Here is a 54,236-nt window from a genome sequence, read left to right as displayed (position 1 = left end):
CGTCGGCGAAGCTCGGCGGCATCCCGATCCGCCGGGAGCAGATGGCGGCCGTGGCCAACATCTACCGGGCCGCCGCCGCGGTGCGGCAGCACCTGGAGAACTCGGTACTGCGCGACTCCGACCTGACCTGGACGGCGTTCGTCGTGCTGTGGGTGGTGTGGGTGTGGGGCGAGTCGGAGACCCGGCACGTGGCGGAGGAGGCCGGGATCTCCAAGGGCACGCTCACCGGAGTCGCGCGCACGCTGGAGTCGCGCGGGCTCCTTGGCCGGGCCGGGCATCCGGACGACGGGCGGCTGGTGCTGCTGAGCCTCACCGACAAGGGCGAGGACCTGATGCAGCGGGTGTTCCCGCAGTTCAACGAGGAGGAGGCGTTCGTCACCGCCGATCTGAGCGACGCCGAGTGCCGCAGCCTCGCACAGGGGCTGCGGCGGGTCGTCCTTCAGGTCGAGGAGCACGGCGAGGAGCGCCGCCGGGACCTGCTCGGCGGAGCCGAGCCGGCGCCCCGCCGCAGTGGGCGGCGCGCCAGGAACTGACCGGCGGTCAGCGGCGGGTACGTGCGGCGCTCACCAGGGCGTCGAACAGGCCCTGCTGGGCGGGGTCTTCGTGCGCCGTGTCCTCGGGGTGCCACTGCACGGCGGTGAACCAGCCCTGCGCGCCCGGGAGTTCGAGTCCTTCGACGGTGCCGTCGGCGGCGGTGGCCGTGACGGTCAGGCCCTGGCCCGGGCGGTCCACTCGCTGGTGGTGGTAGCAGGAGGCGTCCGCCTTCTCCGCGCCGGTGGCTTCTTCGAGCAGGGTGCCGCGCCGGATCCGTACCGGGTGCACGAGGTGCCGGTGTTCGTGTTCCGGGCCGCCCATGTCCTGTTCCAGGCTGCCGCCGAGGGCCACGTTGACGACCTGCAGTCCCCGGCAGACGGCCAGCAGGGGCAGGCCCAGGTCCAGGGCGTGGCGGGCGACCTGGAGGTCGAAGGCGTCCTGGAGTTCGTCGACGTCGTAGACGCTGTCGTGGGTGGTGGCGGCGCCGTAGCGGTGCGGGGCGAGGTCGCCGCCGCCGGGGAGCAGGACGCCGTCGAAGCGGGCGAGCCGGGCGGCGACGTCGCTCTCGGCGGGGTGGATGCTCGCGGGCTCCCCGCCGGCCCGCCACACGGCCTCGATCAGGGCGCGGGCGTTGACCTCGGCGGCGTACCGCAGGGCGGAGGTGGTGGCGGAGAAGCGGGCGGGTACGGCGATCAGCGGGCGGTGGGTCACAGCTGGATCCAGGTCGTCTTGAGTTCGGTGTACTTCTCCAGGGCGTGCGCGGACTTGTCGCGGCCGTTGCCGGACTGCTTCATGCCGCCGAAGGGCACGGTCAGGTCGCCCTCCTCGTAGCAGTTGACCCACACCGTGCCCGCCTTCAGCGCGCGGGAGACCCGGTGGGCTGTGGACAGGTCGGAGGTCCACAGGCCCGCGGCGAGGCCGTACTCGGTGGCGTTGGCGAGCCGTACCGCCTCGTCGAGGTCGTCGAAGGTGAGGACGGAGAGCACCGGGCCGAAGATCTCCTCGCGGGCCAGCCACATCCCGGGGCCGACACGGTCGAAGACGGTGGGGCTGAGGTAGCTGCCGCCGGTCTCGGCGAGGGTGCGGGCCCCGCCGGTGCGCAGGCGGGCGCCCTCGGCGCCGGCGGTGGTGACGTGGTCCAGGACGCGGTCCAGGTGGGCCTCGCCGACGAGGGCGCCCATCTCGGTTGCGGGGTCGAGCGGGTCGCCGACGCGCAGCGCCCGGGCCCTTCGTACGACAGCCTCGGTGACGCGCTCGGCGATCGAGGAGTGCACGAGGAGCCGGGAGGGCGCGGTACACATCTCGCCCTGGTTGAAGAAGATCCCCCAGGCCGCGGTGGCTGCCGCGCTGTCGAGGTCGGGTGCGTCGGGCAGGATGATGTTGGGTGACTTGCCGCCGAGTTCGAGCCAGACCCGCTTGAGGTTGGAGTCGGCGGAGTAGCGCAGGAAGTGGCGGCCGACGGCGGTGGAACCGGTGAAGGCGAGGACATCGACGTCCGGGTGCAGGCCGATCGCGCGGCCCGCGGTGGGGCCGTCGCCGGTGACGACGTTGAGCACACCCGGGGGCAGTCCGGCCTCCGTGCCGATCCGGCCCAGCAGCAGCGCCGACAGCGGGGACGACTCGGACGGCTTCAGGACGACCGTGCAGCCGGCCGCGAGTGCCGGGGCCACCTTCCAACTCGCCAGCGTGAGCGGGAAGTTCCAGGGGACGACCGCGCCGACCACGCCCGCCGGTTCGCGGGTGACGAGAGCGAGGGCGTCGGGGGCGGTGTGCGGGGACTCGTCGGTGAGCTTGTCGGCCAGCTGACCGTACCAGCGGAAGGTGTTGATCGCGGCGCGCAGTTCGACGGCGTACGCGTCGGTGATCGGCTTGCCCATCTCCAGGGTGACGGTGAGGGCGAGCTTCTCCCGCTGTTCTTCGAGGAGTTCGGCGATGCGGAGCAGCACGCGGCCGCGTTCGGCGGGTGCCAGGCGCGGCCACGGTCCTGCGTCGAAGGCGCGGCGGGCGGCGGCGACGGCGTGGTCGACCTCGGCCTGCCGCGCGTCGGCGACTTCGGTGAGGGTCTGTCCGTCGCGGGGTGAGACGACGGCGAAGGTCGCGCCTCCCCCGGGTTCGTCGGTCCCGTCGATGTGGTGCAGCGCGGGCAGGTCGAGGGTCTTGGCCCGGCGCAGCAGTTCGTCATGGGTGACGTCCAGCATGGTGTTCCTGTCCAGGGTCGGGGGCCCGGCCCCTGACGGAGCCGGGCCCGGCGGGGTGCGTCAGCGGTCCTCGGCGGTCCGGGAGTGGACCATGCGCGCGGTCCCGGCGCCCAGGAGCAGCACCGCGGGGACGGCCGCGACGAGCCAGGTGGCGGTGGTGGCGTCGCCGCCGATGAGGGTCGTGAAGTTGGCGAGGACCACCCAGATCACGGCGGCGATGCCGAGGGCGCCGAGGGACGGGGCGATCAGGGTGTTCCAGCGCCGGGTGTCGAGGCGCTCGCGGCGGAAGAAGACGATCACGGAGACCGAGGTCAGGAAGTACAGGAGCATGCAGGCGAGGACGCCGACGCCGCTGAGCCAGGAGAAGAGGGTGAGGACCGGGTCCTTGCCCGCGAGGGCGAACGGGATCACCAGCAGCACCGCGATCGCCGTCTGCACGATGCCCGCCGCCCACGGCGAGTGCCGCTTGTTGAGCGAGCGCAGCCCGCGGGGCAGCAGGCCCTCGCGGCTGAGGGAGAACAGGTAGCGGTTGGCGGAGTTGTGGAAGGCGAGGATGCCGGCGAACAGGGAGGTGCCCAGCAGGACGGGCAGCACGTCGCCCGCCCAGCCGCCGAAGAGCCGCGCGATGGGCGCGAAGACGAACACGGTGGCGTCGCCGCCCGCCAGGGCCTCGCCCGCCGCCCCGGTGACCTTCGTGGCGCCGTACGAGGAGACGAGCATCCACGAGGTGAAGGCGAAGAAGCCGGTCACCACGGCGACCGACAGGTAGGTCGCCCGGGGCACCGTCCGGTGCGGATGGCGGGCCTCCTCGCCGTAGATCGCGGTGGCCTCGAAGCCGAACATGGACGCGACGGCGAACATCAGGGCCACGCCCGGGGCGCCCTGCAGGACGGCACTCGGGGCGAAGGTGTCGACGACGCCGAGGCCCTCGGGGCCGCCGCCCTTGAAGAGGGTGACGAGGGCGAAGGCGAGCAGGATGCTGAACTCGGCCAGCACGAACACGGCGAGCACCTTGGCGCCGATCTCGATGCCGGCGGCGCCGAGCGCCTGGACGACGGCCATGGTCACCAGGGCCCACACCCACCAGGCGAGGTGCGCGCCGGCGTAGTGCTCGACCAGGCCGGCGACCGTGAAGCCGTACAGGCCGTACATCGCGGCCTGGACCGTGCAGTAGGCGAAGAGTGCCACGGCGGCGCTGCCGCTGCCCGTGGTCCGGCCGAGGCCCTTGCCGATGTACGTGTAGAAGGCGCCCGCGTTCACCACGTGCCGGCCCATGGCCACGAATCCCACCGAGAACAGCAGGATCACCCCGCCGGCGACGGCGTACGCGGCCGGGGCCCCGGGTCCGTTGCCGACGGCGACGGCGATCGGGACGGCGCCGGCGATGCCGGTGAGCGGCGCCTGGGCGGAGAGGACGAAGAAGAGGATGCCCAGGACTCCCAGGGCGTTGCGCTTGAGGGTTCCTGCGGGCTGTGGGGCCTCTCCGGCCCGGGGCGCTGCGTCGACCGTCTGACTGTCCACTCGGATCACCTGCTGAGGAGGGGAGGGAGGTTTTGTTTTGAGCCAAACGAGTTGCCTCATGGTGGGCCGGAACTATCCATCTGACAAGGGTCCGGGCGGGGAATTTACTGTCCGGAAACCGCCTGTGGGATCGCATGAGAAACCCTCGCCGCAACCGCGACGGAGGGTCCCTACCGGGTACGCTCAGTCGCCGTCCGGGGGCCGCTCGCCCAGGTCGCGCAGGAGGGACCGCAGCTCGGCGAGGCAGGCCTCGGTGTCCGCGCGGTCGGCGATGCCGGTCAGCTGGTGCAGGACGAGACCGTCCAGGGCGGCGAAGACCAGCCGGTTGAAGGCCGGGCTCGCCCCGGGCGGCAGGATCCGGTCCAGCTCGCGCTGCGAGGCACCGAAGTACTCGGCGTACAGCTCACGCACCTGCGGCAGCAGCTCGGGGCGGCGGCGGGCCTCCAGCAATAGCTCGTACTGGTACGCCTGCCCGTCCGCGTCCTGCTCCACCATGTCCGTGAGACCGGCGACGAAGTCCTCGGGGCGACCGGTGCCGGGTTCCAGGAGGCTGCTGCTCAGGCTGGTGCGGATCGCGTAGGCCAGGGACTCCTCGATCAGCGCGTCCCGGGACCCGAAGTGGTGTACGACCAGACCGTGGGTGACGCCCGCCTCCTCGGCGACCGCCCGGTAGGTCAGGTGCCGCAGACCCCTGCGCCCGACGACCCGCACGGCGGCCCTGAGCAGCGCCTCACGGCCCTCGCCGTAACCGAGCCGCTTGCGGGAGGGCGGGCGGCGTTCCTGCGAGGTCCCGGCGGATTCGGTCATGGCGGTGACCCTACCCGCGGCCCGCGCCGCGCAGGGTCCGCGGTTCACCGCCGCGGCGGCCGGACGCCGCGGAACTCCCAGTCGCCGCCCAGCGCGGTGGACAGCACCTCCTCGGACTCGGTGGGCTGCGCGCCGACGTCGGTCCGGACCGGGGTGGGTCCGGTGACGACGTGGTTGGTGAGCCGGCCGAGGCCCTCGACCTCCACCTCCACGACGTCGCCGGGCCGCACGGGCCGCGAGTTGGCGGGGGTGCCGGACAGCAGCACGTCACCGGGGTACAGGGTGATCGTGCGGGCGATGTCGGCGACGAGGTAGTGCATGTCCCACTTCATCTCGTCGGTCGAACCGTCCTGGACGACCTCGCCGTTGACGTAGGTCCGCAGCCGCTTGCCGTGGAAGTCCCAGTCCGTGACCAGGCCCGGGCCCAGCGGGCACAGCGTGTCGGAGCCCTTGACCCGGAGCATGGAGCCCGCGTCGGTGTCCCGGAAGTCGTGCAGGCCGTAGTCGTTGGCGACCGTGTAGCCCGCGATGTACTCCCCCGCCTCGGCGGGCGGGATGTTACGGGCCGTCCGCCCGATGACAATCGCCACCTCACCCTCGTAGTTGAGCCACTTGCACCCCTCGGGGCGGACGATCGCGCCCCGGTGGGAGTTGAGGGAGGAGGTCGGCTTGTGGAAGTAGGTCGGTGTGTCCGGGAGTTCGATGCGGAACTCCTCCACGCGGCTGCGGTGGTTGAGATGGACGGCGATGACCTTGGGGGGGACCACCGGGGGCAGGTGCGTGGCGTCCTCGATCTTGACGCGGCGGCCGTCACCGGCGACGAGTTCGTCTTCGTCGACAATGACCTGGACGGCGGCACCGTCGAGGAGGATGCGGCGGTATTCGGGCATGAGGGCTCCTGGATACGACTAGACGCGGCTGTGCGGGGTGCGCGGGGACGGTGCGGCGGGCCGGCCGGTGCCGGTCCAGCCGGCGGCCGGGCGGTCGAACCAGAGGTGCACCTGGCCGGTGCCGACGGAGTTCTCGTACTCCCCGTACTGGCGGGCCCTCGCGACGCAGGCCTGCTCGCCGAGGGCACCGGCCATCATCAGGTAGTGGAAGAACTTCGCCTCGGGCTTGAACCTCCAGAACTCGTCCATGGTGTCGAGGACCTTGTCGTGGCGGCCCTCCTTGAACCACTCGATGCGCTCGTGGTCCGCCTCCCGGGCCTCAGGCGTGCGGATGTGCACCGGGTCACTGGCCTCGTGGTCGCGCAGCTCGCGCAGCGGCCAGAAGGTGTGCGAGAGCGCACCGGAGGCGATGAGCAGTACCCGGCGCCCCGGAGTGGCGGCGATACCGTCGGCCAGGGCCCGCCCGAGCCGCAGATGGTCCTCCATGTCACCGGTCTGGCAGACGCCGACGGTCACCCACCGCTTGCCCGGAAGCCCCTCGCCGAGGAACTTCCAGAGGTTGAGCGTGGCGTAGTAGATCGGCAGGTAATCGTCGTCGATCGCAGTGATCCAGGTGCCGTGCTTGCCGGCGAACGAGGCGATGTTCTGCGCGAGTTCGGGATCGCCGGGAAAGTCGTACGGCATCCGGCACATGCCGCGCGGCAACTCCTCCGAGGTGAAGAGCCCGGCCCGGCGCTGCTGGGCGGTGACGACGAACTCGACGGTGGTCGCCCAGTGCGAGTCGAGGACCACGACGGTGTCGTAGTCGTCCCGCTCGAAGACGTCCCTGCGGAGCCGCTCCAGGCCGGTGACGAGGGTGATCTCCTTGCCCTCGTTCAGCTCCAGCCGGTCGGCCTCCGGCAGCACGATGGTGGGGACGTGGGCGAGCAGCCCCGCCCCGACGATCTCACCCATGGTCCTTCCATCCCTTCGGGGCGGTGACGGTGTTCTTCAGGTCGCAGTAGAAGTCGAAGCTCCAGGTCCCGCCCTCGCGTCCCACACCGGAGAGGCGGGAGCCGCCGAAGGGTGCCTGCAGGTCGCGTACGAAGAAGCAGTTGACCCAGACGGTGCCGGCGACGAGCTGCGCGGTGACGCGCTCGGAGCGCGCACGGTCGCCCGTGGCGACGGTGGCGGCGAGCCCGAAGCGGGTGTCGTTGGCTAGGCGGACGGCCTCGTCCTCGGTGGCGAAGGTCTGCAGGGTCAGGACGGGCCCGAAGACCTCCTCCTGCACGATCTCCGAGTCCTGGGCGACGTCGGTGAGGAGCGTCGGCGCGTAGTACTGGCCGCCCTGCGGGTGCCCGCCGATGACGGCACGGGCGCCCGCCTCGATCGCCCGCCGCACGAAAGCGTCGATCTTCGCCAGCTGGCGGGGGTGGATGTTGGGCCCGATGTCGGTGCCCTCGTCACGCGGATCCCCCTGCGAAAGCCGTCCGGCCTTCTCCACGAAGCGCCGGGTGAACTCCTCGGCGACCGACTCCTCGACGAGGATCCGCGTTGCGGCGAGGCACACCTGGCCGGCGTTGTCGTACTGCTCCACCGCGAGGTCGACGGCGAGGTCGAGGTCGGCGTCCGCGAACACCAACAGCGGCGACTTGCCGCCGAGTTCAAAGCTGAGCGGGGTGAGGTTGGCGGCGGCCGAGGCGGCGATACGGCGAGCGGTCGGCACGGAACCGGTGAAGCTGATCCGACGCACGTCCGGGTGCGAGGTGAGCGCGTCACCGATCTCGACACCGTACCCCTGCACAACATTCAGCACTCCGGCCGGCAGCCCCGCCTCGGCGGCGATGTCGGCGAGCAGCGAGGCGGTCAGCGGAGACCACTCGGCGGGCTTCAGAACCACGGTGTTGCCGGCAGCGAGAGCCGGGGCGACCTTCCAGGTGGCCAGCATCAACGGGGCGTTCCACGGCGTGATCAGCACACAGGGGCCCGCCGGGTCCCAACTGACGTGGTTGCTGTGCCCCCGCGTCTCGAAGCCCTCGTGGTCGAGCTGGAGCAGCCAGTCCGCGAAGAACCGGAAGTTGTGCGCGACGCGAGGCATGACGCCCCGGCGGTGGGACCGGAGCAGAGCACCGTTGTCGGCGGTCTCCACGACGGCCAGCTCTTCGATCCGCTTCTCGACACCGCCGGCGATGGCGTGCAGGATCCGGGCCCGCTCGGCACGGGAGGTGGCGGCCCAGGCGGGGAAGGCGGCCTTGGCGGCGGCAATGGCGGCTTCGGCTTCGGCGGGGCCGCCGCGGGCGACCTCGCCGAGGGCGGTGCCGTCGATGGGCGAGTGGTCGGTGAAGGTGTCGCGGGAGGCGACGCGCCTGCCGCCGATCCAGTGCCGGGTGTCGACGGTGATTCCGGCGACGGTGATTTTGTCAGGCATGAGAAGGGCTCCATTGAAGAGAGGGGATGTGCAGCCAACTCAGGGGCGCGGGGAACTGCGCGACCAGCCACGACGAGCCCGCAGCCGACCGGGAACCTCACTCGGCAGACGCCCCCGACGTACCGGCTTCGAGCAGCCGACCGCCGTCCCAAACCACACCGACCTGCCGGTAGTACGCAGCGATCGGCTCACGAATCTCCAGCCGCGCCAACTCCTCCGTAGGCGCCTCGAACAGCTCCAACTCCGCATCCCCGACCCACGGTTGCCCACCCTCGAAGGAAGCAGCCCCCGACTCGATCAGCTCGTCCAACGCCAGCCCCTTGCCCTTCTCGATCGAGGGCAGCCAGCGATGGTGGGCCATGGGGTGGGCGTTGACGAACCCGTTGGTGTCGGCAGGCTCCCTCAAGGTCACAACCACCTGCGCCAACCGCCGGTCGGCAACCGCGAGCGTCGCCCCGAACCGCGCCCCCGCCTCGATCCGCGGAGCGGGCCCGTACAAATGCGGCCGCGTCTGGTGAATGGACCCGAGCTTCTTCGGATACCCCTGGTGCAGCCCCCGCGCGATCGCGAAGTCCTTGTCCACCCAGATGTACACGCACCGCGAGTACGTCCGCCGCCGGTACTTGCACCGGACGACCGCGAAGGCCTCCTTGTACTGCGACAGCACCGGATCGAGCAGCTCCGAGCCCGACTGGGAGCAGGACTGCCAGTCGGCCCAGATCAGGGCGACGGCGCCCGGGTCCTCGTCGGCCAACTCCAGTGGCTCGGGGAGCAGTTCACGCACCCGCGCGGGATCCGTGCGGTATTCGACGGTGAGCAGGTCACCGGAGTAGTGCCAGGGCGGCGAGGGGATCAGCGACGAGGCACCCGTCGCCGTCTTGGGGTGGAAGTAACCGCGGACACTGGTCACTTGAGGCTCCTTACGTGGTGAGGGCGGGCTGCTTCAGCAGTTCGGCGCGGTAGCGGGCGGCGGCGGACGCGACGCCGGGGCCGCCGAGCGCGACGACGCCGACCAGGCGGCCGTCGCGGTGGTAGCCGGCGAGGACGTCGCCGTCGGTGTCGCCGTCGAGGACCCGGATGTCGGCGAGGCCGAGCGCGGGCGCGCCGAAGGACTGCAGCCGGAAGTCGTGCTGGTCGCTCCAGAAGGTGGGCAGCGGCGCGAACGGCGCCGGCTCCGGCTCACCGCCGACGAGATGGGCGACGAGGGCCTTCGCGGCCTGCTTCGCGGTGTCCGTGGGGATGGACCAGTGCTCGACCCGGCGCGGCACGCCGTCGTAGCGGGCGTTGGGGAAGCGGGCGACGTCACCGACGGCCACGACCTCCGGGCGGCCGCCGACCCGCAGCAGCCCGTCCGTGCGGACGCCGTCGGTCAGGTCGAGGCCGTTCCCGTCCAGCCACTCGGTGTTGGCGATCGAACCGACCGATTCGACCACGACGTCCGCCGGTACGACCGAGCCGTCGTCCAGCACCACGCCGGTGACCGTTCGATCGCCCTCGAAGCCCTGGACGCCGGTGCCGAGCCGGAACCGTACGCCCCGCGCCTCGTGCCGTTGCAGCAGTGACCGGGCGAGCAGCTCGCCGAGCGGGCCGACCATGGGCAGGGGCAGCGGGTCGACGACGGTCACCTCGGCGACGCCGAGTCCGACGGCGGTGGCGGCGACCTCGCAGCCGATGAACCCGGCGCCGACCACGACCACCCGGGTGCCGGGCCGGGTCAGCGCCTCGCGCAGGCCCTGGGCGTCGGCGAGGGTGCGGACCGTGTGGCGGCCGGTGAGCGGGCCGGGGCAGCGCAGCCGGCGGGGCCGCATGCCGGTGGCGACGACCAGTCCGTCGTACGGGAGCACCTCGCCGCCGTCGAGCTGCACGGTCCGCTCGTCGAGCCGGGCCGCGACGGCCCTGCGGCCGAGGCGCCACTCGACGTCGGCGACGCTCGCCCGGGGGCGGAAGGCCAGCGATTCGAAGGGCGCCCTGCCCGCGAGGACCTCCTTGGAGAGCGGCGGGCGGTTGTAGGGCATGTGGGGCTCGTCCCCGACGAGGGTGATCGCCCCGGTCCAGCCGGCCGCACGCAGTTGTTCGGCGGCGCGCAGGCCGGCCATGGAGGCGCCGGCGACGAGGATGCGACCGCTCATGGGTCAGTCCTCGATCCGGATGGCCTGGAGCGGGCAGACGTCGGCGGCTTCCTCGACCTCGTCGCACAGGGCGTCGTCGGGGTCGCTGACGTAGGCGAGGCGCCCGTCGGTGTCGAGCTGGAAGACGTCGGGTGCCGCGAAGACGCACTGGCCGTGGTCCTGGCACTTGTTCATGTCGACGACGACCTTCATGGCCGGTCCTCCTGAGGGTGAGGGCGTCGAAGCGGAGTGAAGGGAGAGAAGCGGGGCCCGTCCGGCTCAGGACGGGCCCCGGCCAACGGAGTGCGATGACCGCACCCCGAACTCGTTTGGCTTCAAACAAGGTAGGCAGGCGCCACCCCCTGGTCAATACCTATCCGGATGGATAAATTCTTGGCGCGCAAACCTTGCGGTCCGGCATGACGCTGCCTACCGTTTGGCTTCAAACAACACGCCCGGGGCTGTCCGGGAGCCGCCCCGCACGGGCCCCTCCCCCGCCGCATCCCGGCCTTCTCCGCCACGCCACCCGCCTCCCGGACAGCACGTCCCGGAGGTGCCCGACGTCCGCCTCAGGAGACAACGGTGAGCGCTCATGACATCCAGGAAGTCCGCCGCCACATGGACCGGCTCGCCGCCGACGGCATCGACGTCGTCCGGGTGACCTATCCCGATCTGATCGGCACCGAGCGGGCGCGCGACGTCCTGCTGGCGGAGCTGCCCCGGGCCGTGGAGCACGGGCTGGCCTTCTGCCGGGCCGTCTACCACACCAGCCCGCAGGGCGACGTGGTCCCGGTGAGCGGCGGCCTGGACGCGGGGCTGCCCGACATCGCCGTACGACCGGACCTCGACACGCTGACCGCGCTGCCGTGGGAGCCCGGCGTCGCGACCTGCCTCGCGGAGATCGTCGACCCGGCCACCGGTTCGGCGGCGCCCGAATCGCCCCGCGACCTGCTGCGCACGGTCCTGGAGCGGTGCCGGGAGCACGGGCTGCGCCCGGTCGTCGGACCGGAGCTGGAGTACTACCTGTGCGAACCGGACCCCGCCGGAGGCTGGCGCCGCTACGCCCGCGACCCCGGTGTGGTGTACACCGCAGGCCTGCGCGCCGACCCCGACAACCACCTGCTGCGCACCCTGCGTCAGGTGCGCGATCTGAACGTCGGGGTGATCAGCGGGAACCACGAGTTCGACGGCGGTCAGTTCGAGATCAACCTGATCCATTCGGACGCCCTGTCGGCAGCCGACCGCTCCTTCCGCTTCAAGGCCGCAATCAAGGAGCTGGCCCGCCGGGAGGGCAGGCTGGCCACCTTCATGGCCAAGCCGTTCAACGACTCCGGCGGTTCCGGCTTCCATCTGCACCTGTCCTGCGACGACGCCGACGGCCGCAACGCCTTCGACGACGCCTCGGGCCCGTACGGCCTGTCCGCCACCGCCCGCCACGCCGTGGCCGGTGTCCTCGCCCACGCCCCGGCGCTCGCCGCGCTGCTCAACCCGACGGTGAACTCGTACAAGCGCTTCGGCCCGGACACCCTCGCTCCCTGGCTGATCGACTGGGGGCTGGACAACCGCAGCGCCATGGTCCGCATCCCGCCTGAGCGCGGCAGCGGCGCCCGCCTGGAGCTGCGGCTGGGCGACGCGAGCGCCAACCCGTACCTCGCCGTCGCCGGCACGATCGCCGCCGCCCTGCTGGGCGTCCTGGCCGGTGAGGAGCCCCCCGCCCCGCTGGAGGGCTACGGCTACGACACCGCCAGGTCGGCACTGCTGCCGACGACCCTGTCCGATGCCCTGGACGCGCTGGAGGCGGACACCGCCCTGGCCGAGATCCTCGGCAAGGACTTCACCACGTCCTTCCTCTCCTACAAGCGCAACGAGGTCGAGCGCTTCCAACGGTTCGTCACCGACTGGGAGTTCACCGAGTACGCCTACCACCTGTGACACCGAGGAGCCACCGATGACCACCGAGACCCCGACCGCCGCCGCGAGCGAGCCGATGCCCCTGACGGACGTCGACCTCGCCGATCTCGACAACTTCACCGACGGCATCACCCCGTGGCGGATGTTCCACACGCTGCGCCACGAGGACCCGGTGCACTGGCAGCCGGAGGAGGCGCCCAACTCCGGTTTCTGGGCGGTCACCCGGCACGCCGACATCGCCCGGGTCGACCGGGACGCGTCGACGTTCACCTCGACCCGGTTCGTCAACCTGGAGGAGCTGGACGACGACCAGATCAAGAAGCGGGCCTCCATCCTGGAGCTGGACGGCGTCCGCCACCGTGCGCTGCGCAGCCTGATCCAGCGGCAGTTCGGGGCGAGCGTGATCAACAGCTACGCCGACTTCCTGCGCGGCCTGACGGCGAAGACCCTGGACACGGCGCTCGCCAAGGGCAGCTTCGACTTCGTCGCGGACGTCTCCGCCGACTTCCCCATCAACGTGCTGGCCCGCCTGCTGGACGTACCGCCGGAGGACAACCAGCAGCTCATCGACTGGGGCAACCGGATCATCGGCAACACCGACCCCGACTACGCGGACGTCCTGCTGCACAGCGAGGAGAGCGAGAAGTACCGCGACCTGCCGTTCCGTTCCCCCGCCTCGCTCGAAGTCTTCGAGTACGGACGGGAGCTGGCCCGGCAGCGCCGCGGCAGGGACGGCACCGACCTGGTGTCCAAACTGGTCAACACGGCCCCGCGCGACGGCGTCCCGCTCTCCGCGCAGGACTTCGACAACTACTTCCTGCTCCTGGTGGTGGCCGGCAACGAGACGACCCGGCACACCATCACCCACTCCATGCTGGCCCTGCTCCAGCACCCCGAGCAGCTCGCCCGCCTCCGGGACGATCCCTCCCTGATCCCCACGGCCGTCGAGGAGTTCCTGCGCTGGGCCTCCCCCGTCTACCACTTCCGCCGTACCGCGACCCGGGACGTCGAGCTGGGTGGCAAGCGGATCAGGGAGGGCGACAAGGTCGTCATGTGGTACGCGTCCGGCAACCGCGACGAGGAGGTCTTCGGCAACCCGTACGAGTTCGACGTGGCGCGCCAGGACAACGACCACGTCACCTTCGGCAAGGGCAGCCCGCACCTGTGCCTCGGCAACCTGCTCGCCCGCACCGAGATCCGGATCATGTTCGAGGAACTGATCCCGCGTCTCGCGGACATCCGCCTGACCGGTGACGTCCCGCGGGTGCGCTCGAACTTCGTCAATGGCATCAAGAAGCTCCCGGTGGAGGTCACCCTGGCCTGACGGCGGGCGGCCTCACAGCCCCGCCGCCCACAGCTCCTCCCGGTCGATCCCCGCAAGGCCCCGGCGCACCGTGCGCCGGGGGCCCTTCCCGATCGGCGTGTACGACGGGACGGCGAGCACCCTGCAGCCGGCCGCCTCGGCCGCCGTGACCCCGGTGGGCGAGTCCTCGACCGCGAGACAGGCGGCGGGGTCCACGCCGAGGGCCCGGGCGGCGGCCAGGTAGGGGTCGGCAGCCGGCTTGGTGCGGGGCGTCTCGCCCTCGGCGAGGGTCGTACGGAACCTGTCGGCGCCCAGCACCTTGAGCGCGGCGTCCACGACGGGCCGCGCGGACGCCGAGACCAGCGCCATGGGAAGGTCCAACTCCGCGATCATGTCGAGGAGTTCGAGAGCGCCCGGGAGCGGGGTGGCCTCCTGCTGGACCGTCTCCAGGAACCGTGCGTCGAGGTGCTGCGCGAGTTCCCGCGGGTCGGCCCCGGTCAGGTGGTGCAGGTGCCGGGCGGTGTCCGCGGTGGTGCGGCCGAGGGCGTCGAAGAGCTCGTCCATCCCGATCCCGGGCACCCGCTCCCGCACCGTGCGCAGCCACAGCGACTCGGTGTCGACGAGCGTGCCGTCCATGTCGAGGAGTACGGCGTGCGGCTCGGCCGCGAAGGGATGGCCGTCCAGGGTCCAGTGCCGGTCGGGGTGCCGGCCCAGGGCGGCGAAGACCTGTGCGGCGACATCGGCGTGCCGCACCCGCGGGGGAGCCTGGCCGATACCGGGGCCGGCCGCCGCCAGCCAGGCCGTGCGCTCCTCGGCGGAGCGGCCGCCGTGGCCGCCCGCGTCGACGTGTCCGTGGTCGGTGACCACCAGGTACGTCCACTCTTCGTCGGCGTACGTGCGGCGGGCACGGACGGCCGCGAGCAGCCGGCCCACGCGGGCGTCGGCGCGGCGGACCGACGCCTCGTAGGCCGCCCCGCAGCCGAGGACGTGCGCGGTCTCGTCGGGCGCGCCGAGATGGACGAACGACGCCTCGACGTCCTCCTCGGCGAGGATCAGCGCGGCGGCCTCGGTGATCCGCTCGTCGCACACCTCCCAGCCCTCGGGGGTGTCGGCCTCCGGAGCGATGAACACCGTCCGGGACGCCGCCCGGAACAGGGGCCCGCCGTCGCGCGGCTGCAGCAGGGGCCGCCAGCCTGCGGCGACGAAGGTGCGCCGGCCGTCGTGGTGGTCGAGTCGGGTGGCGAAGTCGGGGAAGACGTCGAGGCGGTGGCCGCCGAGGTCGTTGCTCCACACGCCGTGTTTGGCGGGGCCCACTCCGGTGACGACCGTCGCCCAGCAGGGTCCGGACATGGTGGGCGTGTCGTCCGCGACCTCGACGGGCGTGAGGAATCCCTTAGCGGCGAGGGCGTCGAGGTGCGGGGTGGGCTGGCGGTGCAGTACGTCGAGACGTACGCCGTCGATGCCGACGACGAGGACGCGGCGTGCGGCGACGGGCATGGCGCTCCTTACGGTCGATCAGGCGGGCCGGGACAGCTCGTCCGGTCCTACTCCATAAGCGAACGGAAGGCCCTGTGCGTAACGCACCACCTCGTCGGTGGCCCAGTCGGCCATGCGGCCCAGCTCGTTGCCGAGGGAGCCGGAGATGTGCGGGGTCAACAGCTCCTTCGGCAGGGTGTACAGGAGGAGGACGTGCAGGTCGAGCGGGCCCAGCAGCTCGATGACCCGGCGGCCGATGCGGAAGGCGCCGACGAGGCCCACGGTGCGGTGGCAGTTGCCGTAGCCGCTGAAGTCCGGGAGCAGATCGCGCCGTTCGCGGGTGTGGGCATAGCGGTGCGGCAGTGTCCAGGACCCGCTTGTTCGCGAACAGGATGGCGGCGAGGGTGAATTCCGCGACCGGGAGGGCGTTGGCGGCTGCCGCCGAGGACACGATGATGCCGCGCCGTCATTGTCGTCGTGTTCGTGTCGACGCGACGCGCACCCCTCGATGGCGTCAGCGGGTGTCAGGAGGCGTCAGGAGCCGCTTCCGGCAGGCAGCGTGCCCCCGCACGAGGAACGGATCCGCAGCTCCGGAAGCAGGTCGAGGTGCTGCCGGGGGCTGGGCCGCTCCCCCGCCGCCCGCTCGGCGAGGCGGCACAGCAGAAGCTTCGCGGCGAGGTCGCGCGCGTGGGCGGGGCGACGGCGGTGAGGGGCACGTCGGCGAGGCCCGCGACCTCGTCGTCGTACGCGATGAGCGCGAGGCCGTCGGACACGCGTACGCCACGCGCCTGGAGCCGGGGCACGAGCACGATGGCGTCCTCGTCGCTGTGCACCAGAGCCGCGGTAACGCCGCGTTCGCGGACCGCCTTGACGAGGTAGTCGACGGAGGCGTCGTAGTCGCCGTGTTCGCGCGCGCTCGGGACGCCTTCGTCCACGTCGACGTCGACGCCGCGCGAGCGTACGGCCGCCTGGAAGCCGGCGCTGATCTGGACGGTGTGCGGGCCCTCCGGGGGACGGCGGTGATCCGGCGATGGCCGAGGGCGGCGAAGTGACCGACGGCCAGGGCGGCGCCGTGGGCGCGGTCGGTGCGGACCCGGTCGAGGTCGGCCGCGGGGTTGCCGGGCAGGGCGGCGCACTCCACCAGGACGGTGGGCACCTCGCACTCCATGAGCCACTTCTCCTGCCCGTCCTCGGGGACGCCGCCGAACCAGCTGGGCGCCACCAGCAGCCCTGGGGCACCGCCCGCGACCAGGTGTTCCGCCTGTACGGAGTCCTCGGTGTCGACATAGCCGGAGACGCCGAGGACCAGCCGTCCGCCCTGGGCGCCGACGGCCTCGCGGGCACCGCGCACGATGCCGGCGAAGATGTAGTTCGTGGTCGGCACGATCATTCCGACCACGGCGCCTTCGGCGGGCTCCGGCCGCGGCTCGGGGGTGGCGGCGGTGTCGCCCGGCCAGACCACCGCCCCGTGCAGCCGCTGCACCAGGCTCTGCGCCGCCAGGGTCTCCACGTCGCGCCGCAACGTGATCGACTCAGAGCACTCAGTTCCCCCATCGCGCCCCTTCCACTGCACTGAGTGTCATGAAACCGGGCCGGGTGCTACGTTCCCGTTCATGAGCTCCAGCAGCGCGGCGCCGACCGCGAAGCCGCCGATGCGGGACGCCCTGGTCGCGGCGGCCTTCCAGCTCTTCCTGGAACGCGGGTACGAACAGACCACCGTGGACGACATCGTGGCGCTGGCCGGGGTCGGCCGCCGCTCGTTCTTCCGCTACTTCCCCTCCAAGGAGGACGTGGTCTTCCCCGACCACGAGCGCTGCCTTGCCGACATGACCGCGTTCCTCGCCGCGAGCGACGAGGCGGACGAGCCGGTCCGGCGGGCATGTGACGCGGCCCGGCTGGTGCTGCGGATGTACGCGGAGAACCCCACCTTCTCCGTGCAGCGCTACCGGCTCACCAAGAAGGTGCCCGGACTGCGCGCCTACGAGCTGTCCGTGGTCTGGCGCTACGAGCGCGCGCTCGCCGAGTATCTGCGCGGGCGGTTCGCCGGGCAGCACGACGGGACACTGCACGCCGACGTGATCGCCGCCGGCGTCGTCGCCGCGCACAACAACGCCCTGCGCTCCTGGCTGCGTTCGGACGGCAAGGGCGACGCGGGCACGGCGGTGGACCATGCCCTGGGATACGTCCAGGCCACCTTCGCCCCCTCGGCACATCCACGCCCCACCCCGGCCGGCGAGCACCCCGACATCACGCGCTCCGACGTCACACACCCCGAAGGCGCGCACCCGGAAGCAGCACACCTCTCCATCGAGCACCCCGACGACGTGGTCGTCCTCGTCACGCGCCGGGACGCACCGCTGTGGCGGGTGGTGCAGGAATTCGAGTCGGCCGTCGGCCGCGCCTGACCCGCACGACCCGGGACCTCGCACTCACAAAGCCTCCGCAGATTTGGGGTACGGAGTGCCTTTACGAGTGACACTGAGTGCCATACTCTGTCGGCGTGCACGGTGGCACGGCAACCGGGCACACACGCGCGCGGTGCACTCCGGGCGCGGGATTCCGGCCGAGGGCAGGGAGTTGACCAGCGTGTACCACCACTCAGCGAGCGCCTCGCATCCGGCGACAGGCTCCGCGGGAGCGGGTGTCCTCGACCCCGCCCCCGCGGACTCCAGGGACGCCATCGTCTTCCAGCGCTGCACCTGGTGCGGCACCGCGATGTACCACCGGCTGCTCTGTCCGGTGTGCCAGGGCAGCGAGCTGCGCACGGAGCGCAGCGAGGGTGCCGGGACGGTGCGCCACTCCACCGTGGTGCACCGCAACACTCCCGCGGCGCGCAACGTGTCGCTGATCGAGATGGCCGAGGGGTTCGTCGTACGCGGCCGGGTCATGGGCCCGCCCGTCGGCATCCACAGCGGGGACCGGGTACGGCTGTCCACGGCGAAGGACCCGGTCCGGGGCGAGCCGGTCTTCCAGCTGGTCGACGAGCCGTACCGCGCCTGGACCTGAGGCCTCCCCGGCCGGGCTCCCGCGGCCTGCGCGAAGATGCCCCCATGAACATGGCATCGGCATCGGAACCGACCTCCGAATCGGAATCGGAGCAGGTGAGCGCGGCGATCGAGGGTGAGCTGGCGCTCCTGGACCCCCGGGTGCGCTCCTCGCGGGACCTGACCCGGCAGTGGCTCGACCCGGCGTTCGTCGAGGTCGGTGCCTCGGGCAGGCGGTGGACCCTGCAGGACATCCTGGCCGCGCTGCCGGACATGGCGGGCAGCGCGGACGAGGGTTCCCGTTACGAGCCCTCGGAGATGAACGGGGTCCTGCTGGCTCCGGGTCTGGTGCATCTGACGTACGAGACCGTGCTCGACGGGCGTCACGCGCGCCGCAGTTCGCTGTGGCGTCGGCGGGACGGGCGGTCGGGCTGGCGGATGTACTACCACCAGGCCACCCCGGTGCCGCCCGCGGCCGAATAGCCGCGCCGCTCCCAAGTCACGTGCGGCAGGCGGAAGTTGCCGTTCGCCCCCACCGCTGACCCCACCGTTGCCGTGCGCCGGACCGGCGGCCGCACGATGTGATCCGACACTTGCCCTTCACAGGCAACCCACAGTGTCTCCTTCCCGTCCTCCCGGGACGAGGGGCGCCCGGGACCGCCGGGACGCCCGAGTACGGGGTCAGAGGAGGAACTGTGGTCCGTGCCCGGCGCATATGGATCACCGCCGCCGCGTTGCTCGCGGTGGCGGGCGCATCCCCAGGGGCGGCAGTCGCACAGGGTCAACCATCATCACAGTCGGCGGCGTTGACCGCGGCGGCCGACGGGAAGCTGCCGCCAGGGTGGGGGATCACCGGCGGCCGGTCGGCGTCGCAGCAGCTGGTGTGGCGCTCGGACCGGCCGGTGCCCATGGGGGACGCGCGCATCGAATTCCGTTCGGGCGGACGCCTGTTGGGGATTCCGCAGCCGGCCAGGGACGGACGCACCTTCCGGCTGCCGCTCGACGGGCAGCACGCCGGCGAGCTGCGCGGGCTGCAAGTCTGGTCCGGCGGACGGCGGCTGGACGGCCGGCGTGCCGCCCCGACCGGATCCGCGGTCCGGCCGCCGGCACCGCTGCCGGCCAACTCCGTGGACCCGGGCAAGCCCGGTTCGTACCGCACCAAGTCGGGTGAGTACCACCTCAAGTCGGTCCGGCTGCCGGGCTTCTCCGCCCCGGTGGAGATGCGCGCCGTGGTCGTCGCCCCCACCGGCGCCCGTGGCCCGCGCCCGCTCGCGCTGTTCCTGCACGGCCGCCACTTCACGTGCTACAAGGGTCACGACATCACCGGCGACTGGCCCTGCCCGGCCGGGACGAAGGCGGTACCGAGCCACCGCGGCTACCTGCGCGACCAGAAGCTGCTGGCCTCCCAGGGCTATGTGACCGTGTCGATCTCCGCGAACGGCATCAACGGCCAGGACTGGAACGCCGAGGACGGCGGCGCGCAGGCGCGTTCGTCCCTGGTGCGGCTGCACCTGGCCCAGTGGGCCGACTGGGCCGCGCACCCCGAGACCGCCCCGCAGATCGTGAAGGACGCGCCCCGCGCCGACCTGTCCCACGTCCTGCTGGTCGGGCACTCGCGCGGCGGCGAGGGCGTCGACCGGGCCGCGATGGACAGCCTGTACCCGCCGCCCGCCGCCCAGGACGGCTACCACGGGCCGGTGCGCTGGACGATCCGCGGTCTGGTCCTCATCGGCCCCACCGTCTTCGGTCAGAACCCCGTGCCCGACGTGCCGTCCGTGTCGATCCTGCCGGGCTGCGACGGTGACGTCTCCGACCTCGAGGGCGAGATGTACGTCGACGGCACGCGTGGGGTGAGCCGCGGTGCCGCACTGCACAGCGCGGTGTACGTCATCGGCGCCAACCACAACTTCTTCAACTCCGAGTGGACGCCGGGGCAGGCCACCGCGCCCGCCCAGGACGACTTCTCGGACGATCCGCAGCACCCCGACCCGGTGTGCGGCAAGCGTGCCGCCACCCGGCTGACCGCCGACCAGCAGCACCGGGCCGGTTCGACCTACATCGCGGCCGCCGCGCGGCTGTTCCTCGCCGGTGACGACAAGGTGCGGCCGCTGCTGGACGGTTCCGGCAAGCGGGCGCCCTCGGCGGACCCGGCCCGCGTCCTCAGCCATGCGGTGGGCGGCCGCCGTGACGCCGGGTTCCTGCCGGACGGCGGAGTGTCCGTGACGGGCGCCAAGCTGTGCGCGGCGGTGGACCCCGCCCCGGCCAAGGCCTGCCTGGGCCATGGTGACGAGGGGATCTCGCCGCACTTCGCGCAGTGGGAGACCGACCGCGAGCCCGGCCGGCACGCGATCGCGCTGCACTGGACCCACGCGGGCACCCCGGCACGGGTGGCGGTGAAGGACCCGGTCTCGATGGCAGGTGACAAGGCGCTCGCGCTGCGGCTGTTCGTGCCGCCGAACTCCCGGGGCACGCGCCTGGACGTGTCCGTCACGGACGCCTCCGGCCACAAGGCGGTCCTCGGTAAGGTGAAGGTCGACGGGCTGCCGGGCAGCGCGAGCACCGCGTCCTACTGGGCGCGGGAGATCCGGGTGCCACTGACGGCTGCCGCCCGCGCCGGGCTCGACCTGCACAAGGTCAAGTCCCTTGTGCTGACCCCGCGTTCGGGCTCCGGCCGGGCCTGGCTGATGGACGCGTGGGGCTGGCGTCCCGGTCTGCCGGCGGTGAAGGCGGCCGGTCTGCCGCGCGTGGACGTCGGTCGCACCACCGTGGACGAGGGTGACTCCGGCACCCGCACCTACCAGGTCCCGGTCGAGGTGTCGGGGCAGGGCAGCGGACAGGTCCGGGTGTACGTGTTCGACCCGGCCACCGGCAAGGTCACGAACCGGCTGGTCACCGTGCGCCCCGGCGGTCACGACATCGACGTGCCGGTCGAGGTGAAGGGCAACACGCGCTACGGCCAGGACGTGTCGTACGACATCGGCGTCAAGGCGGTCCGCGGCGCGGTCGTCGGCTCGTACCACGGCGGGATCACCGTGCACGACGACGACCCGGCGCCCAAGATGACCGTCACCCCCGTCGCCGACAAGGTGACCGAGGGGCAGGCCCTGAAGTGGCGGGTCTCGCTGTCCGAGGCCGTCGACGTGGGCATGAGCGCGTTCTTCCTCGCGGTGGCGCCCGACGGCACCGAGCTGTCCACCAAGGACGTGTCCGCGCGCTGGCTGCGGGACACCACCGGTGCCTCGCCGGACCCGGAGCGGCCACTGTCCAAGCTGTCCGGCGGCCTCTACCTGTGGGTGGACATCCCGGCGGGCAGGACCAGTGCGGACATCACCATTCCCACGGTCAAGGACCGGGTGCGGGAGTCCGCGGAGTCGGTGCGGTTCCAGCAGATCGACGAGCAGACGGGCAAACCGCAGCCCGGCGGGCTGGAGTTGAACGGCACGGTGCTCGACGCGTCGTAGCCGCCTGAAGCCCTCGTCGTAGCCGCCTGAAGCCCTGGGGAAGCAGCAGCCTCCTCAGGGCTTCAGCGTCACCCGGATCCCGACCGTGCCCTCCAGCCCGCGCCGCAGCCGGCTGCCCAGCAGGGTGAGCCGTCCGACGATGCCGTACTTGCGGGCGATGAGGGCGCGGTAGCGGGCGGTGGTGGCCGCGTCGGCGATCCCGGCCGTGGCCGGGACCTGGTCGCCGGTGGGATTGCCGCGCAGGTCGCAGGGGCCGACGAGGACGTCGGCGCGCCGGCGGATGCGCTTGACCTTCCAGCTGTCGGCGGCCGTCCACGCGCCGAGGGCGTCCCCGTCCCGGATCACCCACACCGGGGTCGCGACGGGCGTGCCGTCCTTGCGGTAGCTGGTGACCAGCAGGTACTTGCCGGAACCGAGCCGGTCCAGCTGCGTGTCGTCCATTCCGGCAGTGTAGGAGGCCGCGCGCCCATTGTTCAGGCCAGGGCCGCCGCCATCCGCCGTACCCCCTCCGTGAGGATCTCCGGCGAGGTCGCCAGGTTCAGACGCACGTGCCCGGCGCCGCCGGTGCCGAAGAGCACGCCGGAGCTGAGGGCGACCCGGCCGCGGTCGAGGAACACCTCGGCGGGGTCGTCGCCGAGGCCGAGGGCACGGCAGTCGAGCCAGGCCAGGTAGGTGGCCTCGGCGGGACACGCGCGGACCGCGGGCAGATGCTCGGCGAGCAGGTCGGCGAGCAGGCGCCGGTTGTTGTCGAGGCCGGCCAGCAGGGCGTCCAGCCATTCGGTGCCCTCGTTCAGGGCGGCGGTGTGGGCGATGACGCCGAGGTGGCTGGGGCCGTGGCTGACCTCCTCGGGCAGCCGGGCGAGATCGGCGGCGGCGCCGGGTCCGGCGACGGCCAGCGCGGCCTTGAGCCCGGCCAGGTTCCAGCCCTTGGACGCCGACATCAGCGACAGGCCGCGCTCGGCGCCGGGCACGCTCAGGTACGGCGCGTAGGTGACACCGGGGGCGACGAGCGGGGCGTGGATCTCGTCCGCGACGACACGGACGCCGTACCGTTCGGCGAGGTCGGCCACGGCGGCCAGTTCGGCGACGGTGTGCACGGTGCCGGTGGGGTTGTGCGGGCTGCACAGCAGGAACGCGGCCCGGCCGCCGCCCGCGGTCGCCGCCCGGAACGTCGCCGCCAGCAGATCGAGGTCGATGCGCAGGTCGGCGCCGAGCCGGGCCTCGACCACGCGGCGGTCCATGTGGCTCACGAACTGGTAGAACGGCGGATACACGGGCGCGTTCACGATCACCGGATCCCCGGGATCGGTGACCAGTTTGAGCATCTCGACCACACCGAGCATCACGTCCGGAACGATCGCGGTGTGCTCCACGGCGATCCCGTGCCAGTTCCAGCGCTTGGCGGCGAACCCGGCCAGCGCTTCGGCGTAGGCGGTGCCCGCCGGGTAGCCGGTGTCCCCGAGGGCGAGAGCGTCGGTGACGGCGCGGACGACCGGCTCGGCGAGAGGTACGTCCATCTCGGCCACCCACAGGGGCAGCACGTCCTCGGGGTAGGCGCGCCACTTCATGCTCGTACGACGTCGCAGCCGCTCCAGGCCGAGGACGCACAGCGGGTCGGATTCGCCGGGTGTGTCGTGCGGGGTGCTGGTCATGGGGCTCAAGATAGGCGGCTGTGGCGTGACCGGAAACGGGGCGAGCCGGGCGGGCTCGACCGTAGACGGACGTGCGTTGCTGAGGCACGGGGCGCAGCAAAGATCCGTCAGCGCCCCGTCAGCGTCGAGTCAGTGCTTCCTGCCAGTCTTTTCCACGTGAAGGCAACAGGGCATCGCCCTGGGGCCAGGAGCGAGGAGAGGTGCCCGGAGTGGTTGATCGGGGACCAGCGAGCACGCCTCAAGGTCGGACCCTGCAGGGTCCACGCAGGTTCGAATCCTGCCCTCTCCGCCGAATGGCCCGTCCAGCCGGCCGTGCCTACGAGCCTGCCCCGGCAGCGGCCTGGTCCCGGAGCAGGGGCAGGCGGTGCACATGCCGAACATCGACGACGTCGACGGACAGACTGAAGAGCTGCTCCAAGAGCTGCCGTGTCTCGGTGAGCTCGAGAGAGGTGAGACCGAGATCGAGGTAGCTGACGTCGAAGGCGAGATCCTCGGAATCGTCCGTGCGGAGAACGGCCTTCGATTTCCGCAGAACGATCGTCTCCATTTCTGCGGCGGGTTCACTGCGTGGGAGATCGCGCACGTACCCGAACCCGCTGTCGACGGATCGCATGCGGTCATCCGGACAGAGTCGGCCACCTCGCCGGCAGGAAGGCTCCGGCGGCTGTGTCAGTCCGGCGTCAGCCCCGGCACCACCGGCGGTACGGGCGGCGCGTTCGGCGAGGCCAACTACCCGATGCTCAAGACCTCCCACGTCCAGGAGGTGAGCCCGCGACGTCAGCCCGTACGAAGCGGTGTTCGGCAGCTGAGGCCGGCTCCGCACGTCCTTTCCGGAGGTTTCCCGTGCGTTCACTCGACACTGCCCGCTCCGTGTGCGAGCGGTTCCACCCGTGGCTGCTCAAGGAACTCGAGCAGAGCCCCTACCCCGAGCGCGAGCGGCCCGGCAGCCCGGCCATCGACCTGTTCCGCATGCATGGCGGGGTCGGCCTGCTGATACCCGGGAAGTACGGGGGCCTCGACGCCGACCCGCTGGACGCGCTACGGGTCCAACTGGCGCTCGGCTCGGTGTCGCCCTCGCTGGTCGCAGCGGTCTCCATGCACCACTTCACCGTCGCGATGCTGTACTCGCTCGCGGCCGAGACGGGCCGGCTCACCGACGAACAGACCGCGCTGCTGCATCGGATCGTGCCCGACCAGTTGGTGCTGGCCTCGGGCTGGGCCGAGGGCCGCACCGGCCAGAACGTCCTCAAGTCTACGGTGGTCGCGCACCCCGTGGAGGGCGGGTTCCTGCTGTCCGGCGCCAAGAAACCCTGCAGCATGTCGCGTTCGATGAGTCTGCTCACCGCGAGCGTCGCCATCCACGGCCACAAGGGCGCCGAGCCCGAGCCGGCGCTCGCCCTGGTGGCCGCCGACGCACCCGGATTGAGCGTGCACCCGTTCTGGGCCAACGACCAGTTGGCGGGCGCGGAGAGCGACGAGGTGCGGCTGACGGACGTATTCGTACCCCATGGCCTCATGGTGCGGGCCGGTACCGACGACCCCACCCTCCTCGACGACCTGCGGTCGGCCGCGTTCGTGTGGTTCGAGCTGCTGGTCTCGGCCGGCTACGCGGGCGGCGCGATGTGGCTCGTGGAGCAGGTGCTCGACCACCAGCGCGGCACCGCTGCGGAGCGGGCGGCCCTCGCCATCGACATCGAGGCCGCCGTCGCGCTGCTTGAGGGCGTCGCCCGGGTGACCGGCGTCGTCCCCGGCGACGAGGACTCGGTGGCCCGCGTCCTGGTGGCCCGCTACGCCGTCCAGAACGCCCTGCCGGACATCGCTTCGCGCGCCCTGGAGCTGCTCGGCGGCATGCAGTTCATCCGCGGCAGCGAGGCGACCCGGGTCGCGCCGGCCCTGCGCGCCCTCGCCTTCCACCCGCCGTCCCGCTCCGCGGCCGCGGAGCCGCTGCTCAGGTACTTCGACGGCGGCTCCCTGGTGCTGGACTGACCCGGCCGGCCCTCCGACGTGCGTGCGTCATCGGGAACAACCCGGCGATGGTCGCGGCCCTGCCCCACCAGCTGCGCCAGTGGTGGCCGCGGACTGTCAAGGGGATGCGCGACGGCACCCTCGGCGGCCTCCCGCACCACTCCCCCGGCCTGTATCTGGGCGCACATACGCGGCCCCGTTCTGCTGGACCACCAGCCCCGCCGCGTTCAGTCCCCTCCCCGGTGCCTGCGCGAGGAGTCCGGCGCAGAGCCTCGCCGTCACCACGGCGATGCACGAGTTCGTCGCGCGGAGCATGCCGACACACCGTGCCGAGAGTGCTGCGCCGCGCCGGCTCCTGAAGCTCTTCGACGGCCCACCGCCCTGCCGCCGGGTCCGGACACTACGGTGCGCGTCCCCGGCGAGCCCCGGCCCGGCAGCCAATGCCGGGTCCGAAGCCGGGAGGTGTACGTCGCCACGGCCGACCGCACCGTGGCGGAGGCACTCGCGCACGTCAACCATGTGCTGGTGGAGGCTGTACCGGGCAACCTCGTCGCCTCCGGCAACCGGTCGACCGTACGTCAAGTGCCGCGGTCGGTCGGCGCGCTCGACGACCGGCCCGGGCACGTGCCGTGCCGATCAGCGGCTTCCCGGCCGGCTGCGGGCCGTCGCGGGACTGGCCGAGAAGACCCGCCCGGCACCGATCCAGTCACCTGATGCTGAAGGCCGACGCCGCGATGCCGCCGTCCACCGTCAGGGTCTGTCCGGTGACATACGATGCCTCGCTGCTCGCCAGGAACCGGACGCAGGCCGCGACCTCTTCGACCCGACCCGGTCGCCTCATCGGTACCTTCCTGCGGGCCGAATCCTCGAAGTGCCCCACCTCACGTGTGAGGTCCGTGCGAATGAGCCCCGGAGCAACCGCGTTCACCGTGATCCCCTTGGGTGCCATTTCGACACCCAGGGCCCTGGTCAGGCCCGCGAGGCCCGACTTGGCCGCGGCGTAGTTCGCGGCGCCGGGCAGGGCCTGTTGGGCGAGGATCGACGTGACGTTGATGATGCGGCCGTGACGCGCCCGCACCATCGGTCCCAGGGCGCGCGCCGAGGCGTGGTAGGCGGCCGTCAGGTTCACGTCGAGCACCTGACGCCATTCGTCGTCCTCCATGCCGAGCAACAGGCCGTCGGCGCGGACACCCGCGTTGTTCACCAGGACGGCCACCCGCCCGAAGCGTTCTTCCAGCATCCCGAAAGACCGGTCGATCGCCTCCGGATCACGTAGATCGCAAGCCACTTCGATCGCCGTGCCGCCCGTGCCTTCGATGTCGGACACGACCGACTCCGCTGCTTGGCGATTGCGGAGAAATCCCACTGCGACCGGCCGCCCGGCGGCGGCGAGCTCGCGTGCGATCGCCGCGCCGATGCCTCGGGAGCCACCGGTCACGAAGGCACAGCCGACGTGCGGATCGACCACTTCCTGCTCGCTTTCCTCAGTTTTTCGGGTCACGGGTGGGCGCGACGTCATGTGTCGCTCACTTCGGCTGTTCGCCGATCAGTTGCGACAGTTGTTCGGCGGCCGATCGCACGTCGACGAAGTGAATGGCGTGCCAGCCCGCGGCCTGTGCGCCCGCGCAGTTCTTCTCCGTGTCGTCGATCAGCACGCAGGCTTCGGGCCGTACCCCTGCCCGGCTCGCCGCCAGCTCGAATATCTCGACACCCGGTTTGCGGCATCCCACTTCGAAGGAGAGGACGACGTGATCGAACAACTCGTCGACGTCGACCATGCGGCGCCAGCGCTCGTCCCAGCTCGGGACCATGTTCGACATCAGGCTCACCCCGACACCGCGCCGGCGCACCGCGTGCAGCGTCTCGACCCACTCGTGGTTCGCCGGTCGGCCCTCGAACCAGGCCTCGCCGAAACTGCGTACTCCGACGGGCCTACCGAGCGCTTCGGAGACCAGTTGCAGCCATGCCGGTTCGTCGATCATCGGCGTGTCCAGCGGCTCGAGGAGGTCCGAGGTACCGAACTGGGCACTGACGGTCCGCACCGCACCCATGAATTCCTGCTGGGTGAGTCCGTTGTCCGCACAGAACTTGGCGAGGCTCACCTCGATGGGAGGGGTGAGGACGCCGCCGAAATCGGTCCACACCGTCGTGACCGGGTGCGTGCTCATGATTCCTCCGCATCGCGGGTCAGGATCACCCTTATCTCGGCGATCTGTTCACCGCCTTGCTCGACGGCAACAGGGATCTCGCACTCGCCGGTCTCGGACGCGGGCAGCGCGGCACGGACGGTGACCGGCGCGTCCAGCTCCACGAACTGGGAGAATCGTCCGGCGAGCCGGGTGAGGTGCCAGCCCCGCATGGTGTGTCCCGGGGCGTTCACGACCGACACGATCAACTGCCGGGCGGCCTCGGTGAGTACGGACATCGTCACGTGGTCGTAGGGGTGGTCGAAGAGCGCGCGATTGGCCAGCGGCAGCGCGACCCGCGCCGACATCTCAGCCTCCCCGTGCACCAGATCGGCAAGGACGACGTTCAAGGGATCGCGCCTGCCCACGATGTGCGGCTGGGCCAGCTGGGGATCCGGCCGGTAGAGCATGTCGGATGTCCACGGCGGCGGGGTGCCCCGCTGCGCGGTGCGCAGCATTTCCAGTTCCGCGTGGTCCAGGAACCGGCCTTTGGCCTGGAGGGTCGCGACCTGCCGGCCGCCGGCGAAGACGCGCTGTCTGCAGATCCCGGCGCGCGGGCGGCCACGACGCACGCGGGTGAAGGGGAACTCGCCGGCGATGCGCAGATCGATCAGGGGCTCGTCACTGGGCCACGCGGCCGGCTCGGCGACGTACAGATGCCAGTCCTCGGGGATCGCGACGACGTTCGCGTCGACGCCCAGCTCATGTGCCGTCGCGGATCCCGCCTGCCTGCAGATCTCCATGACGAGCAGCGGGTCCACCGTCATCGTCGACCCGTGGTCGTTGAAGTACGCATGGTAGGCCGGGAGTTGTGCGGCAAGGGCCACGCGGCCGTCTCCCAGCGCGCGCACGTCGGTGATGAACACCTCGGACACCGCGGACCGGTGCACCCGGCGACGATCGATCGTGCGGTCGAATGACAGGGCGACATCCTCGTCGAGCCGCCACTCTTGTAGGTCTTCCACGACACTGACTTCCGTCACGCCCGGTGTCACCTCTCACACTGCTGGAATCGTAGGGATCTCAACGCGGCACTCCGCCGCGGATGGGGGGAGCCCCGCCGCGGGCGCCGCGGCGGGGCTCACCGATCACACGCCGCCGTACATGTAGAAGGCTGTGATCTGCCCCTCGTCGTCACGGATGTAGAAGTCCCGGCCGGAGCGAAGGACGCTCCCGTCGGGAGCCGTGATGGTCCACTCCTGGTAGATGCCGTTGTCGTTCTGTACGGTCTTCCCGTAGTTGAAGGCGACACCGGCTCCCTGGATCTGCTCCCGGTTCACCTGAGCCATGTTGGCCACGATCTCGTCACGCCCGGTGAACTTGAGGTTCTCCCCCGCGACTCGGTGCACGGCGGATGGTGCGAAGACCTTCTCCGCCAGGGCGCGACGCTCGTCGTCGTCATGCGTCCGCCACGCCCTCAGCAGGGTGTCCATGAGCTCTTTGACGTCCACTCGGCTTCCTCTTCGTGTGATGTGCGCTTCTTCGGTGTGCGGCGGACTCGCCCTCGTCAGGCCGTGGCCGCGTAGAACCGCTCGAGCATCGGAACGTCGGTCAGGTGCGTGTCGATGGTGGTGATGAGCCCGGACCTGACCGTGAAGACCAACGCCAGCCATTCGTCGAGCGGGAGGGGCGTTTCGGCCGTGTTGTGGATGGTCGCGATGATGCTGCGGCTGCCGATGTGCAAGTGCTGCGGGTCCGTCGTGAGCTTTGCGGCGTCGATGGCCCGGGCCCGTTCGACCACCGCCTTGCGCCCCACCGCGTCCCCGGAGATGCGTGACTTTCCGGGCAGAGACCAGACCACCTCGGGGTCGAGCAGTTCGGCCACCCGGTCCCAGTCCTTCCGCCTCGACGCGGCCAGCATTTCTCCGACGACCGCGGCGTCCTTCTCGGTCACGACGGCGTCGTTTCCAAGGCTGTGGGACATGCACAACACCCTCTCTGCTTCACACTTGTTCACTGGACTTTTCCTGCCGTACTTGCCGATACGTCAGATACGCTCGCGCAAAGACGGCGTCGAAGGCCGAGTCATTACGCGCCCCCGAAGGTGGGCAGTTCGCCGCGGCGGCGGGCTGCCAGCGCATGGCGCATGTCGTCGGTGAGCATTCCTTCGACGAATACGCGGTGTTCGTTCCTCATGTGCTCGGCAAGCGTCGCGAAGGCCGAGTCATGCACCAGTTGCTTGGCGGCCGTCACCGAATGGCGTGCGCTGCGACTGAGGCCGGTGGCGACCTCAAGTGCCCTGTCGTGCAGGTCCGTTGCGGGTACCACCGTGGTGACGAGCCCTTCGGCCTGCGCGCGCGCCGCCCGGATGACGGGCTGTTCGAGCAGCAGCTCGACGGCCTTCGCGGGGCTCAGCACTCTGGGCAGCAGCCAGCTCATCGCTCCGTCGGTCGACGAACCCAGCACGCCGTAGCCGAAGTTGAACTTCGCCCGGTCGGAGGCGATCCGCACATCGCAGGCAAGGGCCAGCGAGAAGCCGGCGCCCGCGGCCTGGCCGTGCACAGCGGCGATCACCGGGCAGGGCATCGTGTACAGATTCTGGACGAGGGCGGCCAGCGCCTCGGTGCGCTGCAGCCAGTGTGCGCGCACGGCGTCGTCGTCACCGCCGAACACCTCGTCGAACTCGTCCAGCGGGCCACCGAGCGAGAAGTGCGGGCCCGCACCGGTGAGGATCACCGCGCCGGCCCTCTCGTCCCGGGCGAGCGCCGACGTCTCGCTCACCAGCGCGTCGGTCATCTCGGTGTCGAGGATGTTGTGCCGCTGCGGCCTGTTCATGGTCAGCACGACCACGTCGCCGAACGTCTCCCGGCGTACGGCCGGACCCTCAGTCATGGCACACCACGACCTGGTCCGCGACGAAAGCCTGGTTCGTGCTCAACTGGGTTCCTCCTGAACGGGGGCGGCCGCGGCGGCACGGACGTCGTCCTTCGTGATCACACCGCCGTCGCCGGTGCCCGTGACGTCCCTGAGCTCCACACCCAACTCGCGGGCGAGCCGCCGCACGACGGGAGCCGCCGTGACGCGCCCCCGCTGCTGCCCCTTCGCGGGCAGCCGACGGACCGGGGGTTCGACCGCCCCGGCCGCCGGAGCCGGGATCTGACCGACGAGGTGGGTGGTGCCGCCCGCGGGCGGCTGCTGGCCCCGCGGTCCGATCAGGGTCACCAGCGCTGCGCCGACCGGCACCATCCTGGTGACGTCGGCATGCAGCTCGGTGATGCGTCCCTGGTACGGCGAGGGCAGTTCCACGGTCGATTTGACCGTCTCGACCACCACCACCGGCTGGTCGATCTCGACCACGTCGCCGGCCTCGACCAGCCACTCGATGATCTCCGCGGAAACCAGGCCTTCGCCGAGGTCCGGCAGGACGAACACGCACTCGGCCGTGTCCTGCGTCCCCGTCTCAGCTGTCTTACGAGTCGTCATCCGGGCGCTCACGCTTCCTCGAAGGTGGCCGCGACGGCGTCCAGGACCCTGGTGACGGTCGGCAGGTAGAACCGCTCCAGTTGCGGCGGCGGGTAGGGGACGTCCAGGCCGGTCACGCGCCGCACCGGCGCCTCGAGGTAGGCGAAGCAGCGTTCGGTCACGCGGGCGGCCACCTCGGCGCCGAAGCCGCCGAAACCGGACGCTTCGTGCACCATCACCGCGCGGCCGGTCCGCATCACCGCCTCGCACACGGTGTCTTCGTCGAACGGCACAAGTGAGCGCAGGTCCACGACGGAGAGGTCGTAGCCGTCCGCCACCGCGGCATCGGCTGCCGCGAGTGCGATCGGCAGCGCGGGCCCGTAGGTGATCAACGTGGCGTCGTTTCCGGTACGGCGCACGACCGCCCGGCCGATGGGCTCGACCTCGGCCGTGAGGTCGACGTGGGCGGTCTCCCAGTACAGCCGCTTGGGTTCGAAGAACAGCACGGGGTCGGCGCCGTCGATCGCCTGCCGCAGCATGCCGTAGGCGTCGGCGACGGTGGCGGGCGTGAGCACATGCAGGCCGGGGGTGTGCGCCGCGTACGCCTCGGACGAGTCGCTGTGGTGTTCCACGGCGCCGATGCCGCCGCCGTAGGGGATGCGGACGACGACGGGGGCCGCCAGGGTGCCCCGGGTCCGGTTCCGCATTTTCGCCAGGTGACTGACCATCTGTTCGAAGGCGGGGTAGGCGAACGCGTCGAACTGCATCTCCACGACGGGCCTGGCGCCGTAGAACGACATCCCGATCGCCGCGCCGAGGATGCCCGCCTCGCAGATCGGCGTGTCGAAGCAGCGCCGCTCGCCGAACTCGGCCAGCAGTCCGTCGGTCGCGCGGAACACGCCGCCCAGGTGCCCGACGTCCTCGCCGAAGACGACCACGCGCTCGTCGTCCCGCATCGCGTCGCTCAACGCGGAGTTGATCGCGGTGACCATCGAGACAGCCGGTGCTGTCACCGGCGCCGTGGTGATCTGTGGTGTGGTCCCGGTCGTCATACGATCCCCCTCTCGGCGAGTTCCCGGGCCTGCTCCATCAGCTGAGGCGTCGGCCGGGCATAGACGTGCGCGAACATCTCGGCGGGCGCCGGTGTCTCGTACCTGGTGACCTCCTGCCTGGTTCGCGCGGCGAACTCGGCGGCTTCCTCGTCGATCGCGCGCTGCGCGACGTCGTCGAGCAGGTCCTGGGCGCGCAGCGTCGAGGCGAGACGGGCGACAGGATCCTTCTCCCGCCAGGCCAGGGCCTCGGCGGGGTCGCGGTAACGCGAGGGATCGTCGGCGTTGGTGTGCGGCGCCATCCGGTAGGTGAGCGCTTCGATCAGGGTCGGTCCGCGTCCCGCCCTGGCCGCGTCGACGGCGCTCGACACGGCCCGGTGGACCTCGCCGAAGTCATTGCCGTCGATCTGGACGCCGGTGATCCCGTACCCCGCGGCCTTCGCAGCCAGCGCTTCGGCTCTGGTCTGCTTGGCGAGCGGCACGGAGATCGCGTAGCGGTTGTTCTGGACGAGGAAGACCACCGGTGCGTCGTACACCGCCGCCAGGTTCACGGCCTCGTGGAAGTCGCCTTCGCTGGTGGCCCCGTCGCCGCACAGCACCACCGCGACCACGTCGTCCCCGTTGAGCCGCGCCGCCATCGTCAGTCCGACCGCATGGGCGGCCTGCGTCGCCAGCGGCGTGCAGTGCGGTGCGGTGCGGGTGGCCTTGGGGTCGTAGCCGCAGTGCCAGTCGCCGCGCAGCAGCGTCAGCGCCTCGCCGGGCCCGACGCCCCGGCTGACGACGGCCACCGAGTCACGGTAGGTGGGAAACAGCCAGTCTGTGCTGCGTAGGGCCGTCACGGCGCCGACCTGGCACGCCTCCTGGCCCGACGACGACGGGTAGACCGCGAGACTGCCCTGCTTGGCGAGGTTCGTCGCCTGCTGATCGAAACGGCGGCCGATGACCATTTTCCGGTAGCCGTGCAGCAGCATGGCTTCTTCATCACTTGCCGGCGGCGACACCATGGTGGTGGCCGCGTTCGAACTGGTCATTGCACTCCACTCCTCGATGAGGTTGGACGCAACACGGATCCCCCGTGTTTGTACGGAAATCGATGGACATCGGGGCAATGCGCGTGAGGGGTGAGGGGCCGGTTCGGGAGGACCGGTCTCAGACACTCGGCGTGCAGGTCACGCGTGCCTGCACGTCTTCCACCCGATCACGCCCGCGCCCCAGGTGAATCCGGCACCGAAAGCGCCGAGCACGACGGTGTGCCCCTGCTTGAGCCTGCCGTCGTCCTGCGCCTTGCGAAGGGCGAGCGGGATCGAGGCCGCTGAGGTGTTGCCGAATTGATCGACGTACGACGCGGCGCGCTCGGGACTCCAGCCCAGCTGCCGGACGACCGCCTTGAGGATTCTGCTGTTCGCCTGGTGGCAGACGAGCAGGTCGACATCGTCCTGGGTGATGTCGTGCGCGGTCAGAGCCGACGCGATCTCGTCGGTCATGGCCTCGACCGCGGAGGCATAGACCTGGGCGCCGTCCATGCGGACGACTTTGTCGTCATGGCCGACGTACAGGGCGTCGGCGTACTCGGCCGCGGACCCGAACGAAAGGAACGGAACGCAGACGTCGCACACGGCACCGCGCGCCGCCTCGACCAGGACGGCTCCGGCGCCGTCGCCGAACAGTACGGCGGTGTTGCGGTCCGCCGGGTCGGTCAGGCGGGACATGGCATCCGCGCCGACGACCAGGACGCGATCCGCCGAACCGTGGCTGACCCGAGAGATGGCGTAGTCCAGCGCGTAGAGGAACCCGGTGCAGGCGCCGTTGACATCGACAGCGCCGGGCGACCGGGCGCCGATCAAGTGACCGATCTCCGGCGCGAGGCCCGGCGACAGCCGGTCGGGCGTGCTGGTCGCCGCGACGACGAAGTCCACGTCCGATGCGTCGACGCCGGCGTCGCCGAGCGCTTGCGTGGCCGCCGCGGCGGCGAGCTCGACGAGCCGTTCATCGGGCTGGAGGTGGTGCCGACGGCGCACGCCGGTCCGGTCGAGGATCCACGTGTCCGAGATCCCCAGATCTGCGAAGGCATCGTTCTCGACCGCCGTGGCAGGCAGGGCCGCGCCCACTCCCGAGACGACGACGCTCATGACTGCCTCCCTTCCGTCAAAGCCTCGGTCGCGATGGACACCCGGAACGTGCACGTCGATGTGGTCCGCGCGCCCTGACGTGCCACGACGGTGATCTCGGCGCCCACGTCGGCCGCGTTGCCGGCCTCGTCCGCGACCCAGGACACGATCCGCAGCGCGGGTGGCGTGTCCAGCTCCGCGAAGCTGGTGAAATTCAGCGCGGCGTCGTGCGTGTGGACCCGGTTGACCGGAGTACCGGTGACTTCGGCGAAGGAGAGTACGGCCAACTGCCGGGCGCCCTCCGCGATCATCATTCCCGGGTAGTGGTCGAGCGGGCGGTCGAAGAATGTCGGATGTGTCTGCGGCACCAGCAAGCAACTCGCTTCCCGCACAGGTCCGGTGACCTGGCCGAGGAAGACGTTCTCCGGGAATTGTCTGCCGACCGTCTGCGGCCGGTCAGGGACGAGGCGGCCCGCGGGCGCGTCGAGTCTCTTCTGCTCCTCGCCCCTCATCGCGCCATAGGTTTCCGGCGCCAGGAATCCGACCAGGCCGTCGCACCGAGCGATGTGCCGCCCGTCGGCGATGCAGTGGACCGGCCCCGCTGCGGCATAGGGAACACCGGATCCGTTACGACGAACCTGTGTCTCGGAGAAGACGATGACCGCATGATCGGCGGTGACGGCCGACCCCGGTTCGGTGATCCGGAGATGCACGGTGCGCAGCACGAACTGGTGGGTGAGCGGAACGCCGAGCAGTGTATGCGCGATGACCTCCACGCCTTGCCGCATGAATTCGGCGAGGTGCAGCGCGTCGTACCGATCGATCACCGAGTCATTGAAATAGCGGTGCGCCTTCGGCAGGGTGCCGGCCGCGGTGAGCATGCCGGTGTCCCGGTGGCGTGCGACGTCGTTGATGAAGACGTCTTCGCCGGACTGCTTGCGTGCGTACCTCCGGTCGACGGTCGTGTCGGTGCTCAGGCCGAGCTTCTCGGGTGTGTACGCGGGCCACGGTGCGGCGGTCGCGGCGCGGGCGGTTACACGGTCGGCTGATGGAATGATCTGTCGAGTGGTCTGCACGTTCAGGCCCCGATCACGATGGTGACGTTGTGGCCGCCGAAGCCCATCGAGTTCGTCAGCCCGATGCACCCCTTGTCAGACGGTTTCAGCGCGAGCGCGGCCTGCACGTGGGTGAGCGGGCCGAGCTCCTCGTCGGGCTCGGTGAGTCCGTGGGTCGGCGGTGCGGTCCGGTACCGGAGTGCCTGCAGGGTCGCGATGGCCTCGACCGCGCCCGCGGCGCCCAGCAGATGCCCGACGTAGGACTTGGTGGAGGAGATCGGGATGTTCGCCAGGGCATCCCCCAGTGCGCGGCGCAGCGCGGTCGACTCCGCGGCGTCGTTCAGCCGGGTGCCGGTGCCGTGCGCGTTGATGTACGCCACGTCATTCGCGTCGATCCCGCTGTCCGCGAGCGCCGCGCGCACCGCGGCCGCAGCGAAAGCGCCGGACGGTTCAGGGGCTGTGACGTGGTGGTGATCGCTCGTCACGCCGTAGCCGAGGATCTCCCCGAGTACAGGGGCGCCACGGGCTCGGGCGGTCTCCGCCTCCTCGAGCACGAGGACGCCCGCGCCTTCGCCCAGGATGAAGCCGTCCCGCGCGCGGTCGAACGGCACTGATGTCCCGGTCGGCGAGAGTGCCCCGCTCGAAGTGAACATCGCCCTGGTGAAGTCCGTCGTCGCTGCCTCGGCCCCACCGACGATCGCGGCATCGGCCTCTCCTGAGCGGATGACCCGGGCGCCGGCGACGATCGCCTGCGCTCCGCTGGAACAGGCGGTGGCCAGGGCGGATGTCTCGCCGGCGAGACCGAAGCGCATCGACAGGTGGGCCGGTGCGGCATTGGCCATCAGCAGCGGAACCGTCAACGGCGAGACGTACTCCGGGCCTTCTGTCCGCAGGACGTTCAGCTGGGCCTCGAGCGTGTCGAGCCCGCCGATCGCGGTGCCGACGACGCAGTGCACCCGCTGCGCCGGGGCGGGTGGACCATCGCCCCAGCCCGCCTGCCGGACGGCCTCGTCCGCGGCCGCCACCGCGAGCTGGCAGAACCGGTCCATGCGCAGCGCCTCACGCCTGCTCAAGACCTCCATGGGGTCGAAGTCGGCGCATCGGCCGAGTCCGTCGGTGATACCGCTGTCCCCGCGTACGGCACCGTGGTGGAGTGCTTCGGCCCCGGCTCCGAGAGGAGTTACCGCTCCCATGCCGGTGACTACGACGCGCCGCCTCACACTATTTCCGCGCGCTCACAGATGACCGAGAGCACGTCCGAGATCGTCACCGTGCTGACGAAATCATTGGGCTTGACGGGGATACCGAGCTTCTTTTTGACGGTCTGACTGAGTTCCACGACGTCGAGCGAGTCGAGACCAAGGGTCTCGAGGGTGTCGTCGAGCGAGACAGAATCTTTTTCGACGCCGATGGATTCGATCTGATTGATCACGAAGTCGTGGATGCGCTTGCGGTCGTGCGTGTGGGAATCGGTCGACACCAGTACTCTCCCCGTAATTGACCGTGTACTTCGAGCGTGCTCTGCGGCCGCTCTCTCACTGGATCCCTGAATTCACGATTGACGTGACGCCGGCGACACGAGGTTGACAACGTCAACCAACACCCACTGTGACGGGCGAGGTTGACACCGTCAACCTGAAGGGCTGTGACGCTCGTCACTCACTCGGCCGTGAAACGCGGAGTCCTCGGCACCCTTCGGACGGCACACAAAGGCGCACACCGAGGAGCATCTCGAGGGGCGCCCCCTCAGGCTTTCGCGGAGACCCAGTTCCGCAGGGCCAGTGCGACCAGCTCGGGCATGGCTTCGACGCCGTCGACCGTGCGCGGCTCGCGCAGGCGGCGCGAGAGCGTGAGGTCCACCAGGCCGTGCAGTGCCGCCCACAGCAAGGTGCCGGCCTCCCGTACGTCGCCGGCGGCGAGTACGCCATCACCCTTCGCCTCGATGACGAGGTTGCAGAGCACCTTCGCGCACGCGTCGGTGGCGCGCTCGAGCTCCTCGCTCGGAGTGTCGATCGAGATGTCGCCGAACATGAGGCGATAGTGGGCCGGCATTTCCCTCGCGGCCCGCACATAGCCGAGGCACGCCCGGTACAGCCGCGTCCCCCCTGCGGCCTCGTCGTCCGCGCCGTTCCGCATCGCCTGAGTGAGACGGTCCATGCTCTGCGCGGCCACCGCGCTCAGCAGATCATCCTTGTCGGCGAAGTGGCGGTACGGCGCAGTCCGCGACACGCCCGCCGCCGCACCCACCGCGCGCAAGGTCACGTACTCCGGACCCCCGCGTGTCAGCAGCGCGCTCGCCGCCGCGACCAGCGCGGATCGCGCGCCACCCGTGCCACCTCGACTGATTGTTCCCACGCTGCGAACCTTACCCAGGTTGACGCTGTCAACTTGACGGTCCTACAGTGACGCACCCGGCCTTGACCACTGCAGGAAGGGCTCCTTATGAACACGCCTCAGGGTCACCCACGTCGGTGGGTCATCCTCGGCATCATGTGCTTAGCGCTGGTGATCGCGTCACTGGACATGCTGATCATCACGATGGCGATCCCGTCGATCAGAACTGAACTCGGCGCGACACCCGGACAGTTGCAATGGACGGTGGACGCCTACTCACTGGCCTTTGCCGCGCCTATCCTCTTCGCCGGTGCGCTCGCGGACCGATTCGGCCGCCGGCGCGGCCTGCTCACCGGTCTGCTGGTGTTCCTGGCCGCCTCGGCGGCTGCCGCATTCGCCGGATCCGCGGACACACTCATCGCGGCCCGCGCGGGTATGGGCCTGGGCGCAGCGATGATCATGCCCTGCACGCTCGCGATCCTGGGCCAGGTGTTCCCGCCCGACGAGCGGGCCAAGGCGATGGGCATCTGGGTGGGCGTCGCCTCGCTGGGCATTCCGCTCGGCCCGATCGTGGGTGGCCTCCTCCTGGAGAACTTCTGGTGGGGGTCGGTCTTCCTGATCAATATTCCGCTGATCGCCGTCGCGGTCGTCGGATGCCTGGTCCTCATCCCCGAATCCCGCAACGAACGCCACGCAGGCCTCGACCTGCTCGGCCTCGTGCTCACGGCCGTCGGTTCGCTCGCGCTCATCGACTCCATCATCGAGGCTCCTTCCCACGGCTGGACCTCCCCGCGCACGCTGGCGTTCCTCATCGGCGGCGTTGCGATCCTGGGCGCCTTCATCTGGTGGGAGCAGCGCACCAGCAGCCCGATGCTCAGTCATGCCGTCTTCCGTGACCGCCGATTCGGCGGACCTCTTGTGACGATCTCGACCGTGTTCTTCGGGGTCTTCGGCAGCCTCTTCGTCATCACCCAGTATCTGCAGTTCACCCTGGACTACCGTCCGTTCACCGCGGGCCTGCACATGCTCGCGATGTGCACCGTCATGTTCATCGCGCCGGTGGCACCGAAGCTGGTGCAGCGGTTCGGACTGGGACCGGTGTCCGCGCTCGGCCCGTTGCTGGTCGCCGTGTCCATGGCGGTCCTGGCGTTCGGAGACTCTCCGTCGAGCCTGCGGATTCTAGTCTCGCTCGGACTCCTCGGCTTCGGCATCGGCTTCGGCGCCCCGACCTCGGTCGACTCGGTCGTCGGTGCCGCTCCGCCGGAGCAGTCGGGCGCGGGCTCGGCGGTCGCCGACGTCGCGATGAACCTGGGCGGGGCCCTGGGCATCGCCATCATGGGTGCCGCGGCGAGCACGACGTCGACGGGGGCGCTGGACGACGTGACGCCACCGATGATCGCCGGTGTGTGCGTGGCCGGAGCCGGTTCGCTCGTCGTGGCCGCGATCCTTCCCCGCGGCCGCGTGCAGGCGGCGGCCCCGGCCGAGGACGAGCACGCCGAAACGCCGCTCGTCGCCGACCAGGCTTGAGGCTCGGCCTCGCGAAACCACGCAATGACCCCTGCCGCGATCGTCGTCTTCGAGGAACGGAAGATGGGAGCATGCCCGGCTGCACCTTGCCGGGCTGTACCTTGCCCGCACCCGGCGCGGGCCGCTCCCTCGGTCCGGGGCTGGACGGAACCAGGCCCATCATGGTCGTCGACCTTCGGCTACGCCTCAACACCCCCGGCGATGGGTGAACCACGCCAGGCGTTCCACCGGAGTCGGTGTGGGGCGACGCGCGCAGCCGGCCCCGGCCCGGTCCGGACACGGAAAGCCCGGGACGTGCGGCACAGATCAACTCGGGCGTCTAGATTGCGTCTTGAATGGCGCACCTCTCTTCAGGCATCCAGGAGCTGAACCCACGTGACCGACAACCCGGCAGCCACCAACGACGTGGCCGTGTCGCTGCGCGCCCGTATCAACACCAGCCAGCCGCACACGGCTCGGATCTGGAACTACTGGCTCGGTGGCAAGGACAACTACGAGGTCGACCGCGCGGCCGGCGACCAGATCCGCGGGCTCCACCCGGGCATCGGGGAGTACGCGCGCGCCGACCGGCTGTTCCTGGGCCGCGCGGTACGCCACCTGGCCGGCGAGCTGGGCATCCGCCAGTTCCTGGACATCGGCACCGGGCTGCCCACCGCCGACAACACGCACGAGGTCGCCCAGCGCATCGCGCCGGACGCCCGGATCGTGTACGTCGACAACGACCCGCTCGTCCTCGCGCACGCCCGCGCCCTGCTCACCAGCACGCCCGAGGGCCGGACCGACTACCTGGACGAGGATCTGCGCAACGTCGACGCGATCCTCGAACACGCCTCGAAGACACTGGACTTCAGCCGGCCAGTGGCGCTGATGCTGCTCGGCGTGGTCATCTTCATCGGCGACGACGAGGACCCGTACGGTCTGGTGCGGCAGTTGACGGACCGGCTGCCGTCGGGCAGCCACCTGGTGCTGTCGCACACCATCACCAGCCCGTCGATGCCGGACGTGGACGAGGCGGTCAAGTTCTGGAACGAGCACGGCACTCCGAAGCTGACCCAGCGCACGCCCGAGGACGTCACCCGGTTCTTCGACGGTCTCGAACTGCTGGAGCCGGGCGTGGTGTCCTGCTCGCGCTGGCGCCCGGAGGACGGCGACGACGCCGAGCCGGAGGAGGTCGCCATGTTCGGCGGGGTGGCGCGCAAGGCCTGACGACGCCGCGCGAGAGCCGGCGGCGGGTTCGGGCCGAGAAGATCACCGCCGCCGGTGAACGCCACCGGGCCGGGCCACGTACTCAGGGTCGGGCGCTCGACGACCGGAGGGCCCCGCGGTGCCGGTAGGGGCATCGCGCGTTCGGGTTCGGGAGCCATGCATGAGGCACGCACGACGACGGGTCGTCCGGCGAGTGACACGCCTGGCGGCGGTCGCCGGACTCCTCCTGGGAGGTGCGATGGTCGCCCAGGCGGCCATGGCGAGCGAGACTCCGCCGGCGTCCGCCAGAACGCTCAGTTCGGCCGGGACGGCCGGTGACAGGGGCGCCGCGCTGGTGGCGAAGCTCGGCACGGCGCGGACGGCGGGCAGCTGGATCGGCGCCGACGGGCGGCCCGTCGTCGCGGTGACCGACGCGCAGGCGGCGCAGACGGTGCGCCGTGCGGGGGCTCAGGCGAAGGTCGTGTCGCACAGCATGAACGAGCTGAAGTCGGCCACGGCCACGCTGCGTTCGGCGCCCCGTGTGGCGGGCACCGCCTGGTCGATGGACTACCGGACCAACCGGATCGTGGTGCAGGCCGACCGTACGGTGTCGGCCGCCGACTGGTCCCGGATGTCCCAGGTCGCCGCGCGGATCGGCGCTTTCGTGCACATGGAGCGCACGAACGGCACGTTCACCACGCGGCTGAACGGGGCGCAGCCGATCCTGTCGACGGGCGGCCGGTGCTCGGCGGGCTTCAACGTGAGCAACGGGCAGAGCGACTTCATCCTCACGGCCGGCCACTGCGGGCCCGCCGGATCGATCTGGTTCGCCGACAACCAGGGCAACCAGCAGCTGGGCAAGACGGTCAGCAGCAACTTTCCCGGCAACGACTTCTCGCTCGTCCAGTACAACTCCGGCAAGGCCGGCGAGGGTGCCGACGTGGTCGCGATCGGCGGCGGCAAGGGCGTGCGGATCACCGGCGCGGCCGATCCGACGGTCGGGCAGCGGGTGTTCCGCAGCGGCAGCACCAGCGGGCTGCACGACGGCCAGGTGACCGGGCTGAACTCGACCGTGAACTATCCCGAGGGCACGGTCACCGGACTCGTCGAGACCAACGTGTGCGCCGAACCGGGCGACAGCGGCGGCCCGCTGTTCTCCGAGGGCGTCGCGCTGGGCGTCACCTCGGGCGGCAACGGGGACTGCACCACGGGCGGGACGACGTTCTTCCAGCCGATCACCAAGGCGCTGGCGGCGCTGAACGTCAAGCTCCTCGTGTCGGCACAGAACGCGGGCGGCGCCCAGGGCGCGGCGCCCTCCCCCGCACAGTCCGCCCCGGCCGGCCAGGGCGCGGTCGCGCCGAGCGCGGCCTCGCCCGGTTCCTCGGCGCCGGTCACGGGCACCGCACAGAACGAGACGCTGCTGGCACAGCTCACGGACACCCGGAACGTCGGTCCCGGGCTGCTGATCATCGCGGGGAGTCTGATCGCGCTGGTCGCGACCCGCTACATCCGTGCCGAGCAGGACCGCAAGGCGTACCAGCGGTACTACTCGGCGACGTGGGGCTGACGAGAGAGGTTCAGGCCGCCTGGTGCGGCTGCGGGGCCGCCGCGGCCCACTCCATCACGAGGCGCTGGTACTCCGCGCGCTGCTCGGTGGTCAGTGTCCCGCCCGACCGGCGCCACAGCGCCCTGATCTCCTCGTTGACCTCGTCGGCCGATCGCTCGGAGACGGCTTCAACAGTGGTGGACATGCTGTGAAGCATATGCCGGGGGACGTGAAGGCGCTGTGAGTAAGTACACGTGATACGGACATTTCGGACCGTGTTACTCGTCACGTCAATATGTCAAGTGGGGGCGGGAGTTCACGCCCGGTCCGCGCCGAGCACGAGGACCTGGATCGCCAACACCGCTGCTCCGCGCGCCCAGTCGTGGAAGTCGGAGATCTTGGTCTCCAGGCCGACCGGAGCGGCCTGCGGGTGCCGGTGGGCGGCGATGGTCTCGCGCACCGCATCCCCCGCCACATCCATGAGGCCCACGCCTTCCCCGGCGAGCAGGATCTTCTGCGGCATCGCGAAGTTGGCGATCTGCGCGACCAGGGTGCCCAGGGCCCGGGCGGCCTCGCCGATCACCCGGGAGGCCATGGGCTCGCCCGCGGCCGCAGCGGCGAGGATCTCCTCGTAGGTGGCGTCCCGGCCGGTGGCGGCGCGGATCTGGTAGCGGATGCTGGGGATGCCGAGCAGGGACACGGCACTGCCGCGCGCACCGTCCGGGGTGAGCGGGCCGTCGGGGTTGATGATCAGGTACCGGCCGAAGCCGCGGTCCTCCTCGGCGTAGGGCACCCGCTTGCCGCCGAGCACGAGCCCGTAGCCGAAGCCCGCGCCGATGGTCAGGACGACGAAGCGGTCGAGGCCGCGTCCGGCGCCGAACCAGGTCTCGGCCTCGACCAGGGCGGCCACGTCGTTCTCCACGACCACCGGCAGCCCGGTGCGCTCCTGGACCAGCTCGGCGAGCGGAACGTTCCGCCACCGCAGGAAGGGCGACTCCCCGACCACCGCACGCTCCCGGACCAGCCCGCCCACACCGATGCCGATGCCCGCGAGGGCCGGGTGGCGTGCGGCCGGTTCGGCGGACATCTCCGCGAGCAGGTCGGCGACGTCAGCGGGGTCGTGGCCGGTCAGCGGCCGGTCGAGGCGGGCGACGACCTCGCTGCGCAGCGTGGTGACGACGCCGTAGACCATGTCCTCGGTGATCTTGAAGCCGAGGAAGGCGCGGGACTCGGCGACGACGTCGAGCGGCTGTGAGGGCCGGCCCTGGCGCACCTGGGCCGGGGCGCCCGCCTCGGGCACCTCCACCAGCAGGCCGGACTCGATCAGCGGCTTGGTCAGCCGGGTGAGGCTGCCCTGCGAGAGGTCCAGCCGGCGGGCCAGCTCGGTGCGGGACAGCGGGCCGTGCACCAGGACCTCGATCGCCACGGAGCGTTCCCCCGGGCTCAGCGGCAGCCAGCTGCTCATGAAGGCCGACCCTTCCGTTTCTTTTGAGGTTGAAGCAACCAGGTCACTCTACTGGGACCTTCCCCGCAGACGGAAGCTTCGGACGCCCCCTTGACGCTCTGATTCTTCTGAAGCAAAAGTAATCTGCATGACTTTCTCCCTCGGCATCGTCGGTGCCGGCCAGTTCTCCGGTCAGTTCGCCTCGCTGTTCCAGGCCCATCCCGGCGTCGGCGAAGTCCACATCACCGACCTGCTGCCCGAGCGGGCCGAGCGGCTGGCCGCCGCACACGGGCTCGCGGGCACGTTCCCGTCGTACGAGGCCATGCTGGAGTCGCCGGCGGTCGACGCGGTCGCGATCTTCACGCAGCGCTGGACGCACGGCCCGCTGGTGCTGCAGGGCCTGAACGCGGGCAAGCACGTGTACTCGGCGGTGCCGATGGCGATCACCACGGAGGAGATCGCGGCGATCATCGACGCGGTCAAGGCGACCGGTCTGACGTACATGATGGGCGAGACCAGCCAGTACAACCCGGCGACCGTGCACGCCCGCAACCAGATCGCCGAGGGCGCCTTCGGCCGGCTCTTCTACGCCGAGGGAGACTACGTCCACGACATGGACCTCGGCTTCTACGACGCCTATCAGTACAGCGGCGGCGAGAACTGGAAGGCGACCGCCAGCTATCCCCCGCTGCTGTACCCGACGCACTCGGTCGGCGGGGTGCTCGGCGCCTGGCGGACGCACGCCGTGAGCGTCTCGGCGATCGGCGTGCGGGACGAGCGCGGCGACGGCGTCTTCGACCGTTCGGTCAGCCAGTTCGACAACGACGTGTCCAACGCGACCGCGCTGTTCGAGGTGGCGGGCGGCGGCTCGTTCCGTACGAACGAGTTCCGGCGGGTCGGCTACCCCTCGCACATCCGCGAGTCCCGTTTCCGGTTCTTCGGGACGGAGGCGAGCATGGAGCAGTTGGCGACGGTGGCGCTGTGGCAGGACAAGAACGGCGTGAAGGACATCAGCGAACTGCTGGAGCCCAAGGCGACCCTGTCGCCCGACGATCCGTCGCTGCAGCACATCGCGCCGGAGCTGCGGGCCGCCTTCACCTCCGGGTCGGCGCCGGTGCACGACCGGGCCCGGCTGCCGCGGGAGTTCGACCAGCTGCACAACGGGCACGAGGGCAGCCACCACTTCCTGGTGGACGACTTCGTCACCGCGGTCGACACCCGCACCCTGCCGCCGGTGAACGCGTGGGTGGCAGCCCGCTACACCCTGCCGGGCATCGTCGCGCACGAGTCCGCGCGGCAGGGCGGGGTCCGGCTGGAGATCCCCGACTTCGGGGGCGCGCCCGACAACTGAGGCCGGTGGCCGGGCGCCTGGGCCGGCTCAGGTGCCCGGCTTGCGGCCGTACACGAAGACGTCGTCGCCCGTCCTCAGCAGCGACCAGTACTTCTTGGCGTCCGTCGTGGTCATGTTGACGCAGCCGTGGGAGCCCGGCGGGTTCCACATGCTGAGGTTGACGGAGTGGAAGGCCTGGCCGCCGTCGAAGAACTGGCTGTAGGGCATCGGCACGTTGTAGATGGTCGAGACGTGGTCGATGTCCCGCCAGTAGATCTTCTTCAGGCCGGTGCGGGTCTCGTACCCGTTACGTCCGGTGCGCACCGGCACGGGCCCGTAGACGAGCTTGTTGCCGTCCTGGATCCAGCTCAGCTGGAGCGAGAGGTTCACGCAGGCGATACGGCCCTTGTTCACCGGGCACTTGCCGTCCCTGTTCGGGTTGTTCCCGACGGCCTTCTGCTTGTTCATCAGGTCCATCACGCCCCAGGTGACGGGCCCGGCGTAGCCGATGGCGGGCGTGATGCCGTGCTTGTTCTGGAAGGCCTGGATGGCCCTGCAGTCGGCGGAGGACTGCCTCCCGTCGACCGGGCGGCCGAGGAACTTCTCCACCTGCTTCTGGTACGGCCCCGCCTGCGTGGTGCAACTCGCGGCCTGGGCCGGTGCCGCGGTGAGGGCGAGCGTGAGCGGCGCCACCAGAGCGGTGACACCCAGCGCGACCACACCTCGTCTGCGTATGTCCCCCATATCGCCTCTACCCCTTCTCCCCTTTGTTCCCAGGGCCTCCCCCGGGTGGTTCCCCTTCGCGATTCCCGCGCTCTCGGCCTACTAGACCTGCCGCCCGACCCGACGGTTGTAGTTCCGGCCACGCTGTGACGGAACGGTGAAATTCGTCGCCGCGTCGTCGCCGCTTCGTCGCCGCGCGGGGCCGGGTCAGGCGGTTTCGGGGCTCCCCGAGCACGCGCGCAAGAGGCTCACCGCCCGCGTCAGCGTCTCCTCCGTGATGTCGAGGTCCTGGGCCCACGCCTCGTCGGGTTCGTTCTCGAAGAGGGAGACGTCCGGGGTGCAGTGGGCGGCGCAGTTGACCAGCACGTCGAGCGAGCCGAAGGCGGCCACGGCCTGGGCCACGGCCGCCTCGACGGAGTCCCGGTCCGCCACGTCGCACGCCAACGCCTCGGCGGTCAGGCCGAGTCGGCGCAGCGCGGCCGCGGTCCGCTCCGCCTCGGTCCCGTCCCTGTCGGTGACGAGTACCCGCCCGCCCTCCTCGGCGAGCCGCCGGGCGGTGGCGGCGCCGATGCCGCGGGCGGCGCCCGTGACCAGAACTCCCTGTCCTGCGAAGCGGTTGAGATCGGTCATGGGGTGACCATAGGGCCGTGCGGGCTCCGTTTCACCGGTATCCGGTGACGTCCGCCGGCTTGCCCGGGTCCTGCACCTCGACCAGGTACCGCCAGGCGTCGGGGCGGCTGCCGTCGAGGTCGGTGAACCCGTACTCCCGGGCGAGGCCGCCGCTGGAGAGGGACTGCCCGTTGAAGCGGGCCACTTCGGGGTCGCCGGCCAGCGCGGCGACGGCGCGGCCGACGAAGCGGGGGGTCTCGGAGATGGCGAAGTGCGGTTCGCGGTCGAGGGCGTCGCGCCAGTTGTCCTCGCGTACACCGAAGGCATCGAGCATGATCTCCGAGCGCAGCCAGCCGGGGGTCAGCGCGAGGGCGGTGGCGCCGCGCGGGCCGAGTTCGTGGCCGAGCGCGAAGGCCATGCGCAGCACGGAGGTCTTGGCGAGGTCGTAGAAGAGGTTCACGCGGTAGGTGTCACGGTTGTACTCGGCGGTGCCGTCGGTGACCTCCACGACCAGGCCGCCCGGGTGGCGCAGCAGGAGCGGCAGCGCGAAGTGGCTGGTGACGGCGTGCGTTTCGACGGCGAGCCGGAGCAGCCGGAGCCCGTTGTCGAGGTCGTGCTCCCACACCGGTGTGTCCCACTCGAAGAGTTTCTCGCCGCCCCAGATGTCGTTGACGAGGAGGTCCAGGCGGCCCTGTTCGTCCGCGACACGGTCCACGAGGGCCCGTACCGCGGACTTGTCCAGGTGATCGACGGGGACGGCGACGCCGTGTCCGCCCGCCGCCGAGACGAGGTCGGCGGTGTCCTCGATGGTCTCGGGGCGGTCGTACTCGGAGCGGTGGGCGCGGGTGCTGCGTCCGGTGACGTAGACGGTGGCGCCGGCCGCGCCGAGTTCCACGGCGATGCCCCGCCCCGCGCCCCGGGTCGCCCCTGCGACCAGCGCTACCTTGCCTTCCAGCGGCCCTGACATGTCCGACCTCCCGTGCGGTACGACTCTCATCGTCGTCCACTCTCACGGGAAAGCCGGACATCTCCTGTCGCCATTTCTCAGCGGCGCAGTTTTTCGTCCAGGTCCTCGTAGCCGGTGACGAACCAGAGCTGGCGGCCCTGGTTCGACTCGTACACGAAGTCCCGCAGCGCGTCGCTCGCGTCGACGTGCCGGGAGATGTCGCCGACGACGGCGAGCCGCAGCCGGTAGTTCGCGAACTTCTGCACGACCGCACCGGCGACACCCGACCGCAGCCGGAAGAACTCGTCCGCGACCCGCTCGACCGGCACCACGACGAGTTCCGCGTCCTGCCCCATCGCGTCACCGATCAGGTCGAGGGCAGCGCCCTCGCCGTCGAGGGCGGGGCCTTCGGGGGCGCAGCGCAGAACGCGCACGTCGTGGAGTGTGTCGAGCGTGTTGGTGGTCATGGCCCTGATCGTACGGCCGGGCCTCGGGTCAGTGCCCGCGTTTGATCCACTCCTCCAGGTGGGGTGCCTCGTCGCCGATCGTGGTGGAGTCACCGTGTCCGGTGAGGACCTTGGTCTCCGGCGGGAGGGTGAGGAGCCGGTCGCGGATGGACTCGATGATCGTCGGGAAGTGGGAGAACGAACGTCCGGTGGCACCCGGGCCGCCCTTGAAGAGGGTGTCGCCGGTGAAGACGACGCCGAGCCCGGGGTCGTACAGGCAGACCGCGCCGAGGGCGTGGCCCGGGGTGTGCAGGACGGTGAGGTCGGCGCCGGCGGCCTCGATGACCTGGCCGTCGTCGAGATGGCGGTCGGGGTCGCGGTCGGGGTGGGTGAGCTTCCACAGCGGCAGGTCGGCCGGGTGGAGCCAGATGGTGGCGCCGGTGAGGTCGGCGAGGGCGGGGGCCGCGTCGATGTGGTCGTTGTGGGCGTGGGTGCACAGGATGGCGGTGAGCCGGCGGTCGCCGACGGCGCGGGCGATGGCCTCGGCGTCGTGGGCGGCGTCGATGACGACCACCTCGTGGTCGTCGCCGACGATCCACACGTTGTTCTCCACGTCCCAGGTGCCGCCGTCGAGGGTGAACTGGCCGGAGGTGACGAGGCGTTCGATGCGGGCGGTCATCCCAGCACCACCACCGAGCGCAGCACGTCGCCCTGGTGCATCCGGTCGAACGCCTTCTCCACCTCGTCGAGTTGGATGGTCTCGGTGACGAACGCGTCCAGCGGCAGGCGGCCCTGGAGGTGGAGGTCGATCAGCATCGGGAAGTCCCGGGAGGGCAGGCAGTCGCCGTACCAGCTGGACTTGAGCGCGCCGCCGCGCCCGAAGACGTCCAGCAGCGGCAGTTCGAGCTTCATCTCGGGGGTGGGGACGCCGACGAGGACGACGGTGCCGGCCAGGTCGCGGGCGTAGAAGGCCTGCTTGTAGGTCTCGGGCCGGCCGACCGCCTCGATGACGACGTCGGCGCCGAAGCCGCCGGTCAGCCCACGGATGGCCTCGACCGGGTCGGTCTCCTTGGAGTTGACCGTGTGGGTGGCGCCCAGCGTGCGGGCCTTCTCCAGCTTGCGGTCGTCGATGTCCACGGCGATGATCCGGGCCGCGCCGGCGAGGTTCGATCCGGCGATGGCCGCGTCACCGACTCCGCCGCAGCCGATGACGGCGACCGAGTCGCCGCGGCCGACGCCTCCGGTGTTGATGGCAGCGCCGATGCCGGCCATCACGCCGCAGCCGAGCAGCCCGGCCGCGGCCGGGGAGACGGCCGGGTCGACCTTGGTGCACTGTCCGGCCGCGACCAGCGTCTTCTCGGCGAAGGCGCCGATGCCGAGCGCCGGCGACAGCTCGGTGCCGTCGGTCAGGGTCATCTTCTGCTTCGCGTTGTGGGTGTTGAAGCAGTACCAGGGGCGGCCGCGCAGACAGGCCCGGCAATTGCCGCACACGGCACGCCAGTTGAGGACGACGAAGTCGCCGGGCGCCACGTCGGTGACCCCCTCGCCGACCGACTCGACGACGCCGGCGGCCTCGTGGCCGAGCAGGAAGGGGAATTCGTCCGAGATTCCGCCCTGTTTGTAGTGCAGATCGGTGTGACAGACACCGCAGGCCTGTACGCGTACGACGGCTTCGCCGGGCCCCGGGTCCGGGACCACGATCGTCTCGACCCGTACGGGCTCGTCCTTCCCCGGTGCGATCACGCCGCGTACTTCCTGCGCCATGGCCTGGCCCCTTTTCCTCGTTGTGCCTTCGGAGCCGACCCTACGCGCGAGGGCCCGTCCACGGCATGGACCACGACGGCGGCAGTGGATCTTTCGGCCGTCGCCGCGTGGTCCGGACGGGCAGCGGTGAGGGCCGTCCCGGGCGGGACGGCCCTCGGGTGCGTGGGTGGGGTCAGGCCTGGACGGCGGGCAGCAGACCGGTCACGGGCGCGACGAGGTCGGTGAGCTGGTGCAGCTCGTTCAGCCGCTGCAGTTCGCTGACCTGGTTGAGCGGTCGGAGCTGGTCCGAGACCCGTGGCATCTGTCCCTGGTGCTGTGCGGGGATGTCGCTGACGGCGAGCGAGTCCACGAGGGTCATCGGGTTGATCTGCCCGGAGTGCGGTGCGCTCGCGTCGGCCGCGTTCGCCAGCGGCGCGGCGAGGCCCGTGACGCCGACGGCCAGACCGACGGCGGCGACGATACGTCGTGTTGAGATCATGTCCTCAGCAACGGCGGCGGGCCCCGCCCGGACACGGCCCCCGGTCGCCGCTCACCCGTCAGGCGGACCGCCTCGGCTGCGCTTGCCGTTGCCGCCGGGGCGGAGGAGTCTCGGAGGTGGGGCCCGTGCGGCCTGTTCCCGCCGGGCCATGGCGCCTTAAGGAGGTCACCATGGGCGCTGCGACAGGCTCCGCCTTCGACACCGAGACACTGCGCCGGGGCATAGAAGGGAACACCGGGAACTCTCTGCTCGCCCTCTACGCGGACGACGCCGAGATCCGCATCATCGACCGCAACACCCAGCCCAGCCATCCCAAGGTCCTGCACGGTCGGCGCGAGATAGCCGAGCTGCTCGACGACGTCTACAGCCGCGACATGACGCACAAGCTGGACCAGTGCGTCATCCAGGGCGACCACGCCGCCTTCTCCGAGTCCTGCGAGTACGGGGACGGCACGCGTGTCCTCGCCGAGTCCATGGTCACCCTGCGTGACGGCAAGATCGCCGAACAGATTCTGATCCAGGCATGGGACGACTAGGGAGGAAGGTCGCGAGGGCCCAGGTCACCTCCCGGCTGACCTGGACCTTCTCGGCCCGGGCGACGTTGGGCCGGGCGCGTCCCCGCTCTCGGCTGCCAGGACCAGTTTCCGCAGCAGGTCTGCAAGCGTCCGCCGCTCTTCTTCGGTCAGTGCTGCGAGCAGCGTGCCCTCACCCGCGTCCTCCGCTGCCGCATGCGCCTCGAACGCGGCGTGCCCGGCCTCGGTGAGCCGTACCCGCACCCGCCGGCGGTCACCGGTCTCGTGGGTACGGGTGATCAGCCCGGCGTCCTCGACGGCCCCGAGCCGCGCCGACAGCGCACCCCGGGTCAGGCCGAGCCGTTCGGCGAGCTGCGAGGGACTCGACTCGTACGGCGGCCCGGACCTGCGCAGCATCAACAGCATCTTGTACTGCCAGTACTTGAGGCCGTCGGAGTCCAGCACGTCCCGGCGGGCCTGGGCGGTGTGCCGGCCGAGGATCGCCAGCCTCGCGACGATCGCCTCCTTGACGGGGTCCAGCCAGTCCAGCTCGCGCGCCCAGACTGCCACGTGCCGGTCCACCGAGTCCTGCATTGTCTGCCTCCCGCAGTGATTTTCTTGTGGATCATTTTTCGCCCAACTACCTTGCCCGGCATGACCTCTGCAGCGCACGCATTCGTTGATGTCGATGAACTTCTGGACGCAACACGCGAGTTGAGCACCGCCGGCCGCTGGGAGCGGGCCGCGCGGCTGCTCGAAGGGGCCACCACCGACGACCCCGCCGCTCGTGCGCGGATCACCCGGGCCGCGGCCGAAGTCGCTCTGGACCGTGACTGGTTCGCGGGGACGGACACCGCGGCCGAGCGGCTCGAGACGGCGGAGAAGGAGTTCCCGGACGGCGACTGGGACACCGGCTTCCTCCGGCTCAGGCACACCTACGGCCGGCTGCTCCTGGTCGACGGCACCCTGCGCATCGGCCCGGACGGCAAGGACCCCGAGGCGCTCGCCGCCCTCCTCGACCGGGCGCGGGAGCTGCACGACAGCGCCCCGGACGAGGTGCGGCGGGGCTGGGCGGCGATGTACCGGGGGCTGATCACGGAGAACCACTTCGCCGAGCGGGCGGCCGCCGCCGGGCACTACACGGCAGCGCTGCACGCCGGGGAGGCCGGCGCGGACGGTCTGCTGGCCCGCGAGGCGCTGCGGCATCTCGGCGACCACGACCACGACGCCGGTGACGGCGAGCGGGCCGGGGAGCGCTGGCGGCGGGCCACCGCGCTGGGCGCCCGGGCCGGCACGGTGCCCGGCACCCTGTCCCAACAGCTGTTGCTGGCCGTGCTGGCCCGGGACGCGGGGGACGAGGCGGGCGCCGTCGCGCTTGCGGCGGAGATAGTCCGCTGGGCCGGGGCGATCGGCGCGGACCGGCTGGCCGCCCAGGCGGACGCCTTCCTCGCCGGGGCGGATCCCACGGCACCCGGGTCCACGGACGCGGACTGAGCGCCGCCCACGCGCTCGGTTAGGCTGTGGGCGGGCCGTGACTGGCGCTGAGGTGGAGTACCACCGGGGAGCGGCCCGTGGAGCATGCCGCGCGCCTGGGCGATGAAGGTCAACCCAGCTCAGGAGTGCAGATGACACAGGCCCGGCTCATGGACGGCACCGCCCTCGCCCGCCGCATCGTCGAGGAGACCGCGAAGAAGGCCGCCGATCTCACCGAGCGGACGGGCAGCGCGCCCTGTCTGGCCACGGTGCTGGTCGGCGAGGACCCGGCGTCCGTCACCTACGTCCGTATGAAGCAGAACCGCTGCCGCAAGGCCGGCATCGAGTCCCGGCACGTGGCGCTGCCCGCCGCCACGACCACCGCCGAACTCGTCGGCACCCTGCGGGAGTTGTCGGCCGACCCGACCGTGCACGGCATCCTGCTCCAGCACCCGGTGGGCGACCACATCGACGAGCGGGCCGCGTTCGAGGCGATCGCGCCGGAGAAGGACGTCGACGGCGTCACCTTCGCCTCGTTCGCCACGATGAGCTTCGGCCTGCCGGGCTTCGTCTCCTGCACGCCCGGCGGCATCATCCGGCTGCTGGACGAGTACGACGTCGACCCGGCCGGGAAGCGGGCCGTGGTGGTGGGCCGCAGCGCGATCCTGGGCAAGCCGGTGGGCATGCTGCTCCTGGCCCGCGACGCGACCGTGACGTACTGCCACTCGCGCACCCGGGACCTGTCGGCGGCGGTCCGCGAGGCTGACATCGTGGTCGCCGCCGTGGGCCGGCCGCGTCTCATCCGGGGCCAGGACATCAAGCCGGGCGCGGTCGTCGTCGACGCGGGCTACAACGCGGGGAACGTCGGCGACGTCGACTTCGACTCGGCCGTGGAGCGGGCCTCGCTGATCACGCCGGTGCCTGGCGGTGTCGGCCCGATGACGATCGCCACGCTGCTGGAGCAGACCGTTGACGCCGCAGCAGCCGCAGCCGCCGCGGCAGCCGCCGCCCGACGGCTCGGCGTGTGATCAGCGCATCCAGGCGCGGTACTCCATGACGTCCCCGGCCTTGACCCGGTACTCGGGCTCGGCCCGGGTGAAGGTGGTCTCCATGCCGAGGACGGCGCCGGTGCGCGGTTCCAGGATCAGCATGTGGCGGAGGCCCCGGGTTTCGTACACGTACGCGTGACCGGGGCGGCCCAGGCGGTCGGTGACCTCGCCGGCCGGCCGCAGCCCCTCGGCCCCGGCGAACAGCCGGACGAGGGCCGCCGACTCGCGGGCACCCGGGGTCCAGTGGTCGAGCAGTTCCCCGACGGCGTCGAACAGTTCGGCGGTGCTCAGCGGGGCCGTGCTGCGGTTGATCTCGGGCCGGGCGATCTCGGTGAGGTAGGCCCGCAGACGCGCCGCGGTGTGCGGCGGGGTTCCCTCGGGCGGGGCGTCGTTCCACATCGGCGGGTAGGTGGTCCGGCTGATCACATGGCCGTCCGCCACCTCGTGCGGGTCGTCGCCCTCGTCGGTGAGGACCGGGCGGCCGGGCCTGCGCGGGTCGGTCGCGACGACCAGTTCGGTGTGGCTGTCGTCCGCCCGCCAGCGCACCACCCGCTCCTCGGGGACGGTGACGGGGTGCTTGCCGTCGCTCATGCCGAGGCTCCACGACTGCACGTGCGTGCCCTTGCGCAGGCGCGGTGAGCCGCCCGACGCGGCCGCGTCGGCCAGGGCGACCATCTCCTGCAGGGGTACGGGCGTGGCGGGGAGCCGGACGGTCAGCGGGCGCGGCGCGGCGACGGCCCGCGGTGTGCTCGGACCGCCGAGCACGGTGTTGCCGGCGACCACCAGGACGACGGCGGTGGCGGCGAGGCCCCAGACCAGCCGGGCGCGCGGGGTACGGCCGGGGAGCGCCTGAAGCAGCCGGAGCCGGCGCCGTGGACGGTTCTCCTGCAGCAGCCGCTCCAACTGCCGCTCGGCGCGGTGGTCCAGCGGACCGTCGCCGAAGTGGGGGCCGTCGGTCGGTGCCGGGTTGGCGCGGCGGAGGAGTTCGAGTTCGTCAGCCATGTCGGTGGTCCTCGCAGAGGGTCGCGTCGGCGGGGGCGGGCAGGGTTGCCGCGGCGGGCCGCATCCGGTCGATCTCGGCTCTCAGCCGGCGCCGGGCCCGGTGCAGGCGCATGACCGCCGCCCGTCTGCCGCAGCCGAGGGCCACCGCGATCTCCTCGGCGTCGAGTTCCTCCCATGCCGCGAGGCGCAGCAGCTCCTGGTCCGCCGGGGAGAGCCGGGCCAGCGCGTCGTGCACCCAGGCGCCGGGGGCCTCGGAGTCGGGGCTGTCCATGATGTGCCGGCCGTGCGCCGCCTCGTCGTTGCCCAGCCGGTCCACCAGCCGGCGCCGCCGTCCGTAGCCGCGTACCGCGTTGGCCAGGCAGTTGCGTGCCACGCCGTACAGCCAGGGCAGCGGCGCCCCGGGCAGGTCGGACCGGCGGCGCCAGGCCACCGTGAACACCTCCGCCACCACTTCCTCCACCTCGTCGGCCCGCCCCTGCAGTCGCCTGGCGACATAGCGGCTGACCGCCCAGTAGTGCTCGCGATAGGCAGCGGCGAACATCTCGTCGTTGCTCATGTTCGGTTCGTGTCCGGCACCCCCCGGATCGTCACACCCTTCTTCCGTGATGCTTGTCGCGCCGTCCGAGTGTGACCGACGGGCCGGGCGCGGACACAGGCGGGGCGTGAAGAGGATCCAAAACATCAGGGCCATCAGGGCCGTGCGGTGGCTGACGACCACCGATCACAAGACGATCGGAACGCTCTACTTGGTCACAGCGTTCGCGTTCTTCCTGATCGGTGGCGTCATGGCGCTGCTCATGCGCGCCGAGCTGGCCCGTCCGGGCCTGCAGTTCATGTCGAACGAGCAGTTC

General features: G+C 71.1%; 57 protein-coding genes, 4 pseudogenes and 1 riboswitch (1 of these 62 running past the window's edge). Of the genes and pseudogenes, 19 read left to right on the top strand and 42 right to left on the bottom strand.

Going from position 1 to position 54,236, the window contains the following annotated elements; genetic code table 11:
* Positions 1-533, top strand: the 3' portion of a protein-coding gene (locus ACFY3C_RS06875; RefSeq protein ID WP_390769994.1) for a MarR family winged helix-turn-helix transcriptional regulator. It extends 40 nt beyond the left edge of the window; only the last 533 of its 573 coding nucleotides appear in the window; its start codon lies beyond the left edge, outside the window; the stop codon is at positions 531-533.
* Between the two features lie 7 nt (positions 534-540).
* Here the strand turns inward: ACFY3C_RS06875 and ACFY3C_RS06870 are convergent, their stop codons facing one another.
* From ACFY3C_RS06870 to ACFY3C_RS06825, 10 genes are all read right to left on the bottom strand, one after another.
* On the bottom strand, positions 541-1,245 hold the full coding sequence (locus ACFY3C_RS06870) for a gamma-glutamyl-gamma-aminobutyrate hydrolase family protein (protein ID WP_390769993.1): 705 nt from the start codon (positions 1,243-1,245) through the stop codon (positions 541-543).
* Positions 1,242-2,732 carry an aldehyde dehydrogenase gene (locus ACFY3C_RS06865; protein WP_390769992.1) on the bottom strand — a complete coding sequence of 497 codons (1,491 nt, stop codon included), beginning with the start codon at positions 2,730-2,732 and terminating at the stop codon, positions 1,242-1,244. The genes ACFY3C_RS06870 and ACFY3C_RS06865 overlap by 4 nt, the downstream gene beginning before the upstream one ends.
* Before the next feature lie 60 nt (positions 2,733-2,792).
* Positions 2,793-4,253: an APC family permease gene (locus ACFY3C_RS06860; RefSeq protein WP_390769991.1), complete on the bottom strand. Its 1,461-nt coding sequence runs from the start codon at positions 4,251-4,253 to the stop codon at positions 2,793-2,795.
* Positions 4,254-4,436: 183 nt separating this feature from the next.
* Positions 4,437-5,060 carry a TetR/AcrR family transcriptional regulator gene (locus tag ACFY3C_RS06855; RefSeq protein WP_390769990.1) on the bottom strand — a complete coding sequence of 208 codons (624 nt, stop codon included), beginning with the start codon at positions 5,058-5,060 and terminating at the stop codon, positions 4,437-4,439.
* A gap of 44 nt (positions 5,061-5,104) precedes the next feature.
* Positions 5,105-5,950 carry a fumarylacetoacetate hydrolase family protein gene (locus ACFY3C_RS06850; RefSeq protein ID WP_390769989.1) on the bottom strand — a complete coding sequence of 282 codons (846 nt, stop codon included), beginning with the start codon at positions 5,948-5,950 and terminating at the stop codon, positions 5,105-5,107.
* 18 nt (positions 5,951-5,968) lie between these two features.
* Positions 5,969-6,904, bottom strand: coding sequence for a 3,4-dihydroxyphenylacetate 2,3-dioxygenase (locus tag ACFY3C_RS06845; protein ID WP_390769988.1), 936 nt, complete (start codon positions 6,902-6,904; stop codon positions 5,969-5,971).
* On the bottom strand, positions 6,897-8,357 hold the full coding sequence (locus ACFY3C_RS06840) for an aldehyde dehydrogenase (RefSeq protein ID WP_390769987.1): 1,461 nt from the start codon (positions 8,355-8,357) through the stop codon (positions 6,897-6,899). The genes ACFY3C_RS06845 and ACFY3C_RS06840 overlap by 8 nt, the downstream gene beginning before the upstream one ends.
* Before the next feature lie 97 nt (positions 8,358-8,454).
* Complete coding sequence (locus tag ACFY3C_RS06835) at positions 8,455-9,267, bottom strand: acetoacetate decarboxylase family protein (RefSeq protein WP_390769986.1); 813 nt, start codon at positions 9,265-9,267, stop codon at positions 8,455-8,457.
* A 10-nt stretch (positions 9,268-9,277) separates the two neighbouring features.
* Complete coding sequence (locus ACFY3C_RS06830) at positions 9,278-10,486, bottom strand: NAD(P)/FAD-dependent oxidoreductase (RefSeq protein ID WP_390769985.1); 1,209 nt, start codon at positions 10,484-10,486, stop codon at positions 9,278-9,280.
* 3 nt (positions 10,487-10,489) lie between these two features.
* Positions 10,490-10,678, bottom strand: coding sequence for a ferredoxin (locus ACFY3C_RS06825; protein WP_390769984.1), 189 nt, complete (start codon positions 10,676-10,678; stop codon positions 10,490-10,492).
* A 369-nt stretch (positions 10,679-11,047) separates the two neighbouring features.
* On the opposite strand from ACFY3C_RS06825, the gene ACFY3C_RS06820 reads away from it, so the two are divergent.
* Both ACFY3C_RS06820 and ACFY3C_RS06815 read left to right on the top strand, forming a co-directional pair.
* Positions 11,048-12,397 carry a glutamine synthetase family protein gene (locus tag ACFY3C_RS06820; protein WP_390769983.1) on the top strand — a complete coding sequence of 450 codons (1,350 nt, stop codon included), beginning with the start codon at positions 11,048-11,050 and terminating at the stop codon, positions 12,395-12,397.
* A gap of 16 nt (positions 12,398-12,413) precedes the next feature.
* Entirely contained in the window at positions 12,414-13,700 is a 1,287-nt protein-coding gene (locus tag ACFY3C_RS06815) for a cytochrome P450 (protein ID WP_386577473.1), read from the top strand.
* Positions 13,701-13,712: 12 nt separating this feature from the next.
* On the opposite strand, the gene ACFY3C_RS06810 is transcribed toward ACFY3C_RS06815, so the two are convergent.
* The 3 genes and pseudogenes from ACFY3C_RS06810 to ACFY3C_RS06800 form a co-directional block, all read right to left on the bottom strand.
* The gene (locus ACFY3C_RS06810) at positions 13,713-15,176 is read right to left on the bottom strand and encodes an HAD-IA family hydrolase (protein WP_390769982.1); all 1,464 of its coding nucleotides are present in this window, start codon (positions 15,174-15,176) and stop codon (positions 13,713-13,715) included.
* An 18-nt stretch (positions 15,177-15,194) separates the two neighbouring features.
* A pseudogene (locus tag ACFY3C_RS06805) lies at positions 15,195-15,618 on the bottom strand (hypothetical protein); the annotation flags it as partial.
* Positions 15,619-15,679: 61 nt separating this feature from the next.
* The gene (locus ACFY3C_RS06800; protein ID WP_390769981.1) at positions 15,680-16,291 is read right to left on the bottom strand and encodes a substrate-binding domain-containing protein; all 612 of its coding nucleotides are present in this window, start codon (positions 16,289-16,291) and stop codon (positions 15,680-15,682) included.
* On the opposite strand from ACFY3C_RS06800, the gene ACFY3C_RS06795 reads away from it, so the two are divergent.
* The 5 genes from ACFY3C_RS06795 to ACFY3C_RS06775 all read left to right on the top strand — a co-directional run bounded on the left by ACFY3C_RS06795 (position 16,186) and on the right by ACFY3C_RS06775 (position 21,600).
* Positions 16,186-16,731 (top strand): hypothetical protein, encoded by a 546-nt coding sequence (locus ACFY3C_RS06795; RefSeq protein WP_390770366.1) that lies wholly within the window; start codon positions 16,186-16,188, stop codon positions 16,729-16,731. The two genes, ACFY3C_RS06800 and ACFY3C_RS06795, sit on opposite strands and share 106 nt — an antisense overlap.
* Positions 16,732-16,768: 37 nt before the next feature.
* Positions 16,769-17,560 (top strand): TetR family transcriptional regulator, encoded by a 792-nt coding sequence (locus ACFY3C_RS06790; RefSeq protein WP_390769980.1) that lies wholly within the window; start codon positions 16,769-16,771, stop codon positions 17,558-17,560.
* A gap of 181 nt (positions 17,561-17,741) precedes the next feature.
* A complete protein-coding gene (locus tag ACFY3C_RS06785; protein WP_386581777.1) occupies positions 17,742-18,161 on the top strand; it encodes a Zn-ribbon domain-containing OB-fold protein in 420 nt (139 codons plus the stop codon).
* Between the two features lie 50 nt (positions 18,162-18,211).
* On the top strand, positions 18,212-18,622 hold the full coding sequence (locus tag ACFY3C_RS06780; RefSeq protein ID WP_390769979.1) for a DUF4440 domain-containing protein: 411 nt from the start codon (positions 18,212-18,214) through the stop codon (positions 18,620-18,622).
* 212 nt (positions 18,623-18,834) lie between these two features.
* The gene (locus tag ACFY3C_RS06775) at positions 18,835-21,600 is read left to right on the top strand and encodes a hypothetical protein (protein WP_390769978.1); all 2,766 of its coding nucleotides are present in this window, start codon (positions 18,835-18,837) and stop codon (positions 21,598-21,600) included.
* Between the two features lie 54 nt (positions 21,601-21,654).
* Here ACFY3C_RS06775 and ACFY3C_RS06770 read toward each other — a convergent pair whose 3' ends face one another.
* Complete coding sequence (locus ACFY3C_RS06770; RefSeq protein WP_386581780.1) at positions 21,655-22,041, bottom strand: PPOX class F420-dependent oxidoreductase; 387 nt, start codon at positions 22,039-22,041, stop codon at positions 21,655-21,657.
* 32 nt (positions 22,042-22,073) lie between these two features.
* Entirely contained in the window at positions 22,074-23,252 is a 1,179-nt protein-coding gene (locus ACFY3C_RS06765) for a MalY/PatB family protein (RefSeq protein WP_390769977.1), read from the bottom strand.
* 194 nt (positions 23,253-23,446) lie between these two features.
* On the opposite strand from ACFY3C_RS06765, the pseudogene ACFY3C_RS06760 reads away from it, so the two are divergent.
* Positions 23,447-23,541, top strand: a pseudogene (locus ACFY3C_RS06760).
* A gap of 27 nt (positions 23,542-23,568) precedes the next feature.
* Here the strand turns inward: ACFY3C_RS06760 and ACFY3C_RS06755 are convergent.
* Positions 23,569-23,865, bottom strand: coding sequence for a phosphopantetheine-binding protein (locus ACFY3C_RS06755; protein ID WP_390769976.1), 297 nt, complete (start codon positions 23,863-23,865; stop codon positions 23,569-23,571).
* 230 nt (positions 23,866-24,095) lie between these two features.
* On the opposite strand from ACFY3C_RS06755, the gene ACFY3C_RS06750 reads away from it, so the two are divergent.
* Positions 24,096-25,238: an acyl-CoA dehydrogenase gene (locus tag ACFY3C_RS06750; RefSeq protein ID WP_390769975.1), complete on the top strand. Its 1,143-nt coding sequence runs from the start codon at positions 24,096-24,098 to the stop codon at positions 25,236-25,238.
* An 18-nt stretch (positions 25,239-25,256) separates the two neighbouring features.
* Positions 25,257-25,931 carry a DUF6182 family protein gene (locus ACFY3C_RS06745; protein ID WP_390769974.1) on the top strand — a complete coding sequence of 225 codons (675 nt, stop codon included), beginning with the start codon at positions 25,257-25,259 and terminating at the stop codon, positions 25,929-25,931.
* On the opposite strand, the gene ACFY3C_RS06740 is transcribed toward ACFY3C_RS06745, so the two are convergent.
* From ACFY3C_RS06740 to ACFY3C_RS06675, 14 genes are all read right to left on the bottom strand, one after another.
* The gene (locus ACFY3C_RS06740) at positions 25,924-26,736 is read right to left on the bottom strand and encodes a 3-oxoacyl-ACP reductase family protein (protein ID WP_390769973.1); all 813 of its coding nucleotides are present in this window, start codon (positions 26,734-26,736) and stop codon (positions 25,924-25,926) included. The genes ACFY3C_RS06745 and ACFY3C_RS06740 overlap by 8 nt on opposite strands.
* Before the next feature lie 7 nt (positions 26,737-26,743).
* Positions 26,744-27,319 (bottom strand): HAD family hydrolase, encoded by a 576-nt coding sequence (locus ACFY3C_RS06735; RefSeq protein WP_390769972.1) that lies wholly within the window; start codon positions 27,317-27,319, stop codon positions 26,744-26,746.
* Between the two features lie 62 nt (positions 27,320-27,381).
* Entirely contained in the window at positions 27,382-28,398 is a 1,017-nt protein-coding gene (locus ACFY3C_RS06730) for an AfsA-related hotdog domain-containing protein (RefSeq protein WP_390769971.1), read from the bottom strand.
* Between the two features lie 93 nt (positions 28,399-28,491).
* Positions 28,492-28,854: a hypothetical protein gene (locus ACFY3C_RS06725; protein ID WP_390769970.1), complete on the bottom strand. Its 363-nt coding sequence runs from the start codon at positions 28,852-28,854 to the stop codon at positions 28,492-28,494.
* 56 nt (positions 28,855-28,910) lie between these two features.
* A complete protein-coding gene (locus ACFY3C_RS06720) occupies positions 28,911-29,327 on the bottom strand; it encodes a nuclear transport factor 2 family protein (RefSeq protein WP_390769969.1) in 417 nt (138 codons plus the stop codon).
* A gap of 104 nt (positions 29,328-29,431) precedes the next feature.
* Positions 29,432-30,235, bottom strand: a complete 804-nt coding sequence (locus tag ACFY3C_RS06715; protein ID WP_390769968.1) for an enoyl-CoA hydratase/isomerase family protein — start codon at positions 30,233-30,235, stop codon at positions 29,432-29,434.
* Between the two features lie 42 nt (positions 30,236-30,277).
* Positions 30,278-30,826 (bottom strand): biotin/lipoyl-containing protein, encoded by a 549-nt coding sequence (locus tag ACFY3C_RS06710; RefSeq protein WP_390769967.1) that lies wholly within the window; start codon positions 30,824-30,826, stop codon positions 30,278-30,280.
* Between the two features lie 8 nt (positions 30,827-30,834).
* Positions 30,835-31,857, bottom strand: coding sequence for an alpha-ketoacid dehydrogenase subunit beta (locus ACFY3C_RS06705; protein ID WP_390769966.1), 1,023 nt, complete (start codon positions 31,855-31,857; stop codon positions 30,835-30,837).
* Positions 31,854-32,885 carry a thiamine pyrophosphate-dependent enzyme gene (locus tag ACFY3C_RS06700; RefSeq protein WP_390769965.1) on the bottom strand — a complete coding sequence of 344 codons (1,032 nt, stop codon included), beginning with the start codon at positions 32,883-32,885 and terminating at the stop codon, positions 31,854-31,856. Before ACFY3C_RS06700 ends, ACFY3C_RS06705 begins: the two co-directional genes overlap by 4 nt.
* Before the next feature lie 138 nt (positions 32,886-33,023).
* A complete protein-coding gene (locus ACFY3C_RS06695) occupies positions 33,024-33,983 on the bottom strand; it encodes a ketoacyl-ACP synthase III (protein ID WP_390769964.1) in 960 nt (319 codons plus the stop codon).
* Positions 33,980-35,107, bottom strand: a complete 1,128-nt coding sequence (locus ACFY3C_RS06690) for an AfsA-related hotdog domain-containing protein (protein WP_390769963.1) — start codon at positions 35,105-35,107, stop codon at positions 33,980-33,982. The genes ACFY3C_RS06695 and ACFY3C_RS06690 overlap by 4 nt, the downstream gene beginning before the upstream one ends.
* The gene (locus ACFY3C_RS06685; RefSeq protein WP_390769962.1) at positions 35,041-36,210 is read right to left on the bottom strand and encodes a beta-ketoacyl-[acyl-carrier-protein] synthase family protein; all 1,170 of its coding nucleotides are present in this window, start codon (positions 36,208-36,210) and stop codon (positions 35,041-35,043) included. The genes ACFY3C_RS06690 and ACFY3C_RS06685 overlap by 67 nt, the downstream gene beginning before the upstream one ends.
* A 23-nt stretch (positions 36,211-36,233) precedes the next feature.
* Positions 36,234-36,497 carry an acyl carrier protein gene (locus tag ACFY3C_RS06680; protein WP_390769961.1) on the bottom strand — a complete coding sequence of 88 codons (264 nt, stop codon included), beginning with the start codon at positions 36,495-36,497 and terminating at the stop codon, positions 36,234-36,236.
* 266 nt (positions 36,498-36,763) lie between these two features.
* Complete coding sequence (locus ACFY3C_RS06675) at positions 36,764-37,372, bottom strand: TetR/AcrR family transcriptional regulator (RefSeq protein ID WP_390769960.1); 609 nt, start codon at positions 37,370-37,372, stop codon at positions 36,764-36,766.
* A gap of 135 nt (positions 37,373-37,507) precedes the next feature.
* Between ACFY3C_RS06675 and ACFY3C_RS06670 the strand changes: the two genes are divergently transcribed.
* From ACFY3C_RS06670 to ACFY3C_RS06660, 3 genes are all read left to right on the top strand, one after another.
* Positions 37,508-38,878, top strand: a complete 1,371-nt coding sequence (locus ACFY3C_RS06670; protein WP_390769959.1) for an MFS transporter — start codon at positions 37,508-37,510, stop codon at positions 38,876-38,878.
* Positions 38,879-39,253: 375 nt separating this feature from the next.
* Complete coding sequence (locus tag ACFY3C_RS06665; protein ID WP_386581783.1) at positions 39,254-40,084, top strand: SAM-dependent methyltransferase; 831 nt, start codon at positions 39,254-39,256, stop codon at positions 40,082-40,084.
* Between the two features lie 160 nt (positions 40,085-40,244).
* Complete coding sequence (locus ACFY3C_RS06660; RefSeq protein ID WP_386581784.1) at positions 40,245-41,630, top strand: S1 family peptidase; 1,386 nt, start codon at positions 40,245-40,247, stop codon at positions 41,628-41,630.
* A 10-nt stretch (positions 41,631-41,640) separates the two neighbouring features.
* Here the strand turns inward: ACFY3C_RS06660 and ACFY3C_RS06655 are convergent, their stop codons facing one another.
* Together ACFY3C_RS06655 and ACFY3C_RS06650 are read right to left on the bottom strand one after the other, a co-directional pair.
* Positions 41,641-41,826, bottom strand: a complete 186-nt coding sequence (locus ACFY3C_RS06655) for a hypothetical protein (RefSeq protein WP_101375428.1) — start codon at positions 41,824-41,826, stop codon at positions 41,641-41,643.
* 99 nt (positions 41,827-41,925) lie between these two features.
* Positions 41,926-43,074 carry an ROK family protein gene (locus ACFY3C_RS06650; protein ID WP_386581786.1) on the bottom strand — a complete coding sequence of 383 codons (1,149 nt, stop codon included), beginning with the start codon at positions 43,072-43,074 and terminating at the stop codon, positions 41,926-41,928.
* 127 nt (positions 43,075-43,201) lie between these two features.
* On the opposite strand from ACFY3C_RS06650, the gene ACFY3C_RS06645 reads away from it, so the two are divergent.
* On the top strand, positions 43,202-44,404 hold the full coding sequence (locus ACFY3C_RS06645) for a Gfo/Idh/MocA family protein (protein WP_390769958.1): 1,203 nt from the start codon (positions 43,202-43,204) through the stop codon (positions 44,402-44,404).
* A gap of 27 nt (positions 44,405-44,431) precedes the next feature.
* On the opposite strand, the gene ACFY3C_RS06640 is transcribed toward ACFY3C_RS06645, so the two are convergent.
* The 7 genes and pseudogenes from ACFY3C_RS06640 to ACFY3C_RS06610 form a co-directional block, all read right to left on the bottom strand.
* On the bottom strand, positions 44,432-45,127 hold the full coding sequence (locus tag ACFY3C_RS06640; RefSeq protein WP_390769957.1) for a L,D-transpeptidase family protein: 696 nt from the start codon (positions 45,125-45,127) through the stop codon (positions 44,432-44,434).
* A 213-nt stretch (positions 45,128-45,340) separates the two neighbouring features.
* Positions 45,341-45,736 (bottom strand): annotated as a pseudogene (locus ACFY3C_RS06635) (SDR family NAD(P)-dependent oxidoreductase); the annotation flags it as partial.
* 31 nt (positions 45,737-45,767) lie between these two features.
* Complete coding sequence (locus ACFY3C_RS06630; RefSeq protein WP_390769956.1) at positions 45,768-46,682, bottom strand: SDR family oxidoreductase; 915 nt, start codon at positions 46,680-46,682, stop codon at positions 45,768-45,770.
* 77 nt (positions 46,683-46,759) lie between these two features.
* The gene (locus ACFY3C_RS06625) at positions 46,760-47,128 is read right to left on the bottom strand and encodes a DUF4180 domain-containing protein (protein ID WP_390769955.1); all 369 of its coding nucleotides are present in this window, start codon (positions 47,126-47,128) and stop codon (positions 46,760-46,762) included.
* Positions 47,129-47,156: 28 nt separating this feature from the next.
* Positions 47,157-47,786, bottom strand: coding sequence for an MBL fold metallo-hydrolase (locus tag ACFY3C_RS06620; protein WP_390769954.1), 630 nt, complete (start codon positions 47,784-47,786; stop codon positions 47,157-47,159).
* A complete protein-coding gene (locus tag ACFY3C_RS06615) occupies positions 47,783-48,871 on the bottom strand; it encodes an S-(hydroxymethyl)mycothiol dehydrogenase (RefSeq protein ID WP_390769953.1) in 1,089 nt (362 codons plus the stop codon). The genes ACFY3C_RS06620 and ACFY3C_RS06615 overlap by 4 nt, the downstream gene beginning before the upstream one ends.
* Before the next feature lie 172 nt (positions 48,872-49,043).
* Positions 49,044-49,349, bottom strand: a complete 306-nt coding sequence (locus ACFY3C_RS06610) for a hypothetical protein (RefSeq protein ID WP_386581796.1) — start codon at positions 49,347-49,349, stop codon at positions 49,044-49,046.
* A gap of 170 nt (positions 49,350-49,519) precedes the next feature.
* On the opposite strand from ACFY3C_RS06610, the gene ACFY3C_RS06605 reads away from it, so the two are divergent.
* The gene (locus ACFY3C_RS06605; RefSeq protein WP_386581798.1) at positions 49,520-49,885 is read left to right on the top strand and encodes a nuclear transport factor 2 family protein; all 366 of its coding nucleotides are present in this window, start codon (positions 49,520-49,522) and stop codon (positions 49,883-49,885) included.
* Positions 49,886-49,909: 24 nt separating this feature from the next.
* On the opposite strand, the gene ACFY3C_RS06600 is transcribed toward ACFY3C_RS06605, so the two are convergent.
* On the bottom strand, positions 49,910-50,455 hold the full coding sequence (locus ACFY3C_RS06600; RefSeq protein WP_390769952.1) for a MarR family winged helix-turn-helix transcriptional regulator: 546 nt from the start codon (positions 50,453-50,455) through the stop codon (positions 49,910-49,912).
* A gap of 60 nt (positions 50,456-50,515) precedes the next feature.
* Here ACFY3C_RS06600 and ACFY3C_RS06595 point away from each other — a divergent pair, with 60 nt between their 5' ends.
* Positions 50,516-51,355 (top strand): hypothetical protein, encoded by an 840-nt coding sequence (locus ACFY3C_RS06595; protein WP_390769951.1) that lies wholly within the window; start codon positions 50,516-50,518, stop codon positions 51,353-51,355.
* Between the two features lie 27 nt (positions 51,356-51,382).
* A riboswitch (ZMP/ZTP riboswitch) is annotated at positions 51,383-51,463 on the top strand.
* Positions 51,464-51,486: 23 nt separating this feature from the next.
* The gene (locus ACFY3C_RS06590) at positions 51,487-52,362 is read left to right on the top strand and encodes a bifunctional 5,10-methylenetetrahydrofolate dehydrogenase/5,10-methenyltetrahydrofolate cyclohydrolase (protein ID WP_390769950.1); all 876 of its coding nucleotides are present in this window, start codon (positions 51,487-51,489) and stop codon (positions 52,360-52,362) included.
* On the opposite strand, the gene ACFY3C_RS06585 is transcribed toward ACFY3C_RS06590, so the two are convergent.
* Together ACFY3C_RS06585 and ACFY3C_RS06580 are read right to left on the bottom strand one after the other, a co-directional pair.
* Positions 52,363-53,385, bottom strand: a complete 1,023-nt coding sequence (locus tag ACFY3C_RS06585) for a CU044_5270 family protein (protein WP_390769949.1) — start codon at positions 53,383-53,385, stop codon at positions 52,363-52,365.
* Entirely contained in the window at positions 53,378-53,941 is a 564-nt protein-coding gene (locus ACFY3C_RS06580; protein WP_386581806.1) for an RNA polymerase sigma factor, read from the bottom strand. The genes ACFY3C_RS06585 and ACFY3C_RS06580 overlap by 8 nt, the downstream gene beginning before the upstream one ends.
* Positions 53,942-53,990: 49 nt before the next feature.
* Here ACFY3C_RS06580 and ACFY3C_RS06575 point away from each other — a divergent pair.
* A pseudogene (locus ACFY3C_RS06575) lies at positions 53,991-54,236 on the top strand (hypothetical protein); the annotation flags it as partial.

It is taken from the genome of Streptomyces sp. NPDC001410 (assembly GCF_042895235.1).
GTDB lineage: Bacteria > Actinomycetota > Actinomycetes > Streptomycetales > Streptomycetaceae > Streptomyces.
The sequence above is the reverse complement of the archived record's forward strand: the minus strand, read 5'-3'. Positions and strand labels throughout refer to the sequence as shown.

Coding starts and splice junctions, on each gene's coding strand:
- ACFY3C_RS06605 (WP_386581798.1), top strand. CDS start 49,520: ATGGGCGCTGCGACAGGCTCCGCCTTCGACACCGAGACACTGCGCCGG.
- ACFY3C_RS06660 (WP_386581784.1), top strand. CDS start 40,245: ATGAGGCACGCACGACGACGGGTCGTCCGGCGAGTGACACGCCTGGCG.
- ACFY3C_RS06695 (WP_390769964.1), bottom strand. CDS start 33,983: ATGAGCGTCGTCGTCTCGGGAGTGGGCGCGGCCCTGCCTGCCACGGCG.
- ACFY3C_RS06710 (WP_390769967.1), bottom strand. CDS start 30,826: ATGACGACTCGTAAGACAGCTGAGACGGGGACGCAGGACACGGCCGAG.
- ACFY3C_RS06615 (WP_390769953.1), bottom strand. CDS start 48,871: ATGGCGCAGGAAGTACGCGGCGTGATCGCACCGGGGAAGGACGAGCCC.
- ACFY3C_RS06765 (WP_390769977.1), bottom strand. CDS start 23,252: ATGACCAGCACCCCGCACGACACACCCGGCGAATCCGACCCGCTGTGC.
- ACFY3C_RS06855 (WP_390769990.1), bottom strand. CDS start 5,060: ATGACCGAATCCGCCGGGACCTCGCAGGAACGCCGCCCGCCCTCCCGC.
- ACFY3C_RS06590 (WP_390769950.1), top strand. CDS start 51,487: ATGACACAGGCCCGGCTCATGGACGGCACCGCCCTCGCCCGCCGCATC.
- ACFY3C_RS06580 (WP_386581806.1), bottom strand. CDS start 53,941: ATGAGCAACGACGAGATGTTCGCCGCTGCCTATCGCGAGCACTACTGG.
- ACFY3C_RS06705 (WP_390769966.1), bottom strand. CDS start 31,857: ATGACGACCGGGACCACACCACAGATCACCACGGCGCCGGTGACAGCA.
- ACFY3C_RS06780 (WP_390769979.1), top strand. CDS start 18,212: ATGGCATCGGCATCGGAACCGACCTCCGAATCGGAATCGGAGCAGGTG.
- ACFY3C_RS06865 (WP_390769992.1), bottom strand. CDS start 2,732: ATGCTGGACGTCACCCATGACGAACTGCTGCGCCGGGCCAAGACCCTC.
- ACFY3C_RS06700 (WP_390769965.1), bottom strand. CDS start 32,885: ATGACCAGTTCGAACGCGGCCACCACCATGGTGTCGCCGCCGGCAAGT.
- ACFY3C_RS06720 (WP_390769969.1), bottom strand. CDS start 29,327: ATGTCCCACAGCCTTGGAAACGACGCCGTCGTGACCGAGAAGGACGCC.
- ACFY3C_RS06755 (WP_390769976.1), bottom strand. CDS start 23,865: ATGCGATCCGTCGACAGCGGGTTCGGGTACGTGCGCGATCTCCCACGC.
- ACFY3C_RS06610 (WP_386581796.1), bottom strand. CDS start 49,349: ATGATCTCAACACGACGTATCGTCGCCGCCGTCGGTCTGGCCGTCGGC.
- ACFY3C_RS06815 (WP_386577473.1), top strand. CDS start 12,414: ATGACCACCGAGACCCCGACCGCCGCCGCGAGCGAGCCGATGCCCCTG.
- ACFY3C_RS06655 (WP_101375428.1), bottom strand. CDS start 41,826: ATGCTTCACAGCATGTCCACCACTGTTGAAGCCGTCTCCGAGCGATCG.
- ACFY3C_RS06770 (WP_386581780.1), bottom strand. CDS start 22,041: ATGGACGACACGCAGCTGGACCGGCTCGGTTCCGGCAAGTACCTGCTG.
- ACFY3C_RS06740 (WP_390769973.1), bottom strand. CDS start 26,736: ATGACGTCGCGCCCACCCGTGACCCGAAAAACTGAGGAAAGCGAGCAG.
- ACFY3C_RS06830 (WP_390769985.1), bottom strand. CDS start 10,486: ATGAGCGGTCGCATCCTCGTCGCCGGCGCCTCCATGGCCGGCCTGCGC.
- ACFY3C_RS06620 (WP_390769954.1), bottom strand. CDS start 47,786: ATGACCGCCCGCATCGAACGCCTCGTCACCTCCGGCCAGTTCACCCTC.
- ACFY3C_RS06850 (WP_390769989.1), bottom strand. CDS start 5,950: ATGCCCGAATACCGCCGCATCCTCCTCGACGGTGCCGCCGTCCAGGTC.
- ACFY3C_RS06790 (WP_390769980.1), top strand. CDS start 16,769: ATGAGCTCCAGCAGCGCGGCGCCGACCGCGAAGCCGCCGATGCGGGAC.
- ACFY3C_RS06795 (WP_390770366.1), top strand. CDS start 16,186: ATGGCCGAGGGCGGCGAAGTGACCGACGGCCAGGGCGGCGCCGTGGGC.
- ACFY3C_RS06645 (WP_390769958.1), top strand. CDS start 43,202: ATGACTTTCTCCCTCGGCATCGTCGGTGCCGGCCAGTTCTCCGGTCAG.
- ACFY3C_RS06840 (WP_390769987.1), bottom strand. CDS start 8,357: ATGCCTGACAAAATCACCGTCGCCGGAATCACCGTCGACACCCGGCAC.
- ACFY3C_RS06630 (WP_390769956.1), bottom strand. CDS start 46,682: ATGTCAGGGCCGCTGGAAGGCAAGGTAGCGCTGGTCGCAGGGGCGACC.
- ACFY3C_RS06670 (WP_390769959.1), top strand. CDS start 37,508: ATGTGCTTAGCGCTGGTGATCGCGTCACTGGACATGCTGATCATCACG.
- ACFY3C_RS06810 (WP_390769982.1), bottom strand. CDS start 15,176: ATGCCCGTCGCCGCACGCCGCGTCCTCGTCGTCGGCATCGACGGCGTA.
- ACFY3C_RS06585 (WP_390769949.1), bottom strand. CDS start 53,385: ATGGCTGACGAACTCGAACTCCTCCGCCGCGCCAACCCGGCACCGACC.
- ACFY3C_RS06650 (WP_386581786.1), bottom strand. CDS start 43,074: ATGAGCAGCTGGCTGCCGCTGAGCCCGGGGGAACGCTCCGTGGCGATC.
- ACFY3C_RS06600 (WP_390769952.1), bottom strand. CDS start 50,455: ATGCAGGACTCGGTGGACCGGCACGTGGCAGTCTGGGCGCGCGAGCTG.
- ACFY3C_RS06825 (WP_390769984.1), bottom strand. CDS start 10,678: ATGAAGGTCGTCGTCGACATGAACAAGTGCCAGGACCACGGCCAGTGC.
- ACFY3C_RS06845 (WP_390769988.1), bottom strand. CDS start 6,904: ATGGGTGAGATCGTCGGGGCGGGGCTGCTCGCCCACGTCCCCACCATC.
- ACFY3C_RS06625 (WP_390769955.1), bottom strand. CDS start 47,128: ATGACCACCAACACGCTCGACACACTCCACGACGTGCGCGTTCTGCGC.
- ACFY3C_RS06640 (WP_390769957.1), bottom strand. CDS start 45,127: ATGGGGGACATACGCAGACGAGGTGTGGTCGCGCTGGGTGTCACCGCT.
- ACFY3C_RS06715 (WP_390769968.1), bottom strand. CDS start 30,235: ATGACTGAGGGTCCGGCCGTACGCCGGGAGACGTTCGGCGACGTGGTC.
- ACFY3C_RS06685 (WP_390769962.1), bottom strand. CDS start 36,210: ATGGGAGCGGTAACTCCTCTCGGAGCCGGGGCCGAAGCACTCCACCAC.
- ACFY3C_RS06595 (WP_390769951.1), top strand. CDS start 50,516: ATGACCTCTGCAGCGCACGCATTCGTTGATGTCGATGAACTTCTGGAC.